Genomic DNA, 57671 nt, shown 5'->3' on the forward strand with positions numbered 1-57671 from the left:
GTAAGGTCAATGGGTGTGAGCGACGGTCAAGAGTCATCCTCAGCAGGGGAGTTGGCCTGCGACGGCCGGACGGGGGCGTCGCGCGCCCCGCGCTGTGAGCCAAGCCACACGGGCGCCCTGTCGGGACGGCGATCGGCCGTGGCACACTGGGCAGGTACCAGAAGCAGCGCACTCCGGGGTCGGTGAAAGTCCGAACCGGCGGTTACAGTCCGCGACCCGGTCGCTTCCAGCGGCCGGTTGACCAGGTGAAATTCCTGGACCGACGGTTAAAGTCCGGATGGGAGGCAGTGCGCGGCGGGCGGGCATCCGTGCACGCCGCCGTCTCTGGACGCGTCCCCCGCGGACGGGTCCGTCCGGCGCCGTTCCCCGAGTGCTCATCCGCTTCTTCTGTCGTCATCGACAGGCCCCGGAGTCCGTGCCCGAAGAGGCAGGAGGACCCGGGAAGTGTTCACCGGAATCGTCGAAGAGCTGGGTGAAGTCACCGCCGTCGAGAACCTGGGCGATGCCTCCCGCTTCCGGCTCCGCGGCCCCGTCGTCACCGAGGGTGCGCGGCACGGCGACTCCATCGCCGTGAACGGTGTCTGTCTCACCGTCGTGGAGCACGACGGCGACGAGTTCACCGCGGACGTCATGGCCGAGACGCTGAACCGCTCCAGCCTCGGCGTCCTCACCGCGGGCTCCCGCGTCAACCTCGAACGCCCCACCGCCGTCGGCGCGCGCCTCGGCGGACACATCGTGCAGGGCCATGTGGACGGCACCGGCGAAGTCCTGGAGCGCACCCCCTCCGAGCACTGGGAGATCGTGAAGATCTCCCTGCCCGCGGACCTCGCCCGCTACGTCGTCGAGAAGGGCTCCATCACCGTCGACGGCATCAGCCTCACCGTCGTGACGGCGGGCGACGACCACTTCACCGTCAGCCTGATCCCGACCACCCTCGCCCTGACCACGCTCGGCCACAAGCAGCCCGGCGACCCGGTCAACCTGGAGGTCGACGTCATCGCCAAGTACGTCGAGCGGCTGCTCGCCGGCCAGGGGGCGACCCGGTGAACTGGCTCAACGCGCAGGCCTTCACCCTCCTCGGCCAGCACATCAAGTGGTCGGACATGATCGGCAACGTCATCGGCCTGGTCGGCCTGGTCTTCGGCTGGCGCCGCTCCCTGTGGAGCTGGCCGACACAGTTCCTGTCCGGGCTCATCCTGTTCGCCGCGTTCGCCACCGCCCACCTCTCCGGCAGCGCGGGCAAGCAGATCGTGGTCATGGTCGTCGCCGGCTACGGCTGGTGGCAGTGGAACCGCGGCAGGGCGCAGGGCGAGGACGGTCATATCGCCGTACGGTTCGCCACCCCGCGCGAGCGGGCCGCCCTGCTCGCCGCCGCAGGCGTCGGCACCGTCGCCGTCGCCGGGCTGTTCCACGCCTACCCCTCGCTGTCCTGGGACCCCTGGCCGGACGCCTACATATTCATCGGCACCATCGTCGCGATGTACGCCCAGGCGCGCGGCATGGTCGAGTTCTGGCTCGCCTGGCTCCTCGTGGACGCCGTCGGCGTCCCGCTCAACTTCGCCAACGGCTTCGCCTTCTCCGGCTTCGTCTACGTCATCTACGGCGCACTCGTCCTGTGGGGCCTGCGCGACTGGTGGCTGCGCTCCCGCAGGACCGCGCGGCCCGTCCTGGAAGGAGCGACCGCATGACCGCGGCACCGATCCTGTACGGCACCGACACCACCGAGGACCTCACCCTCGACCCGATCGAGCGGGCCGTCGCCGACATCGCGGCCGGCCGCCCCGTCGTGGTCGTGGACGACGAGGACCGGGAGAACGAGGGCGACCTCGTCATCGCCGCCGAGAAGGCGACGCCCGAGATCGTCGCCTTCATGATGAGCGAGTGCCGCGGCCTGATCTGCGCCCCCATGGAGGGCCCGGAACTCGACCGGCTGGAACTCCCGCAGATGGTCCAGGACAACACCGAGTCCATGGAGACCGCGTTCACCGTGTCCGTGGACGCCTCCGCCGCGCACGGCGTGTCCACCGGGATCTCGGCCGTCGACCGCGCCACCACACTCCAGCTGCTGGCGAGCGGCACGGCCGAACCCGGCGACCTGGTCCGCCCCGGCCATGTCTTCCCGCTGCGCGCCCGGCCCGGCGGCGTCCTGGTCCGGCCCGGCCACACCGAGGCCGCCGTCGATCTCGCCCGGCTCGCCGGGCTGCGGCCGGCCGGCGCGATCGTGGAGATCGCCGGCGAGGACGGACGCATGCTGCGCCTGCCCGAGCTGATCCCGTTCGCCCGCAAGCACGGCCTGGCGATCATCTCCATCGCGGACCTGATCGCCCACCGCCGCGCCGCCCGGCCCACGGCCCCGGTCAAGCAGCGGATGCCCGCGCCGGGCCCCGCCGTCCACCGCGAGGCCGAGGTCCGCCTGCCCACCCGGCACGGCACCTTCACCGCCTACGGCTACCGCTCCACCGCCGACGGCGTCGAACACGTCGCGCTCGTCCACGGCGACCTCGGCGACGGCGAGAACGTCCTGGTCCGCGTCCACTCCGAGTGCCTCACCGGCGACGTCTTCGGCTCGCTGCGCTGCGACTGCGGCCCGCAACTGGACGCCGCCCTGGACCGGATCCGGGACGAGGGCCGCGGCATCGTCGTCTACCTGCGCGGACACGAGGGCCGGGGCATCGGCCTGCTGTCCAAGCTGCGCGCGTACGAACTCCAGGAACGCGGCCGGGACACCCTGGACGCCAACCTCGAACTCGGCCTGCCCGCCGACGCCCGCGACTACGGCGCCGGCGCCAGGATCCTGGCGGACCTCGGTGTGCACAGCGTGCGCCTGATGACCAACAACCCCGACAAGACCGACGCGCTGCAGCGCCACGGTCTCAAGGTCACCGGACGCGAGCCGATGCCCGTGCACGCGGGCGAGCACAACCTCCGCTACCTGCGCACCAAACGGGACCGGATGGGCCACGACCTGCCCTGGCTGGAGGCGCCGGCCGAGTCCGGCTGCGGCAACCAGTAAGCGGGCAACCAGCAAGCAAGAGCACTGAGGAGACACGTGAGCGGCAAGGGTGCACCGGAACTGTCCGTCCGGAACGTCGGCGATCTCAGGGTCGCCGTCATCGCGGCACAGTGGCACGAGAAGGTGATGGACGGACTGGTGGACGGCGCGCTGCGCGCCCTGCACGACCTGGGGATCGACGAGCCCACCCTGCTCAGGGTCCCCGGCAGCTGGGAGCTGCCGGTGGTCGCCAAGGTGCTGGCCGGCCGCGGCTACGACGCGATCGTCGCCCTCGGCGTCGTGATCCGCGGCGGCACCCCCCACTTCGACTATGTGTGTCAGGGCGTCACCCAGGGCCTGACCCAGGTGTCGGTCGAGACCGGCGTGCCCGTCGGCTTCGGCGTGTTGACCTGCGACACCGAGGAACAGGCCCTGGACCGGGCCGGGCTGAAGGGCTCCCAGGAGGACAAGGGCCACGAGGCGGTGACCGCCGCGGTCGCCACCGCGGCAACACTGCGCTCGGTATCCGAACCCTGGCGCTGAGGAGCCCCCGCAACCGCGTAGGGTGGGATCACCATGTCCAAGAAGACGTTCGAGGAGCTCTTCACGGAGCTCCAGCACAAGGCCGCCCACGGCGACCCCGCCACCTCCCGCACCGCCGAACTGGTCGGCAAGGGAGTCCATGCCATCGGCAAGAAGGTCGTCGAGGAGGCAGCCGAGGTCTGGATGGCCGCCGAGTACGAGGGCAAGGACGCGGCCGCCGAGGAGATCTCCCAGCTGCTGTACCACGTCCAGGTGATGATGGTCGCCCGTGGCATCGCCCTGGACGACGTCTACGCCCACCTGTAGGCCCGGGCGGCCGAGCCCGCCACGGGCAACCGCCCCACGCAGTGCCCGCACCGTCAGTCCCGTCACACGAAGGAAGCCGACCTCATGCTGCGCATCGCCGTCCCCAACAAGGGTTCCCTGTCCGGCCCTGCGGCGGACATGCTGCATGAGGCCGGCTACCGGCAGCGCCGGGAGTCCAAGGAACTCAGGACCGTCGATCCGACGAACGAGGTCGAGTTCTTCTACCTCCGCCCCCGCGACATCGCGATCTACGTCTCCTCCGGCCGCCTCGACATCGGCATCACCGGCCGCGACCTGCTGGTCGACTCGGGCGCCAACGCCGAGGAGATCCTCCCGCTCGGCTTCGCCCGCTCCACGTTCCGCTACGCCACCAAGCCCGGCACCGCGGCCGGCGTCGCGGACCTGGGCGGCAGGACGGTCGCCACCTCCTACGAGGGCATCGTCGCCAAGCACCTCGCCGACCAGGGCGTCGACGCCTCCGTCGTGCACCTCGACGGTGCCGTCGAGACCGCCATCGAACTCGGCGTCGCCGAGGTCATCGCGGACGTCGTCGAGACCGGCACCTCGCTGCGCAACGCCGGCCTCGAGGTCATCGGCGAGCCGATCATGAAGTCCGAGGCGATCGTCATCCGGCGCACCGGCGCGAGCGCCGACGCCGCCGAAGATTCAGCCGAGCCGAAGGTCCAGCAGTTCCTGCGCCGGCTCCAGGGCGTCCTGGTCGCCCGGACGTACGTGATGATGGACTACGACTGCCGCGCCGAGCACCTGGAACAGGCCGTCGCCATCACCCCCGGCCTGGAGGGCCCGACCATCTCGCCGCTGCACAACGAGGGCTGGGTCGCCGTCCGCGCCATGGTCCCGGCCGAGGACGCCCAGCGGATCATGGACGACCTGTACGACATCGGGGCGCGGGCCATCCTGACCACGGCCATCCACGCCTGCCGCCTCTGACCGCCGAGGAGGCCGCAGACCCGTGTCCGCCCTGCCCGAACCGCCCGCGCTGCCCGTCACCTTCCGCCCGCACCTCACCCGGGTGATTCTGCTCACTGCCGGAGTGGCGATACTCCTGGTGATAACCGGGGTCGCGCTGGCGCTTGAGCAGCTCGGCCCGGGGGAGCGGCTCACCTTCGTCCTGACCGGGGCGCTGATCTTCTGGGTGCTGGCCCTGCTCGCCCGGGTGAAGGTCGTCGCCGACGAGTCCGGCGTCACCGTCGTCAACATCGCCAGCAGGCGGCGCCTGGACTGGGCGGAGATCCTTCGGGTGAACCTCCGTCCGGGCGATCCCTGGGTCTTCCTCGACCTCAGCGACGGCACCAGCCTGCCCGCGCTCGGCATCCAGCCGGGCATCGCCAAACAGCGCGCCATCGCCGACGCGCACGCGCTGCGGGCGCTCGCCGAGGCCCACGCAGGCCAGGGCCCGGACCGAGATCAGGGCTGACTTCGGGTCGTCCACTCTGCCGCGGCGGCGGGTGTCTTGATTAATCTGGTGGGCGGAGGCGTTTCCGTTGTGCCTCCGCCCCTGCTGCGCCGCCCGGTGCACAGGGGTTCCTGCTACCCGAGGAGTGACCCCCTCCGGCGATGGACGGATCGTCCTGTAGTACCTGCGCCGCCCCCTCCCGACATACCGCGGAGGCGGCGGCATCATGACCACCCCCCTGCTGCTCCTCGCAGCCGCATTCCTGCTGATCCTCGCCAATGGCTTCTTCGTGGCGGCCGAATTCGGCCTGGTGACGGTCGAGCGGCCGGACGCCGAGAAGGCCGCGGCCGAGGGCGACAGACGCGCCCACCGGGTCGTCGAGTCGCTCAAGGAGCTGTCCTTCCAGCTCTCCGGCACCCAGCTCGGCATCACCATCACCTCCCTGGTCGTCGGCATGCTCGCCGAACCGGCCCTGGCCCGGCTGCTGAGCGGCCCGGTCACCGCGACCGGCATCCCCGACGGCGCCGTCTCCGGCGTCGCCGTGGTCGTCGGCATGCTGCTCGCCTCCGCGGTCCAGATGGTGATCGGCGAACTCGTACCGAAGAACTGGGCGGTGTCCAAACCGCTGCAGGTCGCGCGCTTCGTCGCGGGCCCGCAGTACCGCTTCGCCCGGCTGCTGCGCCCGGTGATCGCCTCGCTGAACGCGGTCGCCAACCGGCTGGTGCGCGCCCTGGGCGTCGAACCCGCCGAGGAGCTGGCCTCCGCCCGCACCCCCGGCGAACTCGTCTCCCTGGCCCGGCACTCCGCCCGGGCGGGCGCCCTGGAACAGGACACGGCCGACCTGTTCGTACGGACCCTGTCGCTGGGCGGGCTGACCGCGCAGCACGTCATGACCCCGCGGGTGAAGGTCAGCGCGCTCCAGTCCTCGGCCACCGCCGAGGACGTCGTCAACCTCACCCGGGCCACCGGCCTCTCCCGCTTCCCCGTCTACCGGGAGAAGATCGACGAGATCGTCGGCATGGCCCACCTCAAGGACGCCCTGGCGGTCCCGCCGCAGGAGCGACTGCGCACCCCGGTCGGCCGGATCGCCCACAAGGCGCTGCTGGTCCCGGAGACCCTGCCCGTCCAGCCGCTGCTCGCCCGGCTGCGCAGCGAGCAGCCCATCGCCGTCGTCGTCGACGAGTACGGCGGCACGGCGGGCGTGGTGACCCTGGAGGACATCGTCGAGGAGCTCGTCGGCGAGGTCCGCGACGAGCACGACGGCCAGGACCTTCCCGAACTCGCCGCCGCCCCGCCCGAGGACGGCAGGCCGGCCTGGGACGCCGACGGCAGCTGCCGCGTCGACGTCCTGCGGCGGATAGGACTCGACGTGCCCGAGGGGCCGTACGAGACCGTCGCGGGCCTGGTCGCCGATCTGCTCGGCCGTATCCCGGCACCGGGCGACCGGGCCGAGCTGCCCGGCTGGCGGCTGTCGGTGCGCCAGGTCGGCCACTACCGGGCGGAACGGGTCCGGCTGGTGCGCACCGCCCCCGTGGCCCCGGTCGCGGAGGCGGTCCGATGAGCGTGCTGCAACTCGTCCTCGCCGCGCTGCTGGTGCTCGCCAACGGATTCTTCGTGGGCGCCGAGTTCGCGCTGATCTCCGTGCGCCGCAGCCAGATCGAACCGCTCGGCAGCGCGCGGGCCCGCCAGGTGCTCTACGGTCTGGAGCACCTGCCGCAGATGATGGCCGCCGCCCAGTTCGGCATCACGGTCTGCTCGCTGACCCTGGGCGCGGTCGCCGAGCCCACCGTGGCGCGGCTGCTGGAGCCGGCCTTCGAATGGCTCCACCTTCCGCACGGCATGATCCATCCGCTCGGTTACGTCGTCGCCCTCGCCGCGGTGGTCTTCAGCCACCTGGTGATCGGCGAGATGGTGCCGAAGAACCTGGCGATGGCGGCACCGGAGAAGGCCGCGCTGTGGCTCAGCCCCGGTCTGGTCGCCTTCGCCCGGGTGTGCCGGCCGATCACCGTGGCGCTCGGCGCCTGCGCCCAGGGCATCCTGCGGCTGTTCCACGTCGAGCCCAAGGACGAGGTCGAGGCCGTCTTCACCAGCGTGCAGCTGGGCCGGCTGGTGGAGGACTCGGGGCAGGCCGGTCTGCTCGGCCCCGAGGAGCAGGAGCGCCTGGAGGACGCGCTGGAGCTGGGCCTGCGCCCGGTCACCGATGTGCTCCTGCGACGCGAGTCGCTGGTGACGGTGCCCCCGTCGGTCACACCCGGGCAGATCGTCCGGCTCACCGCGCGGACCGGATTCTCCCGCTTCCCGGTCGCCGCGGAGACCGGCGCCTTCATGGGCTATCTGCATGTGAAGGACGTACTCGACCTGGAGGAGTCCGACCGGGCCGTGCCGCAGCAGGTGTGGCGGCCGATGACCACGCTCAGGGCCGAACTGCCGCTGGACGACGCGCTCACGGTGATGCGGCGGGCCGCCACCCATCTGGCCCAGGTGGCCGACGCGTCGGGCCGGATCCTCGGCCTGGTCGCGCTGGAGGACGTACTGGAGCTGCTGGTCGGCGAGGTACGGGATCCCGCGCACCGGCAGGCCGCCGTGCCGAAGGTGGCGGAGCCGCGGGTGAGCGGGGAACCGGAGGGCGCGCTGGCCGGCTGAGCCGGACCCGCGCCGGGCCGCGGGATCCGTGGGTCACATGGCCGACGGATCCTGCGGCCCGCGCCCCGACAGCACCTCCCCGTACGCCTGCATCAGGTCGGGCAGCCGGAGCGTCGCCAGATCGTCCCGGGTCAGCGTGCCGGGGTAGCCCGACAGCCGCAGATCCCGGTAGGCGCAGCTCTTCTCGTACAGGGTCCGCAGGAACCGCCCGTTGCCCAGCTCGTCGATCCACCCCTGGTCGACCACGTGCCCGGCGATGGACCGCAGCTCCTCCAGCGCCTCCTCGTCCCACCCGTCCCCGTTCTCCGCGGCCAGCACCTCGCCGATCGCGGTGAGTTCGAGCGGCCGGTACGAGGGGAAGTCGACGCGGCTGGTGAAGCGGGACGAAAGACCGGGGTTGGCGGCCAGCAGGCGGTCCATGCCCTCGGGGTAGCCGGCCAGGATCACCACCAGGTGGTCCCGGTTGTCCTCCGCCCGCTTGAGCAGCACCTGGAGGGCCTCGTCGCCGTAGGCGTCACCCTTGCCGTAGCCGGAGTTGGACAGCGAGTACGCCTCGTCCACGAACAGGACGCCGCCGATCGCGGAGTCGATCAGCTCGTTGGCCTTCACGGCCGTCTGGCCCAGGTACTCGCCGACCAGGTCGGCCCGCTGTGCCTCCACGAGGTGGTCGCCGCCGAGCAGCCCGAGGGCGTAGAAGACGCGGCCGAGGATACGGGCGACGGTGGTCTTGCCGGTGCCCGAGGGACCGGAGAAGACGAAGTGGCGTTTCGGCGGCTGGACCGGCAGCCCCTGGCCGGCCCGCAGCCGTGCCATGTTCAACTGTGCCGACAACGCCTTGACCTGGCGCTTCACCGGTTCCAGCCCGACCATGCGCTCCAGCTCGGCGAGCGCCTCCTCCAACAGGGCGGGGTCGGTGGGCCCCGTGGGCAGCGGCGCCGACGGCACCCCGGTCTTCTCGCGCACCGCCGGATCGGCCACCGACGGCAGCGGGCCGGCCGGCGGCAGGTCGGGCTCGGTGAACCGCAGGTCGCGGCCCTCGGTGCCGAAGAGCGGGTCGAGCATGTCCGGGCCGTCCACGCTGTCCTGTCCGGCCCCGGTGAGCATGATCGCCGCGAGGTCCGCGGCGTCGTCGTACCCGTCGCCCTCGGCGATCGCGGCGAGCCGGGCCGAGGTGTCCATGAAGGCGGGATCGACCCGGTGCACGGCCCGGTACAGGGGGAGCGCGGCGGCGCTGCGGCCCGTGCCCTCGTGGGCCCGGGCCAGCCAGTAGCGCAGCTCCTTGCGTTGCGGCTGCTCGCTGCGGCAGCGCATCAGCGCCGCCGACAGCAGCGGTTCCGCCTGGCCGTACATCTCCAGCCGGACCCGGGCCATGCCGCCGAACAGGCCCGCCTCGATGCCGAGCATGGCGTCGTCGAGCAGCGAGTCGGTGTGCCGGACGAGCTGGTCCCAGTCCTTGACGAGATAGGCGCGGCACGCGTGCAGAAAGCGGACCTGCGGGTCCGTGTCCACGGGCGGCAGGCCGGCCAGCGCCCGGTCCAGCTCCGGCACATGGCGGCCGTCGAGCCAGTGCGAGGAGTGCGCGAGCAGCAGATCGCGCGGGCTCTCCAGCACCGGCTGCACCCACCAGCCCAACCAGTACCAGGAGTTGAGGGTGCGGCGGTGCCGGGACCGTTGCTCGCCGAAGCGGTCCCGGTGCCGGAACATCCGCAGCAGCGCGGTCGTCGTGTCGACGCGCAGCGCGTGCAGCCCGAGCCAGGCGTCCGCCATCCCGGGGTCCATCCGCACCGCGGTGCGGAACTCCTCCTCCGCCTGTGGATAGGCGCCCACCGTGTAGGCGTCCACGCCTCGCAGCCAGGCGAGGTCGGCCGGGGCCTCGGGGCCCTGCGTGCCGAAGTCCATCACGTCCCCCACAAACCGTGCCCCCGTTGGTTCACCGCCGGGCGGCTGCCCGGCGGCCGCCTCTGGTCGAACCGCTGTGCCGCGGACCGGAGTTGCAGGTGCGCGAAGCAGCCGTTCGTAGGTCGCACCAGGGGCATCGTACCCGCGCGTCGGGCGCGCGCCGAAGGGTGCCGCACAGGGCGTTTGACGAGGTGGGAGCAGATGGGGCGCACTCGGTTCGGTGACCGAGGGTGAGCGAATCGCCGCGCTGGGCGTCCGAAGGGCGGGCTCCGGGCAGAACGAAGCCCCCGATCACGGGGGAACAACCGGGGGCTTCGCGTCTGCGGGCGGCTCCGAATGGCCGCACATTGAGAACGTAAGACCTGTACGGCCCCCGGGTCAAGCCGAGTTGAGGCACTCGGAGAAGTTCTTATGCAGGGGCCTTCACAAGTTCAGCACACAGCGGATGGTTCCTCACCGAGCGTGACATTCCGCTCGGATCAGCGGGTCGCGGCGGGCCCCGGGAGCACCTCGTACCCCTTCTGTGACTGGAGCACCAGCAGGTCGGCATGGGGGCGCGAGGGGTCCCCGGCGAAGTGCCGGCGCTCCGCCTCGACCCAGTCGGCCCAGAACTCCCGCTGCGCGCGCCCGTCCCGTCGGCGCCCGCGCGTCCAGGACTCCTCGCGCGGCAGCTCCATCCACAGCAGCCGTGCCAGATACGGCCGCAGCGCCCGGCGGCCCGCCCCGACGCCCTCGACGAGGACCACGGGCGCGGGCTGCAGCGGGCGGGGCGGGCCGAAGGAGCGCGCCCGCCAGTCGTAGGGCGCGTACGCCGCGCTCTCGCCCCGGGCCAGCGGCTCGATCACCTGGGTCAGCAGCCGTCCGGTCCAGCCGAACAGCGCGTCGTGGCTGGCGATGTCGTCGAGGTGCAGCACCGGTGCCCCGCCCAGGGCGGCGGCCAGTTCCCCCGCGAACGTGGACTTTCCCGAGCCGGCGTGGCCGTCGACGCCGATCAGCCGGACCGGACCGCAGGAGGGCGGAAGACCACACAGCCGGGAGACGAGCTCGTGAATGACGGTTCCTGGAGACAAGAGAGAGGGGGGCGCTTTTCGGAATCATGCTAGCCGCGCCCGCGGCGGGCCGTTCCCGGTGGGTGCGTCAGTGGACGAGACCAATATTGCCGGGTGTGGCATGGGCCGAAGTGCTGGCAGGGGCATGCCGCCTGATCCATAGTTGGCGCACAACCGCACGGCGATCGAGCCGACGGGCGGCACTGCCCGGAGCCGGACCGCCGTGGACCGGACCCGTCCCGACTCGGACACCTGGGGGTACTTCCGCCCATGAACAGAGCCGAACAGCCCTCCCGCAGAACCGTCCTGGCCGCCGCGGTCGCCGCGGCGGCGGCCTCCGGCACCGTGGTCTCCGGCACGGGGCCGGCGGCCGCCGTGACCGGCTCCGACGCCGACGAACCGGAACCCGCCCGCACCGTGGACAACCGCGCCTGGACCACGTACACCGACTGGCGCTCCGGCGCCGCCGAGGGCGTCAGAGCCGTCGCGGGCCGCCGCTCCGGCGTGGTGATTGCCGCCCCCGCGGGCACCACCGACTACACGGACCCGCACACCGGCACCACCGCCGCCTGGGAGTACGCCACCTGGACCTCCCCGGTCCACTGCCTGGCTGTCCCGTCCACCGAGGCGATCGCCTCCTGGAACGCGCACACCCCGGACGGCACCTGGATCCAGATCGAGCTGCGCGGGACGTACTCCGACGGCATGGACACCCCCTGGTACGTGATGGGCCGCTGGGCGGCCGGCGACCAGGACATCAGACGGACCTCCGTGGACGGCCAGTCCGACGGCAGGAGCAGCGTCTGGACGGACACCCTCGCCGTCGATGACGCCGCCACGGGCCTGCGTCTGGTGTCGTACCGGCTGCGGCTCACCCTCTACCGCAGGCCCGGCTCGCGGCTGACCCCCGTCGTCCGGCGGCTCGGCGCGATGGGCTCCGCCGTCCCCGACCGCTTCACCGTCCCGGCCGCCGCACCGTGCCTCGCCGGGGAACTGATCGTCCCGCGGTACTCGCAGGAGGTGCACGCGGGCCAGTACCCGGAGTACGACAACGGCGGCGAGGCCTGGTGCAGCCCCACCTCCACGCAGATGATCATCGAGTACTGGGGCGGCCGGCTCACCCCCGAGCAACTGTCCTGGGTCGACCCGAGCTATGCCGACCCGCAGGTGGACCACGCCGCCCGGTTCACCTACGACCACCAGTACCGGGGCTGCGGCAACTGGCCGTTCAACGCCGCCTACGCGGCCACGTTCCGGGGTCTGCAGGCCGTGGTCACCCGGCTCGGCTCGCTCACCGACCTGGAGCGGCTGATCGCGGCCGGCATCCCGGCCATAACGTCCCAGTCGTTCCTCAGGACCGAGCTGACCGGAGCCGGGTACGGCACCTCCGGGCATCTGATGACGGTGATCGGCTTCACCGCCGAGGGCGATGTGATCGCCAACGACCCGGCCTCGCCGAGCAACGAGGCGGTGCGCCGCGTCTATCTCCGGCGGGAGTGGGAGAACATCTGGCTCAGGACCAAGCGGTACAACGCCGGCGGCGCGGTGGTCTCGGGCACCGGCGGCGTCTGCTACCTCTTCTTCCCGGTGCGTCCGACGCCGCGCCAGCGCAGGGCGCTCGCGGCGGTGGGCGTGCGCTGAACCGGACGGGCTGTACCGCCCCCGGGGCGCCGGGGGCGTGCGCCTGTGACCAACCTCTCCGCCGTACGGGCCGCGGGCGGTGGCATGGTGGACAGCACGGTGGGGGGATCCACCAGCACAGCCGACCCCAGTGAGACGCCATGACCGCACACTCAGCAGCCGCCGCCCGCACCCGCACCGGCGGCCCCCGGGACGACGGACCGAAGCTCGTCGAGCATGTCCTGGGCTGGACCCTGGTCGCGGTTGTGGCGATGCTCGTGACACAGCTGGGGCTGCTGTGACGTTCTGACATACTGCGGATGTCCCGCAGCCCGTTGAGACCAGGGTCCGAATTGCACATCGACCAAGAGCCCGCCGTCGTCCGGCCGCGGGCGCGCGGCACCGAGCGCTCGCTGGCGCGTCGTGCCGAACTCATCGCCATCGGGCGGAAGTTGTTCGCCGACACTTCCTACGACGCGCTCTCCATGGACGACATCGCCCGGCAGGCACATGTCGCCAAGGGGCTGATCTACTACTACTTCCGGTCGAAGCGCGGCTACTACCTGGCGATCATCGAGGACTCCGTCGCCGACCTGGTCACCTACGCCGCGAGCGGCCTGGAACTGCCGGCCGTGGACCGCGTGCACCGCACCGTCGACAGCTATCTGCGCTACGCCGAGCACCACCAGGCCGCCTACCGCACCATCGTCAGCGGCGGCGTCGGCTTCGACGCCGAGGTGCACGCCATCCGGGACGGCGTGCGCGAGGCGATCGTCACGACCCTCGCGGAGGGCGCCTACGGCCGCCGGGACATCGCGCCGCTGGCCCGCATGGGGCTGCTCGCCTGGGTGTGCAGCGTCGAGGGCGCCACCCTCGACTGGATCGCCCGCCCCGAGCTGTCCCGCGACACCATGTGCCAGCTGCTGGTGAAGACGCTCGGCGGCGCCCTGCGCGCCATCGAGGAGCTGGACCCCGCCCATCCGGCGCCGCCGCCCGCCCGCCGCGACGGCTGAGGCGGGACGCGGCCTCCGCGGCCCCGCCCCGCTCGTTGCGCCGTGGCTAGTCGATGGCCTTGATCAGCTCGCCGTTCGAGGTGTCCCCGCTCAGCTCCCAGAAGAAGGTGCCGCCCAGGCCCTGCTGGTTCTTGTACGTCATCTTGGTGGCGATGGTCGACGGGGTGTCGTAGCTCCACCAGTCGTTGCCGCACTTGGCGTACGCGGTGCCGCCCACCGTGCCGGTCGCCGGGCACTTGGTCCTGAGCACCTTGTAGTCGTCGATGCCCTGTTCATAGGTCCCGGCCGCCGGGCCGGTGGCCGTGCCGCCCGGGGCGTCCTGGGTGACGCCGGTCCAGCCGCGGCCGTAGAAGCCGATGCCGAGCAGCAGCTTGGCGGCCGGGATGCCGAGGCCGGTCAGCTTCGTGATGGTCGCCGAGGTGTGGAAGTCGGCCTTCGGGATGCCGGAGTAGGAGGTCAGCGGCGAGTGCGGGGCCGTCGGACCGGTCGCGTCCCAGGCGCCGAAGAAGTCGTACGTCATCGGGTTGTACCAGTCGACGTACTGTGCGGCGCCCGCGTAGTCCGCCGCGTCGATCTTGCCCCCGCTCGTGGCGTCGGCGGTGATCGCCGCGGTCACCAGGCTGCTTGAGCCGAACTTCGCGCGCAGCGCCGCCATGACGTTCCGGAACGCGTCCCGGCCGCTGCTGTCGCAGGTGTTGCCGCAGGCGTTCGGATACTCCCAGTCGATGTCGATGCCGTCGAAGACGCCCGCCCACTGGGAGTTGTTCACCAGGTCGTAGCAGGACTGGGCGAACGCGGCGGGGTTCTGCGCGGCCTCGCCGAAGCCGCCGGACCAGGTCCAGCCGCCGAAGGACCACAGGATCTTCAGGTCCGGGTGCTTCTGCTTCAGCTTGAGCAACTGGTTGAAGTTGCCGCGCAGCGGCTGGTCCCAGGTGTCCGCGACGCCGTCCACGGACTCCGCCGCCGTGTAGGCGCGGTCGGTCGCGGCGTAGGAGTCGCCCATCGCGCACTTGCCGCCGGTGACGTTGCCGAAGGCGTAGTTGATGTGGGTCAGCTTGGCGGCCGAGCCGGAGGTCTCGATGTTGTTGACGTAGTACTTGCGGTCGTAGGTGCCCCATTCGGTGAAGTAGCCGACGACCTTGGAGCCTGCTGCGGTCGCCTCGGGCGCGGTGGGGGACGCGGCCGTGGCGGTGCTCGCGCCGGCCAGCAGCCCGGCGCCGAGGACGGCGCAACACGCGGCGGACAGCAGCGCCCGCAGCGGGCGGCGGGGACGGTGGGACGTGTGCATCGGTGTGTCTCCTCGTGGGGGAGAGGGGAACGCGCGCCGATTGGCATGAACGCGATCGGGCGTTGAAGCGAGAGGTTAGGAGGACTAGACCACTCGGGTCAATGGTTCGGACCAATTTCGGAGGGTCGGAGCCGGCGCGATGTTTTCTGAAGTAAGCGGTCGTTAACTGGTGACTGAAGGGTGCCGATCGGGCATACTCACAGCGCACAGCCGCTGGTCAGCTGCTTCCGCGACCCGGGAGCACGGACCTCGGCCGGAACCGGAAGGACCAGGCGGCGCCGCCCCACCCAAGGCGTACGTCCGCCGATGTGCCCGACACAGGGAGGAGACCGCCGAGATGTCCGACCGCGCCCCTCAGCCGGTGGAGCGTCAGCTGCCCACGGACGAGGCCAGGGATCTGATCGCGCTCGTCCGCGAGATCGCGCACCGCGAGATCGCCCCGCGGGCGGCCGAGGAGGAGGAGGACGCCGGACGCTTCCCGCGCGAGGTCTTCACCCTGCTCTCCGAGTCCGGTCTGCTCGGCCTGCCCTACGACGCCGAGTACGGCGGCGGCGACCAGCCGTACGAGGTCTACCTCCAGGTCCTGGAGGAGCTGGCCGCGGCCCGGCTCACCGTCGGCCTCGGGGTCAGCGTGCACACCCTGGCCTGCTTCGCGCTCGCCGCCCGCGGCACCAAGGAGCAGCAGGCCGAGTATCTGCCCGCCATGCTCGGCGGCGGACTGCTCGGCGCCTACTGCCTCTCCGAGCCGTCCTCCGGCTCGGACGCCGCCTCCCTGCGCACGAAGGCGGTGCGCGACGACGGGGGCACCTCCCGCGCGAGCGGAGCCGAGCGTGGCGGGGACTGGGTGATCAACGGCACCAAGGCGTGGATCACCCACGGCGGGGTCGCCGACTTCTACACGGTGCTGGCCCGCACGGGCGAGGAAGGCCCGCGCGGGATCTCCGCCTTCCTGGTGCCCGGCGACGCCGAGGGCCTGAGCGCGGCGCCCCCGGAGAAGAAGATGGGCATGAAGGGCTCGCCCACCGCGCAGGTCCATTTCGACGGCGTACGCGTGTCCGACGAGCGGCGGATCGGCGAGGAGGGCCAGGGCTTCGGCATCGCGCTGTCCGCGCTCGACTCCGGGCGGCTCGGCATCGCGGCCTGTGCGATCGGCCTGGCTCAGGCGGCGCTGGACGAGGCTGTCGCCTATGCCGCCGGCCGCAGGCAGTTCGGGCGGCCGGTCTCCGACTTCCAGGGGCTGCGCTTCATGCTCGCCGACATGGCCACCCAGATCGAGGCGGGCCGGGCGCTGTATCTGACCGCCGCCCGGCTGCGCGACGCGGGGCGCCCGTTCGCCAAGCAGGCGGCCATGGCCAAGCTGCACTGCACCGACACCGCGATGCGGGTGACCACCGACGCCGTACAGGTCCTCGGCGGGTACGGCTACACCGCCGACTTCCCGGTCGAGCGCTACATGCGCGAGGCCAAGGTCCTGCAGATCGTCGAGGGCACCAACCAGATCCAGCGGATGGTCATCGCCCGTCACCTCGCGGGGCCCGAGAGTCACTGATCCGGCCCAGGACGCCCGGCAGGGCCGCCAGCCGCACCCACTCCGGGTCGTCGCGGCCCGGCAGGGTGCGGCCCCGGTCGGCCCAGGAGCGCAGCAGATCGCGGTAGATGGGCGGGTCCTGGGGCGGCAGCGGGCGAACCGATTCTGCGGGCCGTTGGACGAAGAGCCGGAGCTGCCGGCCGGCCGTCGATTGCGTGCGGGACATGTCTGGGCAACGCGGACGCGGCCGGGCAGGTCACCGGGCGCCCGATTCGAGCGTGAGTTCAACCGCGTCCGGCCCGGCCCCTCTCCAGCGGACTGACGTACCGTCAGCTCCCCTGTTCCCAGGGGGATGCCACGACCGACGCCCGCGCTGCCCGACGCCACCGCGGTCCGGGTCACCGTCCCCGCCGCCGACGGCAAGTCCGGTTGGGCGGATCGCCTGCCGGGTGCCCCCGGACGTCATGTCCTGTACGTGCGAGGGGAGTTGGCCGCACCCGGCGAGCCCGGCCGGGCGCATGCAGTTGGAGGTCGGTGTCGCGCTGCCGGGTGAGAGTGGCCGTCTGCGGCGGCATGGCGCGGCCCGACGCGCCTGTCGCGCCTGGGCGGTCGACGGACTGCCCCGCGCACCGCTGATCGAGGCCGGTTCGACCGGTCGGCCGGGCTGTGGCCGCAGGAGGCGGCCGAACCCGTGCTCACCCGGGGTCGCCTCGGGACGGCGCGGGCTGCCGGATCCGGCGCGCATCGCCTGCCGGCGGCTGTGCTCCGGGGATGTCGCCCGTCCGGCGGACCCGCCCGCACTGATCCTGCACCACGACTCCTGCACCATGACAGATCGCGCGCCCTGGTGCAGGGCGGTCACCGGGACCGAACGAGCCGGCTCAGGCGGCGGCCTGGCTGTGCATCGTCGGCATGTGCATCGGGCGCGAGCCCGGGCCGCCGACGTGCGAGAAGGGCTGCGTGCGCCAGTTCAGCCCCTGGGGCAGCGTGAGCAGCAGAGCGGTGTCCTGCCCCTGGGGCGTGAACGACTCGTCCGCGGAGCGGGCCTCGGCGGCCGACCGGCCGGTGCCCGCGCACACCGTGAGACCGAAGGGGTTCCACGGCGAGGCGCACAGCGCGTGCTCCGGCAGGACGTCCTCGTCCGCCAGCAGGGCGATGGGCTGCGCGCAGTCCGGGCAGATCACCCGGTACATCTCGAAGGTGTCGTAGGTGTCGAGTTCCTCGCTGTCGTAGGCGTCGGATTCGACGCCCTCCGGCTGCGGTTCGACCACCGGGTGCTGCCGCTTGGACGCGGTACGACCAGGGCGCTTAAGACTCTGCATGGGATTCTCCCCCTCGGGCTGGGCCGTGAAGGCGCTGCGGCCTCGACCACAGCAAGCACTTCCCGTCCGCTCTCGGCGGTAATCACGAGAACATCACAGAGCCCACCCGGCGGGTGTGTCGTTCGTCACATGCCGTTCGCAGGTGCCCGGTGCGGCGCATTTGTCCCTCCGTGGACCCGTGGCCGGCTCTCCGGGAGATCACAAACCGGCTATGACCTGGGTTGCCCGGGTATCCGAGGAGATCAAGTGCACTGTAGGTTTTGGCGCCATGGAGGAGCTGGACCGTCAGATCGTGCAGCTGCTCGTCAAGGACGGGCGGATGAGCTACACCGACCTGGGCAAGGCCACGGGCCTGTCCACATCGGCCGTGCACCAGCGGGTGCGCCGGCTGGAACAGCGCGGCGTCATCCGCGGCTATGCCGCGGTCGTCGACCCCGAGGCCGTGGGGCTGCCCATGACCGCCTTCATCTCCGTGAAACCGTTCGACCCGAGCGCGCCCGACGACATCGCGGACCGCCTCGCCGGCGTTCCCGAGATCGAGGCCTGCCACAGCGTCGCCGGCGACGAGAACTACATCCTCAAGGTGCGCGTGGCCACACCGCACGAACTGGAGGAGCTGCTGGCCCGGCTGCGGACGCTGGCGGGCGTGTCCACGCGCACCACGGTGGTGCTGTCGACGCCCTACGAGGCCAGGCCGCCGCGGATCTGAACCACCGCGCCCCGGCCCCGGCGCGCTGCCGACCGGCCAGTCGGTCACCTACACCTTCCCGCTGGGCCGCATGGAAGCGGTCGGCCTGGCCCGACCGGGAGGCCGCCTCCGGGGACCGTGGAACCCTCGGGTGCGGCTGGGGGGCGTCGGTACGCTCCGACGAGGCCCCGAGTTCTGAACCACCGCGCCCCGGCCCGGCGCGCCGCCGACCGGCCAGTCGGTCACCCGCACCTTCCCGCTGGGCCGCATGGAAGCGGTCGGCCTGATCTGACCCGGGGGAAGCAGCCTCCAGGGACCGGGTGCGGCTGGGGGGCGTCGGTACGCTCCGACGAGGCCCCGAGTTCTGAACCACCGCGCCCCGGCCCGGCGCGCCGCCGACCGGCGCGTCGGTCACCCGCACCTTCCCGCTGCCGCCGCATGGAAGCGGTCGGCCTGATCCGACCGGGAAGCAGCCGGGGCCGTGGAACCCTCGGGTGCGGCTGGGGGGCGTCGGTACGCTCCGACGAGGCCCCGAGTTCTGAACCACCGCGCCTCGGACCTGGCGCGCTGTCGACCGGCCAGTCGGTCACCCGCACCTTCCCGCTGGGCTGCATGGAAGCGGTGGGCCTGATCCGACCGGGAGGCCGCCTCCAGGGACCGCGGAACCCTCGGGCGCGGCTGGGGGTCGCCGGTGCGCTCCGACGAGGCCTTGAGTTCTGAACCATCGTGCCCCGGACCCGGCGCGCCGCCGACCGGCCAGTCGGTCACCCGCACCTTCCCGCTGGGCCGCATGGAAGCGGTCGGCCTGATCCGACCGGGAGGCCGCCTCCAGGGGCCGCGGAACCCTCGGGCGCGGCTGGGGGTCGCCGGTACGCCCCGGCGCCGCCCCGAGTGCCGTGCGGCCGGTGCCGCGGGAGAGACTGTGGGGCATGAACGAGCGCCCCGCCGACCCGAAGACCGTTCTCCTGCGCCGCGGAGAAGTGCACAGCCCCGCCGACCCCTTCGCGACCGCGATGGTCGTGGAGCGCGGCCAGGTGGCCTGGGTCGGTTCCGAGGGCGCCGCCGACGCCTTCGCGGACGGCGTCGACGAGGTGGTCGACCTGGACGGCGCCCTGGTCACCCCGGCCTTCACCGACGCCCATGTGCACACCACCGCCACCGGCCTGGCCCGCACCGGCCTCGACCTGTCCGCCGCCCCCACCCGCGAGGCCGCGCTGGACCTCGTCCGGGACTTCGCCGCCGCCCGTCCCGGCGACCGGGTGCTGCTCGGGCACGGCTGGGACGCCGCCCGCTGGCCCGGCGGCCGGCCCCCGACCCGCGCGGAGCTGGACGAGGCCACCGGCGGGCGCCCGCTGTACCTCTCCCGCATCGACGTCCACTCGGCCGTCGTGACCACCGCCCTGCTGGACCTCCTGCCCGACGCGGTCGCGCGCGAGGACGCGCCGCTCACCGGCGACGACCACCACGCCGTACGGGCCGCCGCGTTCGCGGCCGTGACCCCCGCCCAGCGGGCCGAGGCGCAGCGGGCCGCCCTCGCGCACGCCGCCTCCCTCGGCATCGGCACCCTCCACGAGTGCGGCGGCCCGCGGATCTCCTCCGAGGAGGACTTCACCGGCCTGCTGCGGCTCGCCGCGCACGAGCCGGGCCCGCGCGTCGTCGGCTACTGGGCCGAACAGTCCGACGAGGGCGTCGCGAAGGCCCGGGAGCTCGGCGCGCTCGGCGCCGCGGGCGACCTGTTCGTGGACGGCTCCCTCGGCTCCCACACCGCCTGCCTGCACCAGCCCTACGCCGACGCCGACCACACCGGCGCCGCCTACCTCGACGCCGCGGCGGTCACCGCGCATGTGATCGCCTGCACCGAGGCGGGAATCCAGGCGGGCTTCCACGCCATCGGGGACGCCGCCGTGACGGCCGTGACCGAGGGCGTGCGGGCCGCCGCCGACAAGATCGGCCTCACCCGCGTCCGCGCCGCCCGGCACCGGGTGGAACACGCCGAACTGCTCACCCCCGAGACCATCGCCGCCTTCGCCGACCTGGGCCTGACCGCCTCCGTCCAGCCCGCCTTCGACGCGCTGTGGGGCGGCGCGGACGGCATGTACGCGCGGCGGCTCGGCCCCGAGCGGGCCCGTGCGCTCAACCCGTTCGCGGCCCTGCTGCGCGCGGGCGTCCCGCTCGCCCTCGGCTCCGACAGCCCCGTCACACCGCTCGACCCCTGGGGCACGGTCCGCGCGGCGGCCTTCCACCGCACGCCCGAGCACCGGATCTCGGTGCGCGCCGCGTTCACCGCGCACACGCGCGGCGGCTGGCGGGCCGTCGGCCGGGACGACGCGGGCGTCCTGGTGCCCGGCGCGCCCGCCGACTACGCGGTGTGGCGCACCGACGAGCTCGTCGTCCAGGCCCCCGACGACCGCGTAGCGCGCTGGTCGACCGACCCACGCTCGGGCACCCCGGGTCTGCCCGACCTGACCCCCGGCCACGACCTGCCGGTCTGTCTGCGCACCGTGGTGGGCGGACGGACGGTGTTCGTACGGCCGAGCGAGTGATCTCCTGGGGCGGCGTGGCGGCGCTGATCGCCCGCCGCCCCGCGGCGCGACCTGCGCATCCTCCGCATCGGGCCGCGGAAAGGCGGGTGTCGACGCAGGTCAGACCGCTGTTGACAGCCTGCGGCCGGGGGCCGGTAGGTTCGGCCGAGTCCACCACCGGACGCCCGACCGGGGAGCTTCCGTGCACGCGTCGCAGCGCCGCTGGGTCAGGGACGGTGTGCCGCACCGGGGCACCGTCGCTGGGAACCAGGCTCAGCACTCGCGCCGGCGAGGGAACGTTCCGGCCGGTCGGGGAGGTGCGACCCGGGTGGGGCCCGGACGCTCAGTAGACAACGGCTTTCGGTCGACCCGCAGCCAGCGGGTCCCAGGTCGGCCCGAAGGGCGCCGGGCCCCCATCCGCAGCGGCACATCCGCGCCGGTCGCGCACTCTTACCCCGCTCTTGCGGAATCGACACCGCCATACCAACGAGGCGGCACGTCACCGCAGGCCGTGGCCACTATGGTGGACGCCAGCGGACGACATGAAGGGGCAGCAGTGAACGACGGCGACGGGACCCCCGCGGCACAGGCCGGGGTACGGCAGTTCGGTCCGCTCGGTACGGCCTTGGTGATCATCCCGACCTACAACGAGGCGGAGAACATCAAGGCGATCGTCGGCCGGGTACGCAAGGCCGTTCCCGAGGCGCATGTGCTGGTGGCGGACGACAACAGTCCCGACGGCACGGGCAAGCTCGCCGACGAACTGGCCGTGGCGGACGACCACGTCCAGGTGCTGCACCGCAAGGGCAAGGAGGGCCTGGGCGCCGCCTACCTCGCGGGCTTCCGCTGGGGCCTGGAGCACGACTACGGCGTACTGATCGAGATGGACGCCGACGGCTCCCACCAGCCCGAGGAACTGCCCCGTCTGCTGACCGCGCTCAAGGGCGCCGACCTGGTGCTCGGCTCCCGCTGGGTGCCCGGCGGCCGGGTGGTGAACTGGCCCAAGAGCCGGGAGTACATCTCCCGCGGCGGCAGCCTCTACTCGCGGCTCGCCCTCGACCTGCCGCTGCGCGACATCACCGGCGGCTACCGCGCCTTCCGCCGCGAGACCCTCGAGGGCCTCGGCCTGGGCGAGGTCGCCTCGCAGGGCTACTGCTTCCAGGTCGACCTCGCCCGCCGTGCCGTCAAGGCGGGCTTCCATGTCGTCGAGGTGCCCATCACCTTCGTCGAGCGGGAACTGGGCGACTCCAAGATGAGCCGCGACATCCTCGTGGAGGCGCTGTGGCGGGTCACGGCGTGGGGCGTGGGCGAGCGGGTCGGCAAGATCGCGGGCAAGGACAAGCCGGGCCCGGAGCGTTGACCGTCCCCCTTATCCCGCACTGAGCCGGGCCCAGGCACACTGGGAGCATGACGACTGGCGCTCCGACCCCTCCGCAACCGACCCGGCCCCGGCGTTCCCGGCTGCGCCGGTACCTTCCGTTGGGCATCGCCGTCTGGCTCGTGCTGGAGATCTGGCTGCTGACCCAGGTCGCCGGCGCGGCGGGCGGGCTCACGGTGTTCCTGCTCCTGGTGGCCGGCGCCGTGGCCGGTTCGGTGGTCATCAAGCGGGCGGGCCGCCGCGCCTTCCGGAGCCTGAACGAGGCGCTGCAGCGCGGTGTCCCCCCGGAGCGCGGCGGCGGCAACGGCCTGATGATGCTCGGCGGTCTGCTCCTGATGATCCCGGGCCTGATCTCGGACGCGGTGGGACTGCTGCTCCTGATCCCGCCGGTGCAGAAGGCGGTGAGCCGGGCTGCGGAGCGGGTCTTCGAGCGCAAGCTCCACAGGGCGGCCCCCGGCTCCCTCGGCGACGCCTTCCAGCAGGCCCGGATTCACCGCCCCGACGGCAAGGTGGTCCAGGGTGAGGTCATCAGGGACGACGTGCCGGGTGACGCGGCGCGCGAACCGCGCCCGCCCCTGACCCGCTGAGGTCCTGGCGAGGCACCTGTGCCACCCGCTCGCCGGGTGGCGCAAAACCCGCGGGCGCCGTACGTCTCGATCACGTACGGCGCCCGCGGTCATGCAGGTGCGTTGTGTGTCCAGGCCGCCCGCTAGGCGGACTTGCGGCTGTCCCGGGGATGAATCGCGATGTTCATCGCCCCGGAGCGCAGCACCGCCAGGCGCTCCTCGAGGACCTCTTCCAGCTCCTCACGGGTGCGCCGCTCCATCAGCATGTCCCAATGGGTGCGCGCGGGCTTGGCCTTTTTCTCTTCCGGCCCTTCGCCGTCCACCAGGAGTGCCTGGGCACCGCAGACCTTGCACTCCCACTCCGGCGGGATCTCCGCCTCGACCGAGAAGGGCATCTCGAAGCGGTGCCCCTTCTCGCATGCGTACTCCACGGCCTGGCGCGGAGCCAGGTCGATGCCGCGGTCCGTCTCGTAGCTGGTCACCACGAGGCGCGTACCGCGAAGAGCTCGCTCACTCATGAATCGTGCCTCCCGGGCTTGTCGCCCACAGGACAGGTGTCGCTGTCGTCGTCATCCGGTCAACGTCCGGTCGGCGGTAAAGATTCCCGTTCCGAGTCCCGTTCCGGGTCGTGCGTCGCCGTCGTAGCCGCCCCTTTTTCTACCCACCGGCGCCCGGTTTGTCACATCTGCTAGCAGATGTCACCCAGCGTTTCAGCAGCTTTGACGCGCAGTAACGGTACGCCTGGCAGGCCAAACGCGTACACTACAGCCCTTTCGCGCCGAGCGCTAAATCTTCTCCGGAACCGGGTTGCCCGCCTCGCCGATGGCCCGCCGCACCGGCACCCGGGCGAGCAGCACGAACCCGATGACGAAGAAGGCCACCAGCGAGATGATCGCCGAGCGATAGCTGCCCGTCAGCTGGTAGGTGAGGCCGAACAGCAGCGGGCCGAGCCAGCTCATCCCGCGGTCGCTCACCTCGTAGGCCGCGAAGTACTCGGCCTCCTTGCCCGGCGGGACGAGATGCGAGAACAGCGACCGGGACAGCGCCTGGCTGCCGCCGAGCACCAGCCCGATCCCGGCGGCCAGCACGAAGAACCCCACCGGCACCCCGGCGGGCAGGAAGTACCCGGCCGCCAGCGTGAGCGTCCAGGCGACGAGCGAGCCGAGGATCGTGCGCTGTGCGCCGTGGATCCTGGCCAGCCGCCCCATCGCCAGCGCCCCGGCCACGGCCAGCACCTGCACCAGCAGCACCGCGACGATGAGCGTGGACTGGCCGAGTCCCAGTTCCTCGGAGCCGTAGACCGAGGCCTGCGAGATCACCGTCTGGATGCCGTCGTTGTAGACGAGGTACGCCAGCAGGAAGGCCAGTGTCAGCGGGTGCCGGCGCATGTCACGGACGGTCGCCGCGAGCTGCCGCAGCCCCGGGGCCCCGACCGGGGCGGCCGTGGACCGGCGGTCCCGCAGCCGGCGCAGCGGCACCAGCGCGAACGCGCCCCACCACAGGCCGGCCGAGGCCAGACAGACCCGCACCGCGGCCGTCTCGGAGAGGCCGAAGGAGTCGTGCCCCGAGTAGAGGACCAGATTGACGATCAGCACCAGGGCGCCGGCCGCGTACCCGAAGGCCCAGCCCCGCGAGGAGACCGCGTCGCGCTCCTCGGGCGGCGCGATCTGCGGCAGATAGGAGTTGTAGAGCATCATCGCCACGGACTGGGCGGCGTTCGCGACGATCAGCAGCAGGCCGCCGAGCAGATAGCGGTCCCCGTCCAGGAAGAACATCGCCGTTGTCGCCGCCGCACCCGTGTACGCGGCGGCCCCGAGCAGGTGCTTCTTGCGGCCGGTGCGGTCGGCCAGGCCGCCCACCAACGGCATCACCACGACCGCGAGGATCACCGACAGGGACACCGAGTAGGCGAAGAAGGACCCGGCCCGCACGGGTATCCCGAGCGGGTGCACAAAGCCGTCGGCGTCCGCGGCCGACTCCGCGACCGACGTCAGATAGGGGCCGAGGAAGACGGTGACCACGCTCGTCGAATAGACCGAGCACGCCCAGTCGTAGAAGTACCAGCCGCGCTGCTCGCGCCGCCGTTCGGCGACATCGTCCGCCCCCGCCCGCACGGTCTGAGTGCCCACCCGTGCCCTCGCCTCCCCGCTGAAGGTGCCGCCTGAAGCGCCGTGCGTCGGTCCGCCGGGACCGGGGTGTTCAGACCCAGACGCCCCGGTCCTGCATGACCTCGCGCAGCGTGTCGATGTGATCGGTCATGATGCCATCGACTCCGAGGTCGAGGAGCCGGTGCATCCGATCCGGTTCGTTGATCGTCCAGACGTGTACCTGCAGCCCGTGCGCGTGGGCGGCGCGCACGAAGCGGTGGTCGACCACCGGGACACCCGACTGGGACTCCGGGACCTGGGCGGCGACCGCGGACCGGCGCACGGCGGCCGGCAGCCCCCAGGAGCGCAGCCGCAGATTGAGCACGCCCCGGGTGCCGAACGACGTGGCGAGCCGCGGCCCGGCGAGCCGCTGGGCGCGCAGCACCCGCGCCTCGGAGAAGGAGCCGACACAGACCCGGCCCCAGGAGTCCGTGCGCTCGACCAGCTCCAGGAACGGCCGCAGGGTCGGCTCCGTCTTGAGGTCGACGTTCCAGCGCACCCCGGGGAACGTCTCCAGCAACTCCTCGAACAGCGGCACCGGCTCGCTGCCCGCCACCCGCGCCTGCCGCACCTGCGACCACGGGAGGTCGGCGATCCGGCCCGCTCCGTCGGTGACCCGGTCGAGGGTGTCGTCGTGGAAGGCGACGAGCTTCCCGTCCGCCGTGAGGTGCACATCGGTCTCGATGTACCGGTAGCCGAGGCCGACCGCGCGCCTGAACTGCGCCACGGTGTTCTCCAGACCGTCGGCGGCGCCGCCCCGGTGGGCGAACGGGATCGGGCCTGGATGGTCGAGGTACGGGTGGCGTTTCGGCGTGCTCACGGACGCAGTATCACCCGTTCGGGTGACCCGGTGGCAACGGCGGTGCTGCCGTGGGATGCCGGCGGGACGGCGAACACCCGCAGGAAGAGCTGCGCCAGCGGACCGATGGACACCGCGTACAGCAGGGTGCCCACACCGATGGTGCCGCCGAGGGCGAAGCCGGTGCCGACGACCGCGACCTCGATCGCCGTGCGCATCAGCCGGATCGAGCGGCCGGTGCGCCGGTGCAGTCCCGTCATCAGACCGTCCCGCGGGCCCGGGCCGAAACGCGCCGCTATGTAGAGGCCGGTCGCCGCGCCGTTGAGCACGATGCCCGCGAGCAGCAGGGGTATCCGCACCGCGAGCGCGGGCGCCTCGGGGACGAGGGCGAGCGTGCCGTCCATGGCGAGGCCGACGACGAAGACATTGGAGACCGTGCCGAGGCCCGGCCGCTGGCGCAGCGGGATCCACAGCAGCAGCACCGCGGCACCCACGGCGATCGACACCACGCCGATGGTCAGCCCGGTGAGCCGGGCGAGGCCCTGGTGCAGCACGTTCCAGGGCTCCAGGCCCAGGCCCGCCTCGACGAGGAGCGCCGAGCTCGCGCCGTACAGCACGAGCCCGGCATACAGCTGGATCAACCGTCGCCCGAGACGGCCCTGTGTGGACAAGAGGTACTCCCTGGTGGTGTCGGTGGCCTGATTCATGACACTCTGTGGCCGGGAAGGAAACGCCATCCAGGGCCAATTCTAGGAAGGTGGACTGATCTCCATGGCACAGTGGACCTCGGCAGTGGGGGCCGCGCAGCTCGCACGGCTGCTCACCTCCCAGCAGGACCGCCCGGCCGGCCCCGGCACACGCCGTCCGCCCGCCTACCGCGCGCTCGCCGACGGCATCAGGCTGCTGGTGCTGGAGGGGAGGGTGCCGGTGGCCGCCCGGCTGCCCGCCGAACGCGAACTGGCCCTGGCGCTGTCCGTGAGCCGCACCACGGTCGCCGCCGCCTACGAGGCGCTGCGCGCCGAGGGCTTCCTGGAGTCCCGCCGCGGCGCGGGCAGCTGGACCGCCGTGCCGGCCGGGAACCCGCTGCCCGCGCGCGGGCTCGAACCGCTCCCGCCCGAGGCGCTCGGCTCGATGATCGACCTCGGCTGCGCGGCCCTGCCCGCGCCGGAGCCGTGGCTCACCCGCGCCGTCCAGGGCGCCCTGGAGGAACTGCCCCCGTACGCCCACACCCACGGCGACTACCCGGCCGGACTCCCGGCCCTGCGCGCGATGATCGCCGAGCGCTACACCGCGCGCGGGATCCCGACCATGCCCGAACAGATCATGGTCACGACCGGCGCGATGGGCGCGATCGACGCGATCTGCCACCTCTTCGCGGGGCGCGGCGAGCGCATCGCGGTGGAGTCGCCGTCGTACGCCAACATCCTCCAGCTGATGCGGGAGGCGGGCGCCCGGCTGGTCCCCGTCGCGATGGCCGAGGGGCTCTCCGGCTGGGACCTGGACCGCTGGCGTCAGGTGCTGCGCGAGGCGGCGCCCCGACTCGCCTATGTCGTCGCCGACTTCCACAACCCCACCGGGGCGCTCGCCGACGACGACCAGCGGCGCCGGCTGGTGGACGCGGCCCGCTCGGCGGGCACGGTGCTCGTCGCCGACGAGACGATGACCGAGCTGTGGCTGGACGAGGACCTCGACCGGGCCTCGATGCCGCGGCCGGTCTGCGGCTTCGACCCGGCCGGCTCGACGGTGATCACGGTCGGCTCGGCCAGCAAGGCGTTCTGGGCGGGGATGCGCATCGGCTGGGTGCGCGCCGCCCCCGATGTGATCCGCAGCCTGGTCGCGGCGCGTGCGTACGCCGACCTGGGCACACCCGTGCTGGAGCAGCTCGCCGTCAACTGGCTGTTCAGCACGGGGGGCTGGGAGCAGGCGGTGGAACTGCGCCGGGGCCAGGCCCGGGAGAACCGGGACGCGCTGGTGGCGGCGGTACGGCGGGAGCTGCCGGACTGGGAGTTCGCGGTGCCCCGCGGCGGGCTCACGCTGTGGGTGCGCGCGGGCGGTCTGTCGGGTTCACGGCTGGCGGAGGTGGGGGAGCGGGTCGGAGTGCGGGTCCCCTCGGGCCCCCGCTTCGGTGTCGACGGCGCCTTCGAGGGTTATGTGCGGCTGCCGTTCACGGTCGGCGGCGCGGTGGCGGAGGAGGCGGCGATCCGCCTGGCGGCAGCGGCCCGCCTGGTGGAGACGGGCGCGACCACGGGGACGGAGGCACCGCGGACGTTCGTCGCGTAGCGGCGCCGGGCCGCCCCGCCGGGCGGCCGGGTCAGGAGGGGCTCTCCGCGGCGACGGCGTCCGCCACGGCGGTCTTCGGGGCGGGCGTCTTCACGGGCGCCGTCTCCACCGGGAACTTCTCCGCCGGAAACTTTTCCACCTGGGACTTCTCCGCCGGGACCGCCGCCACGGGGACGGTCACCGCCGGGACCGTATTCACGGGGACCGCTCTCACCGGGGCTGTCGCCACGGGGACCGTTTCCGCCGGAGCCGTTCGCGCAGGGGCTGTTTCCGCCGGGGCCGTCCCCGCCGGTGGCGGCAGCGGCGCCGGTTCCGCCGGCTCCGGTTCGGCCGGCTCCGCTCGGGCCGGGTCCGCGTCCGCGGGCGCGGTGCGTGGCGGGAGCAGCGCCAGCACCGCCTGCCGGTCGGTGTCGCTCGTGGCGTCGTCGTACGGGTCCGGCGTCGCGGGGACCTGCAACCGGTGGACGGGGCCGTCGCCCAGCCGGGCGTAGCCGCGCCCCGGCGGCATCTGGGCCGGCGGAGTCGTGCGCGGCGGCACACCCATGACCGCCGCCGACTGCTCCGGCGTGGCGGGCCCGAGCACGACACGCGCGCGTGTGTGCTGGCGCACCGCGTCACCGAGCGCGTCCACGTGGTCGAAGCCCTCGGCGACCACGACGGTCACGTTGGCCGCGCGTCCGTGCCGCAGCGGCACCTGGAGCAGGGACTGCGGATCCCTGCGGCCCTCCGCGCCGGCCAGATGGGTGAGGGCGCCCGGCCGGTCCAGCAGGATCCACAGCGGCCGCCTGGTGTCGTCCGGCAGCGGATGCCCGGCCTGCCGGGCCTGGTTGGCCGCGATGAGCCGGCGCTCCGTCTCGTGCGCCGCCCACTCCAGGCTCGCCAGCGCCCCGGTGAGCCCGCACTCGACGCCCAGGACCCCGTCCCGCCCGGTCAGGCTGGCGTACTCGCCGGTGCCGCCGCCCTCGACGATCAGCACGTCGCCGTACTGGAGAGCCTGGAGGGCGATGGACCGCAGCAGAGTGGAGGACCCGCTGCCGGGCTGGCCCATCACCAGCAGGTGCGGCTCGGTCGAGCGGATTCCGGTGCGCCACACGACCGGCGGGACGTCGCGCTGCTCTTCGCCGTAGCCGAGCGGGAGCGTGCGCTGCACCTCGGACGGGTCGGTGAAGCCGAGCACCGTCTCGCCCGGCGCGGTGACGAAGCGCTGGGCGGCGATGTCGGTGGGCAGCGGCGCGAGGACGCCGACCGCGAGCTGGTTGACCTCCTCGTCCCACGCGAAGTGGTACTCGCGGCCCCGCCCGGCCTTGGCGGCGAGCAGCTGCTCGATCCGGGCGCGGGGCCCGGCCTCGCCGTCGGGGAAGTACGCCGGGTAGCGGATCACCAGGTGAGCCACGCGCCCCGCGTCGTCGAAGTCGTGCTGGGGGAAGGCCTTCTCCCAGTCCCCGCCGTGCTCGAAGAGCGGCGCCGGGTCCTCGGGGATCGAGAAGTACGGCACCAGGGACTCGTACAGCGACTGCAGGCGCTGCGTCTGGGACTCGTCGGGACCCTCGGGCTCGGCCGGGGTGCGGTCCCGGCCGTGCCAGCCCGCCGCCGCCATCAGCGCGATGGCGGCGAGCAGCGGTCCGTACGGGGCGAGCACCACGACCAGGATCACCGAGGCCACCAGGAACAGCAGCGGCCCGCGCTTGTCCTTGGGTGTGTCCGTCCACTTGCGCCGCCCGGCCGCCGCCAGCCGGCGCAGCCCGCGCGAGAGGGTGATCAGCGGGTGGAGGACGTCGGTGGCGCTGTCGGCCGCCGTCCGGGCCAGCTCCCGGCTCCTGGCGAGCTGCGCGCTGCCGTTGCTCAGAATGCGGGGGAGGGGGCGCCGGGCCACTGCTGTCTCCTGACGGTGCGTACGGGCGGGGCGGTCGGCGTCAGAACTTGATGCCGCCGAGGAGGCTCGCCAGACTCTCGCCGCCTGCCTTGATGCTCGGGGCGATGGCCGTGCTGGCGAGGTAGAAGCCGAACAGGGACGAGACCACGGCGTGCGACGCCTTGAGGCCGTCCTTGCGGAAGAAGAGAAAGACGATGATGCCGAGCAGGACGACGCCTGACATGGAGAGAATCATTTGCGGTCTCCTGGTGTCGAGGGGGGACAGTCACCGTGAGTACTTCCAGCATCACAGCATGCATCTATACGATAAAAGGTGCAAATGGGTGAAATCTGGCGGATTTCCCCCGGGTGGCTGAGCCGTCTTGGCCCGGTCGGGCAGGGCGCGGCGGGTCGGCGGACGTGGTTCCTGTGGCCGGTGGGACTCGCGATGATCATTACCTCGGGCGCATCCGGTCATGTGTTCCGGCAGCCAGTACGCTGGCGATTCACCCGTACGGCCCGGGTTGCCCCCGCTGCCGTAGGCTCTGTCAGTTCCCCCGAAGCGCAGGAGAGGCGGTACGGCCGATGAGTGAAGCCCCCGACCCCGACGTCGTGGAGCTGGCGACCAAGATCTTCGATCTGGCCCGGCAGGGGCGGACCGAGGCACTCGTGGCGTACGTCGACGCGGGCGTCCCGGCCAACCTCACCAACGACCGCGGCGACTCGCTCGTGATGCTCGCCGCCTACCACGGTCACGCGGCGGCGGTACGTGCCCTGATCGCCCGGGGCGCCGAGGTGGACCGGGCCAACGACCGGGGCCAGACCCCGCTCGCCGGCGCAGTTTTCAAGGACGAACCGGAAGTGATCAAAGCCCTTCTCGACGGCGGTGCCGATCCCGCCGCAGGTACTCCGTCAGCCGTCGACACCGCGCGGATGTTCGGCAGGACGGAACTCCTGGAATTGTTCGGCGCACAATGATCCGAACGTTCTGACCAGGCACGACACGGAAAACGGGGGAGGCGGTAAAGGGCCGCCGGAAATACGGTCGCGGCAGGAGAAACCCGCGAGTCATCATGACGTCGTGATTCACGGACGCGATGGCTGGGCAGGTGTTGCCGCACCACGCGGACCGTGCGTCGGTCCGCATGGGCCACGACGAGAGGCAGAGGAAGATGGTCTACAGCAAGCAAGAGACGGCGGGCGCCCCGACGTTGTGTCACGCGGCCAGGTAATGCGTGTTCCCCGGTTGCGTCGACGCTTGATGTGAGGCTGTTTCCCATGTTCGATCCGGTCATAGCGCCCAGTGGCACGTTGCTCGGCCTGCTCCAGCGGGGCCGCGGCGACGGCACACTGCACGCGCTCACCGCCCCCCGCGCCGAGGCGCTCGCGGCACTGAACCACTGCGTGCTGCACGACCCCCGCCACGACTGGCAGGTCGAGAACCGCTCCCTCTACTACGCCCGCCTCTATCTCGACCTGAACGGCGGGCTGGACGCGATCGAGGCGCACCTCTTCGACCCGGAGGACGTCCTCGAGACCGACGAGTCCCGCACCGGCCTCGCGCTGGCCGTCCTCGGGCACCTCGCCTCCTACGGCCGGCGGGACGCGCTCCGCCTGCTGCGCCGGTACGCCGCCCACGGCGCCAACTGGGCCTGGGCCCTGGACGAACTCGCCCTGCGGGACGACGACGCGGCCCTGCGCGAACTCGCCGTCCCCGTCCTCGCGCGCTTCGGCACGGACGCCGAGGGCGAGGCCGAGCTGGCCGCCGCCGTCCGCGACGCCTTCGAACCCCGGCCGTGGCGGCTGTGGGCCGAGGATCCGCGCGAACCGGTCGCCACGCGCGTGCGTGCGGCCCAGGAGACCGGCTGCTTCGACCGGTGGCAGCGCCAGCTGCGACCGACCGGGCCGCGCCCGGACTGGAGCGTGCACGCCGTCCTCGACTGGGCCCAGCAGGGCGTGGAACGCGGCACCGCCCTGCACGTTCCCGCCGCCCGCTGTCTCGTCGCCGTGGCGGGCCCGGAGGACCGGCCGGAAATCGTCCGCGCCGCCCAGGACGGCACCGAGGGAGCCCGGTGCACCGCCCTGCGGTACCTCGCCGACAGCAACGACCCCGACGCCCTCGGCCTGATCGAGGCCGCGGTCACCGGCGGTCCGACCCCCGTCGCGGAAGCCGCCGTCGACGCCTTCGAACGGATGCGGAGCGTCGCCGCCGTCGACCGCGCGCGCGGCTGGGCCCGCAGGCCCGACGCCCTCGGCGCCGCCGCCGGACGCGTGCTCGCCTGCCGCGGCGCGGCCCGCGACAGCGAACTCGTCCTCACGGCACTGCGGGAGGCGGTACGGGGCGAGGGGCCCGACGCGCCCACCCTGTGGACCCTCGTCGACGGCGCCGGACGCCTCGGCATCGTCTGCGCCGCACCCGTTTTGCGCCATGTCTACCGCGAGACGGCCTCCTCCCACCTGCGTGGCCGGGCCGCCCGCGCCCTGGCCGCCACCGACCCCTCGTTCCCCACCGGATTCGCCGTCGAATGCCTCTGGGACTGCGAGGAGACCACGCGCGAGGTCGCCGCCCGGCACGCCGAGACCGGCGACACCCGGGTCGTCGAGCGACTGCGCCGGCTCGCCGCCGATCCGGCCGAGGAGGCCGAGGTCCAGACCGCCGTACGCAGCCGCATCGCACCCGACGGACGGTTCGCGTGAACACGGGGTGACCCATGGGTCAGGAGCGGGTGGACAGGGTCTGACCTGCCCGGGTGTGCAGCGCAACGCTCATGGGACGTTCCTCGTTCGGAAAGATCCACGTTGACGCGGCCACGTCCAGCGCGGCGAGAACACGGGTATGCGTGTCGTCATCGTGACCGAATCCTTTCCCCCCGATGTGAACGGCGTGGCCCACTGCGCGCTCCAGACCGCCCGGCACCTCGTCGATCGCGGTCACGCCCCCCTCGTCGTCGCTCCGGCTCCCGCTCCGGGAAACAGGCCCGACGCCTCGGCGCCGTGCCCCGTCGTCCATGTCCCCTCCCTACCGCTCCCGGGCTATCCCCAGGTCCGCGTCGCCCTCCCCAGCAGGCGCCTCGCCGCGGCGCTGGTCGAACACCGACCCGACGTCGTGCACCTGGCCAGCCCCTTCGTCCTCGGTGTCCGCGGCATGGCGGCCGCGGCCCGGCTCGGCATCCCCACCGTGGCCGTCTACCAGACCGACCTCGCCGGTTACGCCCGCACCTACATGGGCGCGGGCGAAGCGGCGGCCTGGCGGCGGATACGCTCCGTCCACTCCGCCGCCGATCTCACCCTCGCCCCGTCCAGCGCCGCCCTGAACGACCTGGAGACACACGGCGTGCCCCGGGTCACGCTGTGGCCGCGCGGCGTGGACACCGTCCGCTTCCGCCCCGACCACCGCGACGAGGCGCTGCGCCGGGAACTCGCCCCGAACGGCGAGGTGATCGTCGGCTACGTCGGCCGGCTCGCCCCCGAGAAGCAGGTCGAACTGCTCGCCGGGGCCTGCGGCCTGGAGGGCGTGCGGGTCGTGGTGGTGGGCGACGGGCCCAGCCACGACCACCTCACCGAGGCCCTGCCGGGCGCGGTCTTCCTGGGCCGGCGCACCGGCGAGGAACTCGCCCGCATCTTCGCCTCGCTGGACGTCTTCGTGCACACCGGCCCCTTCGAGACGTTCTGCCAGACCGTCCAGGAGGCCATGGCCAGCGGTGTGCCGGTCGTCGCGCCCGCCGCCGGCGGCCCGCTCGACCTGGTCGCCCACGGGCACACCGGGCTGCTGGTCCCGCCGCGTGACGGGGACGCCTTCCGGGAGGCCGTGCGGTCCCTGGCCGCAGACCCGGCACTGCGGGCCGCGTACGGTGCCGCCGCGCGGGCCACCGTCGAGGGCCGCACCTGGTCCGCGATCGTCGACCGGCTGATCACGCACTACGAGGATGTGCTCGCCGCGCGGAAGACGGCGGTGGCGGCATGACCAGCGACTCCCTGCGCATCGTCAGGCTCGCCAACTTCGTCGCCCCCGCGTCCGGCGGCCTGCGCACCGCGCTGCGCGAGCTGGGCAGGGGCTTCCGGGCGGCGGGCCACGAGCCGGTGCTCATCGTGCCCGGCGAGCGCCACTCCGATCAGGACACCGAGCAGGGCCGGGTCATCACCCTGCCCGGCCCGCTGCTGCCGGGCACCGGTGGCTACCGGGTCCTGCTCGACAAGCGGCGTGTCGCCGCCCTCCTGGAGGAGCTGGCCCCCGACCGCCTGGAGGTGTCGGACCGTACGACCCTGCGCTGGACCGGCCGCTGGGCCCGGCGAGCCCGCGTCCCCGCCGTCATGGTCTCCCACGAGACCGCCGACGGCGTGCTGCGCACCTGGGGCCTGTCGGAGGACCTCTCCCGGCGGGCCGCCGACGCCCTCAACGTCCGTACGGCGCACACCTACTCACGGGTCGTGTGCACCACCGAGTTCGCCGAGCGGGAGTTCGTCCGCATCGGTGCGCGCAATGTCGTACGGGCCCCGCTGGGCGTCGACCTGACGGACCGGCACCCGGCGCTGCGGGACGGCGGGCTGCGGGCCGTCCACGCGCGCGTGGACGAGACGCTGCTGGTCATGTGCTCCCGGCTGTCCGTGGAGAAGCGGCCCGGGACGGCGCTGGACGCGCTGGAGGCGCTGCTGCGGCGCGGGCGGCGGGCGGTGCTCGTGGTGGCCGGGGACGGGCCGCTGCGGGCGCGGCTGGAGCAGCGGGCGCGGGAGCGCGGGCTGCCGGTGACCTTCGTCGGGCACGTCTCCGACCGGAAGGAGCTCGGCGCGCTGCAGGCCTCGGCCGATGTGGCCCTGGCCCCCGGGCCGGCCGAGACGTTCGGGCTGGCCGCCCTGGAGGCCATGGCGTGCGGTACGCCCGTGGTGGCGAGCGCGTCGTCCGCGCTGCCCGAGGTCATCGGGTCGGCCGGGGCCACGGCTGCCGACAACGGAGAGGCGTTCGCCGACGCCGTCGAGGCACTCCTCGAACGCCCCGCGGCCGAGCGGCGCGACTCCGCACGCGCGCGTGCGGAGTGCTTCGGATGGGGTGCCGCGGTGGAGGCGTTCCTGGCGGCGCACGACGCGCCGGTGCGGTCCCGGCAGGACGAGGACGACGACGCGACCGGACCGGCCCGTCGCACCGACGACGACGCGTCGGTACCGTCCCGTTCCGACGCGGACCAGACGTCGCTCGCGGACCAGGCGTCGCTGCCGTCCCGGTCCGACGGGCACGACGGGTCCGCGCCGTCCCGACGTGTCGTGCCGGAGGGCGTGGCATGAGACCCGTCCGTTTCGTGGCGCTCGGGGACTCGCTGACCGAGGGCGTGGGCGATCCCGTCGGCGACGGGTGGCGCGGCTGGGCCGCGCTGCTGGCCGACGGGGTCGCCGACGGACCGGTGGAGTTCACCAACCTCGCGGTCAGCGGGGCGCAGACACGCGACGTGCTGGAGCGCCAGACCCCGGACGCGCTCGACCTGCGCCCGGACGTCGCCTCCGTCGTGATCGGCGTCAACGACACCCTGCGCTGCACCTTCGACATCCACGCGGTGGCCGCCCGGCTCGACCAGGTCTACGCGGCGTTCACCCGGCAGGGCACCGTCCTGCTCACCGCGTGCCTGCCCGACCCCGGCGCGATGCTGGGACTGCCCGGCGCGCTGGCCCGCCCGCTGGCCCGGCGCCAGCGCGCGGTCAACACGGTGGTCCACGCGCTGTCCGAGCGGTACGGCGCCGTCCACCTGCACGCGGCCGAGGGCGCATGGCTCACCGACCGGGCCATGTGGAGCGCGGACCGGCTGCACCCCGGCGAGCGGGGCCACCGCCAGCTCGCGCTGCGCTGCCACGCGCTCCTCGCCGAGGTGGGCGCCGCGACCGGCGCCCCGCCCGCGCCCGAGCCGGAGTTCCCCGCGCCGGCCAGGTCGGCCAGCCTGTGGTGGCTGGCGACCGCCGGCACCGCCTGGGTGGCCAGGCGCTGCACCGACCTGCTGCCGCAGCTGCTCAGGCTGGCCGCCGACGAGATGCGGCACCGCGCGCGTGGCACCAGCGCCCGTCTCGACCTGCGGGCCGCGGCCGCCGTGTCGGCGGCCCTCGCCGCCCTGTCGGCGGCGGAGCGGCCGGACGCCGCGGACGCCGCTGCCGCGGACGCCGCATGAGCGCTCAGCGGCGCCGCACGGCCACGAAACGGACCGGGACGCCGGGCACCGCCTGCGCGGCGGCCGGCAGGTCGGCGGCGCGGACCACCGCGATCACCGGGTAGCCCCCGGTGGTCGGGTGGTCCGCGAGGAAGACCACCGGACGGCCGTCCGGCGGCACCTGGACCGCCCCCAGGACCATGCCCTCGCTGGGCAGTTCACCGGCCCGCGCCCGTTCCAGAGCGGGCCCCTCCGTGCGCAGCCCGATCCGGTTGCTCGCGGACGACACCCGGTACACCCGGGACGTGAAGTCGTGGACGGCCCGTGGCGTGAACCAGTCGTCACGCGGGCCCGGTGTCACGCGCAGCACGAGTTCGGCCGGCGGACGCGGCTGCGGGGCGACGTCCACGCGCGCGTGCGGACCCGGCGGGTCACCCAGGGGCAGCACCACGCCGTCCGCCAGCGGCGCAGGACCCAGCCCTGACAGCAGATCCGTGGACCGGCTGCCGAGGACCGGCTCGACATCGAGACCGCCGGACACGGCCACATAGGCGCGCACCCCCAGGACGGCCGTTCCCACCTCCAGCAGTTGCCCGGCCGGTACCACCACCGGCGCGCCCCAGGCGACCGGCCGCCCGCCCACCCGGACGGGGCTCGGCGCGCCCCCTACGGCCATGACGACCGTCGAACGGGGCCGCAGGGCACAGCCGTTGAGCGTCGTCTCCAGGACCGCGGCGCCCGGCGGATTGCCGACCAGCCGGTTGACGAGTGCCGCAGCGGGCCCGTCCAGCGCCCCCGAGCGGGGCACGCCGAGGTGGGCGTGGCCGGGCCGCCCCCGGTCCTGCACGGTGGTCAGGGCCCCCGCCCGGACCACCACGAGCGCACGGTCCGTCATGCCGTGGCCACCGGCGCGAAGCGGACGCGCGCGCCCGGAGTGAGCAGGGCGGCCGGCACGCGCGCGTGGTCCCACAGGGCCGCGTCCGTCGTGCCGATCAGCTGCCAGCCGCCCGGGGACGACCGCGGGTACACGCCGGTGTAAGGACCGGCCAGCGCCACGGACCCGGCCGGGACGGCGGTGCGCGGGGTGTCCCGGCGCGGCACGTCGTAACGGGCGGGCAGGCCGGTGAGATAGCCGAAGCCGGGGGCGAACCCGCAGAAGGCGACGGTGAATTCGGCGGCCGCGTGGATGCGGGCCACCTCCGGTTCGGGCACGCCCCAGTGGGCGGCGACCTCGGCCAGATCCGGTCCGTCGTAGCGCACCGGCAGGGTCACGACGGTACGCGTGTGTGCGGGGGCGGGCGGCACCTCGGCAGCGGTCAGTTCACGGGCCCAGCCGGACGGATCGGCCAGGCCGTCGAGGAGCACGGTACGGGCCGCCGGCACGATCTCGTCGACGATCAGGGAGCCCTCCGCGCGGCGGCGCAGCAGTTCCGCGTGCAGCGCCCGTGCCTCCTCGCCCGAGGCGACCTCCACGAGCAGGGCGCGGTCGCCGACGGCCAGCGCCCTCATGCGAAGGCCTCCACCCGGACGCCCGACGCCGTCAGGCGCTCGCGCACCCGGCGTGCCAGCTCCACCGCCCCGGGGGTGTCCCCGTGCAGGCACAGCGAGCGGGCGCGCACCGCGACGCGCGCGCCGGAGCGGGCGGTCACCGCGCCGTCGCGGGCCAGTTCCAGGGAGCGCGCCACGACCGCCTCCGGGTCGGTGACCACCGCGCCGTCCTGCCCGCGTGGCACGAGCGTGCCCTCGTCGGTGTACGCACGGTCCGCGAACGCCTCGGTGACGGTCGGCAGTCCGCACGCGCGGGCCCGCGCCAGCAGGCGCGAGCCGGGCAGCCCCAGCACGGGGAGCGCGGAGTCGGCGAGGCGCACCCCGTCGACCACCGCCGCGGCCTGCTCCTCGTCGCGCACCACACGGTTGTAGAGCGCCCCGTGCGGCTTGACGTACCCCACGCGCGCGCCCGCCGCCCGCGCGAACACCTCCAGGGCGCCTATCTGGTAGGCCACTTCGGCCGCCAGCTCGGCGGGCGGCACGTCCATCGCGCGCCGCCCGAACCCCGCCAGATCCCGGTAGGAGACCTGGGCGCCGATCGTCACCCCGCACTCGGCCGCCAGTTCGCACACCCGCCGCATGGTGGCCGCGTCCCCGGCGTGGAAGCCGCAGGCGACGTTGGCGCTGCTGACGACGGCGAGCAGCCGCTCGTCGTCGGTCAGCCGCCAGCGGCCGAAGCCCTCGCCGAGGTCGGCGTTCAGATCGATCGAGGTCATGGGTCTTCCGAGTCTCCTTTCGGACCGCGGTACCGCGGGTCCCGGACCGCGCGGTACCGCTGCGTCTCAGACCACGCGGTACTGCTCGTCGCGGGCGTCGGTGAGGAACATCTGGCCCGGCGCGTGCGTGATGGCGAACGGCGGCCGGGACGCCATCACGGCGGCCTGCGGGGTCACCCCGCAGGCCCAGAACACCGGAATGTCGTCAGGCGCGCGGTCCACCGGGTCCCCGAAGTCGGGCCGGTCCAGGTCGTCGATGCCGAGCCCGGCCGGGTCGCCGCAGTGCACCGGGCCGCCGTGCACCGCCGGGAGCAGACTGCTCTCCCGGATCGCCGCCGCCAGGTGATGCGGCGGCACCGGGCGCATGGACACCACCATCGGGCCGCGCACCCGCCCGGCGGGCCGGCACGGGCGGGTGGTCACGTACATCGGCACGTTGCGGCCCTGCTCGACGTGGCGGATCGGCACGCCGGCCCCGGCCAGCGCCCACTCGAAGGTGAAGCTGCAGCCGATCAGGAACGACACCAGGTCGTCCCGCCAGTGGGCGCGCACGTCCGTCGGCTCGTCCACCAGCCGTCCGTCGTGCCACACCCGGTAGCGCGGCAGGTCGGTGCGCAGATCCGCGCCGTCCGCGAGCACCGTGCGCCAGGAACCGGCGTCGGTGACGTCGAGCACCGGACAGGGCTTGGGGTTGCGCTGGCAGAACAGCAGCATGTCGTAGGCCCAGTCGGCCGGCACCGAGATCAGGTTGGCCTGCGTGTGGCCCGCGGCGACGCCGGCCGTGGGACCGGACAGGCCCTCGCGGAAGCGGGCCCGCGCGGTCACCGGACGCCACGCGTGCGCGTGCGCGTCGACCAGGGTCAGGGGGCGGTCCTCGGTACGAGGGGTGCCGGTCATGCCAGTTCCTTTCCGCGCGTCTCCGGCAGCCCGAGGAGCGCCAGCGCCGCGATGCCGTATCCGAGTGCGCCGAAGACGAGCGCGCCGCCGACGCCCCAGCTGTCGGCCAGGAAGCCCACCAGGGTCGGGAAGACGGCGCCGACCGCGCGTCCGGTGTTGTAGGTGAAGCCCTGTCCGGTGCCGCGCACCGCCGTCGGGTACAGCTCGCTGAGGTAGGAGCCGAAGCCGCTGAAGATCGCCGACATGCAGAAGCCGAGCGGGAAGCCCAGCACCAGGAGCACGCCGTTGGCGCCGCTCGGGATGTTCGCGTACGCCAGGATGCAGAGGGCCGAAAGCAGCGCGAAGAGCCAGATGTTGCGGCGCCGGCCCAGCCGGTCGGTGAGATAGCCGCCGGTCAGATAGCCGAGGAAGGCGCCGGAGATCAGGAAGGTGAGATAGCCGCCGGTGCCCACCACCGACAGGCCGCGCTCCGTCTTCAGGTACGTCGGCACCCAGGTCGCCAGCGTGTAGTACCCGCCCTGGACGCCGGTGGACAGCAGGCCCGCGAAGAGCGTGATGCGCAGCAGGCCCGGTGCCGCGGCGGTGCCGGGCCGGAAGATGGCCGCGAACGAGCCGCGCTGCGGGTTCCGTTCGCGGACCGCCGCCGCCTCCGGGGCGTCGTGCACCCGGCGGCGCAGCCACACCACGAGCAGCGCGGGCAGCGCGCCGGTCCAGAACATCACCCGCCAGGCCAGATCGTCGCCGAGGAACGAGAAGACCAGGGTGTAGACGATCGCGGCCAGCGCCCAGCCGACGGCCCACGAGCTCTGGATCGCGCCGAGCGTGCGGCCCCGGTGCTTGGCGCTCGCGTACTCGGCGACCAGGATCGCGCCGACCGCCCACTCGCCGCCGAAGCCGAGGCCCTGGAGGGCGCGGAACACCAGCAGGGTCTCGTAGTTGGGTGCGAAGCCGCAGGCCACGGTGAAGACCGCGTAGGTGATCACCGTGATCATCAGGGCCCGGACCCGGCCGACCCGGTCCGCGAGCACGCCCGCGGCGGCGCCGCCGATCGCGGAGACCACCAGCGTGACGGTGGTGAACAGGCCGGTCTGGCCGCTGTCCAGGCCGAAGTACGCCGCCAGCGCGACCATGCTCAGCGGCAGCGTGAAGTAGTCGTAGGAATCCAGGGCATATCCGCCGAAAGCTCCGGCGAACGCCCGTCGGCCACGCGGGCCGAGGTCGCGCAGCCAGCCCAACGGGCCGTCGTCGGAAGAGTGTTCACCCGTACCGGACCGTACGCCGGTGGACAGGGCCTGCGGTGGAGGAGTCGAGCTCATGGGCACCTCGCAGATGAGGGACGGAGGGTGCGGGAACTGAGCCGTGCCGGAACCGTGCCGTGCGGAGCACCGTAGAGGATCGTTCAACGATCCTTCAATACCCATGTTGTTTCGTCCTTGTATCTGCGCTTGAATTCCGGCATGGCAGAGCAGCTGACGGGACTGGCCGGTGACCGCGCGCTCCTGGGGCGCACCAGCACCGCCGAACGGGTTTCGGACATCCTCAGAAGCCGTATCGCCGAGGGCTATTTCCCGCCGGGCACCCGGCTGTCGGAGGACGGCATCGGCGGGGCGCTCGGCGTCTCCCGCAACACCCTGCGCGAGGCGTTCCGGCTGCTCACACACGAACGCCTGCTCGTCCACGAGTTGAACCGGGGCGTCTTCGTCCGGGTCCTGGCCGTGGAGGACGTCGAGGACATCTACCGCACCCGCGCCCTCGTCGAGTGCGCCGTCGTCCGCGGCCTGGGCGAACCGCCGTACGCGCTGGACGGGCTGGCCTCCGCGGTGACCGAGGGGCAGGTGGCCGCGGCCGAGAATGACTGGAAAACGGTGGGGACGGCCAACATCCACTTCCACCGGGAACTGGTCGCCCTCGCCGGCAGCGAGCGCACCGACGAGCTGATGCGCAGCGTCTTCGCCGAACTGCGCCTCGCCTTCCACGTCGTCGACGACCCGCGCCGGCTGCACGAGCCCTATCTCGCCCGCAACCGCCAGATCCTGGAGGTGCTCCGGGCCGGCGACCGGGGCGGGGCCGAGCGGCTGCTCGCCACCTATCTGGCGGACTCGCTGGAGCGGGTCGTCGAGGTGTACCGGCGGCGGGTCGGCGAGAGCGGACAGGGCGCGGGCTGAGGCGAGCGGCCGGAGCGGCGCCCGAGGGGAGCGGCGGAAGCGGGGAGCGGCGGAAGTGGGGGCGGTCGCGGGTGGCCGGAGCGCGGACTGCCGCGAACGGCCGGGGCGTCGGCCGAGACACGGGCCGGGGCGCGGGCCGCCACGAGCGGCAGGGGTGCCGGCCGTGGCCGTCTCACGCCGCTGTGACGCCCGTCGCTTCTGCGTCGTTTGGGTTGTTGTCAGACGGAGGACCTAGTCTGTGCACCGTGACTTCGCCTGCATCGACGGACAGCGTTCCGCCCCAGCTCAGCGCGGGGCCGCGCCCGGCCCCGGGCCCGGCCGCCGACGAGGGGCTGGCGCGGCGGCTGCGCGCGCTCGCCTGCACCGCGCCGCTGCACGACCTCGACGCGCGCAAGGCCAACCTCGCGGGCGAGTACTCGGTGTACGGGATGGCGGAGGTGGCCCTGGCCGCCATCGACCTGGTCACGCTCAACATGGACTTCGACACGGGCGCCGACCACGAGCAGATCGTCGCCCGGCTCATCCCGCGCATCTCCGCCCAGGCCCCGCGCCGCCCGGTGGCCGAGCACGAGCGCGTGGCCCGCTGGGTCCTGGAGAACCTGATCAACGTCGGCAGCGTCGACCGCGGCTTCCGCGCCGTGTACGGGACGTTCGCGCCGGACGGCACCTATGTACGCCGCGACTACGACTTCAAACTCGTCGAGGAGGTCCCCGGGCCCGGCGGTACCGTCTACCTCCGCACCACCGACGAGGCCGTCAACGTCCTGGTCGGCGCCCTCGACACCGACGTCACCAGCGCCCAGATCGCCGCCGAGGTCAAGCTGGAGGTGCTGATCAACCGCGGCCGCCTCGCCGACGCCCAACTCGCCGCGGAACAGGCGCGCTACCGGACCGTGCAGTACTCGGAAACCCTGCGCAGGGCCCTGGACGCCACCCGGCGCAACGTCCGCGCGGTGGACTGGCTCAACGCCGTACCCGACATGATCGCCGAGGCCCTGGACCATGTCGCCGACCGCTACCGCCACGAGAACGCCATCCTCACCAACATCCGCAAGGCACGCGACGAGTCCGAGGACCCCGGGCACAAGCGCCGCGCCGCCGAACTGGTCGACATCGTCAAGGACTGCATCCGGCGTCACACACAGCTCCAGTCCCGGCTGCTGGAGGCGGGCCCGCTGTTCCGCGCCGAACAGGACCGGCAGGCCTTCGCCACCCCCATGACCACCTCGGGCCTGGACCTGTACGGCCATCTCGTCGCCCCCGTCCTGCCGCTGCCCGTGGAGCGGGCGGTCCGGGTCACCGACGCCTTCTTCGCGCGCGGCACCGGACTGCGCACCCCGGTGTCGGTGCGGGTCGGTGACCTGGTCGACCTGCTGCTCACCCCGCCGGTGGAGCGGGAGCACCTGGGCGCCGAGATGCCCGAGCCCGACCTGATCGCCACACCGGACGACAGCCGGTTCAGCGACGAGCAACTGGCCGCGGCCACAGAACTGCTGGACCTGCCGGCGGACGCGCCGCGCCGGCTGTCCGGGCTGCTCACCGAGGCGCGCCGCCGGGACCCCGAACTGCCGTACCTGGTGGCGCTGCTGGCCGTGCACGCGGCCAGCCCACCGGTCGGCACCGCCTACCGCCAGGGCGAGGAGAAACTGCTGTTCGCCGTGGACGACGGTACGGAACTGGACGACCCCGAGTTCGGCGGCGCCGACCTGATCGTCGGCACGGCCCTGTTGGATGCGGCGGGCATGGCGGCCGACCGGACGGAGGCGGCATGACCGGACCCGACCGTCCCACCCCACCCAGGCCAGCGCAGCAAGGAGTCCCGACCGTGACCGAGCCCGCCGACCGGAGCGAGCCCGAGCCCGCCGCCACGCCCGGAGGCTCCGCCGTCACTCCCGCCGACGCCGCCGACGCCGCCCGGCTCGTCGCCTTCGGACTCCAGCCCAAACTGCAGCCCGCCCGCGACCAGGAGTACACGGAACTGCTGCGCCGCCACCGCGAGGACCCGGTGTTCGCGCGGCTCGCGGACGCCGTGGCCGCGGGGCTCGGCCTGGTCGTGCTGGAGGTGTCACCGCGCGCGGGCATGGCGGTGACCGCCGCCGAGGACTCCGTCTTCGCCGTGCGCATGGGCGATTATGCCCGCCGCGCCGCCACCGACTCCGCAGACCGGTTCCTGCACGGACTGGCCCATCTCGCGGTCGCCGCGCTGGCCTTCCCCCGCCCGGAGGACCTCGCCGACGACGGCTACATCGGCCGGCTCTCCGTCAACGGCGTCGACGCGTTCGTACGCCAGGCCTGCCGGCGCCTCGAGGAGCGGGCCGCGGAGCAGGGCGAGAACACCGACCCGGCCACCGACGCGCCCGGCCTGGAGGCCGCCTGGCGGATCTGGGTGCGGCGCAGCGCCACCGGCGCCACCAAGGACGCCCGCCGGCCTGCCGGTTCCACCACCGGCATCGTCGGCAAGGCGGTCGCCTTCCTCACCGACTCCGGGTTCCTGCAGAGAACCGGCGACGACAACGGCGGCACCTACCGCACCACGGCGCGTTACCAGCTCCAGGTCCGCGACATGGCCGGCAGCGCCGCCATGGCCGAACTGCTCGAACTCGGCGTCGTCCCGGTCACCGACGGCACCGCCAGCCTGCTGCCCGCCGAGGACACCGACGACCTGGAGCTGGTGGCCGACGCCGGACTGCCGTTCCACTCCTGACGGCCCGGCCACCGCACCCTGCCGTTCCACAGCCCTGCCCCTTCGAAGACCTTCCACGAGAGTCCGCCATGTACGAGCTGTCCCGGGTCCGCCTCTACTCCATCGGTCCTGCCGGTGCGCGCTACGCCGACACCGTGCTCGACCTGCGGAGCGTGGGCGAGCCGGTGCCCGACCCCGCCCCCATGCAGGCGGAGTTCTTCGAGGAAGAGCCCGTCGGCCCGCCGCGCCGCCCCGCACCCGCGGGCGTGCTCTTCCTGGAGAACGGCGGCGGCAAATCGGTCCTGCTCAAGCTGATCTTCTCGGTGATGCTGCCGGGCCACCGCAACACCCTCGGCGGCGCCAGCTCCGGCGTGCTGCGCAAGTTCCTGCTCGCCGACGACTGCGGCCATGTGGCCCTGGAGTGGCAGCACGTGCAGACCGGCGAGTGCGTCGTCGTCGGCAAGGTCAGCGAGTGGCGCGGACGGCAGGTCTCCAACGACCCGCGCAAGTTCGCCGAGGCCTGGTACTCCTTCCGGCCGGGCCCCGGGCTCAGCCTCGACAACCTGCCCGTGGCCGAGTCCACGGCCGTACGCCCGCCCGTCGAGGGGCAGTCGGGCGCCCAGGGCCGCCGGCGCACCATGAAGGGCTTCCGGGACGCCATCACCGAGGCGGGCAAGGCATATCCGCACCTGGAGGTGCACTGGGAGGAGATCCACGAGCGCTGGACCGAGCACCTGGGCGACCTCGGCCTCGACCCCGAACTCTTCCGCTACCAGCGGGAGATGAACGCCGACGAGGGCGAGGCGGCCGGCCTGTTCGCGGTCAAGAAGGACTCCGACTTCACCGACCTGCTGCTGCGCGCGGTCACCGACACCCGGGACACCGACGGCCTCGCCGACCTGGTCGGCGGCTTCGGCAACAAGCTGGGCCGGCGCGCCGAACTGATCGCCGAACGGGACTTCACCGCCGGTTCCGTCGATCTGCTCGGGCGGATCGTCGAGGCCGCCGATGCCAGGGCACGCGCGCGTGACATCCATGCCGGCGCCGAGCGCCGCACCCGCGCCCTCGCGCGGCGGCTGTCCGCGCGAGGCGTCGTGGAACGGGCGAGGGCCGCCGACCTCGCCCAGCGGGTCACGGACGCCGCGTACGCCGTCACCCACTGCGAGGGCGCGCGCGAGCGCAGCGCGCTCATCGCCGCCGAACTCGCCTACCGGCACGCATCACTGGCGCTCGCCGCCGGCGAGAAGTCCACCGCCGCGCAGAAACGCGAACTGGCCGACGCACGCACCCTGCACTCCGCCTGGCAGGCGGCCGAGGCCGTGCTGCGCCACCGCGCCGCCGCCGACCGCGTCGCGCGCGTGGCCGCCGCGATCCAGGAGGCCGAACGGGACGCCGCCCCCGCCCTGGCCGCCCGCGCCAAGGCCGCCGTGGACCTGGTACGGGCCCTGCACACGGCCGCCGAGGGCGCCGAGACCCTCGCCAACGAGGGGGAGGAGCGCTCGGCCGCCCTCCAGGAGGCAGGGGAGTCCGCGTACCGGGACTCGACCGCCGCCGCCACCGAGGCACAGCGCGCCCGCAGCGAGATCGGACACCTCCGGCAGCGTCTGACCGAGGTCGAGCAGGAGACCGCCGAGGCCGTGCGCGCGGGCTGGCTCGACGACAGCGCCCCCGACGCGGACCCCGCCCGGGCCGCCCTCGCGGCCAGCGACGCCGAGAAGACCGCCGTGGCCGCCTGGGACACGGCCCGTGACGCCGCGCGCAAGGCGGCGGACCACGCGCGCGAAGCCGCGTCCGGCGAGTCCCGCGCCGAGCTGACCGCCGCCCGCGCCGCGGACGCGGCGACCGCGGCCGAGCGTGCCCACCAGGCCGAGCACCGCATCGCCGAGGCACTGGCCGCCGAGCAGCGGCTGGGCGAACTCCTCGGCCTGCCGGGCACCCAGGCCGGCACGCGTGCCGGGGTGCCCGCACCGCGCGCGGGCGGCGACGCCACCCGGGCCGCTGACCCGGGCGCGCCGCCCGGCGCCCCTGCCGAGGCCGCCGCGGACGCCGCCCGCCCCGGAGGCGACGGCCCCCTCACCCCCGAGGACCTGGACCGCTTCGCCGACGAACTGCGCGCCCTCCTCGACGACTCCGTCTCCTCCGCCGAACGGCACCTCTTCGAGCTGCGCACCGCCGCCGCCGACGACGCCCGCATCCTCGGAGCGCTCGGCGACGGCGGACTGCTGCCGCCCGGCCCCGACGTGCTCGCCACCGTCGAGTTCCTAGGCGAACACGGCATCCCCGCGCTGCCCGGCTGGCGCTACCTCGCCCAGGCCGTCGACCCGGCCGACCACGCGCGCGTGCTCGCCGCCCGCCCCGAACTGGTCGACGGTGTGATCATCACCGACCCGGACACACACGCGCGCGCCCGCGAGACCCTCGGGGACGCGGCACTCCTGCCGCGGTCCGCCGTGGCCGTCGGCACGGCTGCCGCCCTGCTCGCCCCGACCCCCGCCGCCGACACGAGCGGCACCGAGGTGTTCCTCGTACCGCCGAACCCGGCCATGCACGACGAGTACGCCGCCGACGAGGAACGGCAGGCGCTGCGCGCCCGGGCGACCGAGCGGGACGAGGAGATCCGCGCCCTGGCCGCACGGCTCGCCAAGGACCGGGAGCTGGCCGCGCGGCTCGCCTCCTGGCGCACCGGCTGCCCGGCGGGACGGCTCGTCGAACTGGCCCGGGCCGCCCGGGACGCGCGCGTGTTCGCCGAGGAATCCGAGGCGGAACTCGCCGAGGCCCGGACCGTGCGCGCCGAGTCCGACGAAGCCGCCGCCGAGGCCGCCCAGACCCGCGACGAACGCCAGGAGGCCGCGCAGAAGGCCCGGCGTGCCGCCGACGCGCTCGCCGGGCTCGCCTTCCGGCTGCGCGAGCGCTCCGGCTGGCAGGCCAAGCTGCGCGAACTCGCCGACGACGCCGCCGAGTCGGAGGCCCGCGCCCAGACCTGCCTGGAACGCGCACGCGCCGCCGACGAGGACCGCCGCGCCGCCCAGCGCGCCGCCGACGACGCCCGCCGCACCGCCCGCGCGCTGCGCGCCGAGCGCGCCGAGATCGCGGGCGCACCCGACGACGTGCCCGCCGCGGAGGGCGACGGCGACGCCTCGAAGGCGTCCCTGCCCGCCCTCCGCGAGGCCTACCGTGCCGCCTCCCAGGTGTACGAGAAGGTGGGGGTCGGGGCCGATCTGCGCGCCGAGCAGGCCCGCGCGGAGAGCGACGAGAGCGCGGCCCGCGCCGAACTGGACCGGCTCAGCAACAAGGTCCGCACCCGGGCCGAACAACTGCTCCAGTCGCCCGACGGCTCCGACGGGCCCTCCCGGCAGGCCGCCGCCGCACGCGCCGAGGAGCTGGTCCAGCTCCTGGAGACCCGTATGTCCACCGCGAGCGAGCAACTGGGACGGCTGCGCGGCGAGGCCGAACGGCACGCGCCCGAGGACGGCGGGGCGCACACCGAGCTGCCCGGGGAACTGGTCCCGCGCGACGCCGAACACGCCCAGGCGCTGCTGCGCACCGCCACGACCGAACTCGCCTCCCGCACCGAGGCGTTGACCCAGGCCCGCGACGCACACGCCGAACTCCTGGCCGCCCACCGCACCGCCGAGGACGCGGCCGGCGGCTTCGACGAGGTCGCCGCCATGCTCCGCGACCTGCTGCGCGAGCACGCCGCCGACGAGGACCAGGACGAACCGGAGCCGTACCCCGGCTCCCTGGAGGAGGCCAGACGGTCCGCCGCGGAGGCCCGCCGCTCACTGCGCGGCTGCGCCGCCGACCTGTCCGCCGCCGAGACCGCCGTGCGCGAGGCCGGTGACGTCCTGGTCCGGCACGCCAACTCCACCCGCTACGAGCAGGTGCGCACCCCCGCCCGGCAGCAGATCCGCGAGCTGCCCGCCGGCGCGCTGCCCGAGCACGCCCAGAAGTGGGCGGACGCCTTCGCCCCCCGACTGCGGGTCCTCACCGACGAACTGGCGCAGCTCGAACGCAACCGCGACTCGATCGTGGACCGGCTGCGCGGACTCGTCGAGTCGGCACTCGCCACCCTGCGCTCCGCCCAGCGGCTGTCCCGGCTGCCCGAGGGGCTCGGCGAGTGGTCCGGGCAGGAGTTCCTGCGCATCCGCTTCGAGGAACCCGACCAGGCCACGCTCACCGAACGGCTCGGTGAGGTGATCGACGAGGCGACCCGGGCCGCCGTGAAGAAGAACTCCGACCTGCGGCGCGACGGCATGTCCCTGCTGCTGCGCGGGGTCGCCGCCGCGCTGCGGCCCAAGGGCATCGCCGTCGAGATCCTCAAGCCGGACGCCGTGCTGCGCGCCGAACGCGTCCCCGTCGGACAGATGGGCGACGTGTTCTCCGGCGGTCAGCTGCTCACCGCCGCGATCGCCCTGTACTGCACGATGGCCGCCCTGCGGTCGAACGACCGGGGCCGCGACAAGCACCGGCACGCCGGCACCCTGTTCCTGGACAACCCCATCGGCCGCGCCAACGCCACCTATCTGCTGGAGCTGCAGCGCGCCGTCTCCGACGCGCTCGGTGTGCAACTGCTCTACACCACCGGCCTGTTCGACACGACGGCACTGGCCGAGTTCCCGCTGGTCATCCGGTTGCGCAACGACGCCGACCTGCGAGCCGGACTGAAGTACATCAGCGTCGAGGAACATCTGCGGCCGGGACTGCCGCAGCAGGCCGCGGCCGGGGAAGCGGTGCACAGCGAGATCACGGCGACACGCATGTTCAAGCGTCCGGCGCCCAGCACGCCATGACCGGGTCAGGGGCGCGCCGCGGACCGTCGGTGACCGCCCCGATCCCTTCTCCGTTCCTGCGGGCGTGACGTGAACTCGCCCGTGGTGACGGCGGGTGCGCTCCGCCGTGCCCTGACACGCGGCGCCCGGCGCGCACCGGGGCCGGCCTCAGGAGTGCGACAGCTGGCCGGCGCCGCCGCGCCTGCGTATCCGGTCCCGCTCCCGCGCGGCGGCCTTCGCCTGCCGCCGGGCCGCGCGCCGCTCCCGGCGCAGCGCCCGCGCCGTACTGCTCGGCACCGACACCACACCGTTCCGCTGGTTCCAGACCTGGCGCGTCACCCAGACGTCGAGCACGCCCCACGTGGCGACCACCGTGCTGGCCACACTGCTGATCACCATCGGGAAGGCCAGCCAGGACCCGGCCAACGTGCACAGGAAGGCCACCACCGCCTGAATCAGCGTCACGGCGATGATGATCACCGCCCGCACCGCCGCCGTACGCACCGGATCGGGCATCCGGCGTCTGAGCGCGGGCTCCTCGACCCACAACGGCCGGTACGCCGGCCGACGTTGTGCCCCGGTACCCCGCTCCTGCGACGGAACGCCGCCACCCGCCGCCTCCGGGACCCGCCGCCCCGTCCAGCCCTCCGCCGCGCCGCCATCGGACGCCTCGCGCTGCTCCGCCGTGCCCATCAACGTGTCACTCCCCACCGCCGGCAGACCCCTCGCTCCGGTGCCCCGAGACACCGGCTCCCCTGTGGTTGCCCGGCTTGCGCTGTTTTACGCCGCCAGGATGGTGGATGCGGCTCCTGTGGCCGATTCCGCCCCCATTTCCCGTAGAGAAGGACGAACGGCACGTCACGAAGATTCCCGCCCCCGAAAGATTTCGGCCAACCGTCCCGGCGTACCGAACCCAATGCCTGGACCACGCTCACTCGAACCGAGGTGGCAATCTCCCGTAATGCCCGGACAACTCGCCATGTCCCGGAGGTCAAGCTGAAGTTCAGGCTCCGGACGCGCCTTCGAGCCGACCGTGTGACGGTAGTAGGCTCGCGCCGTTTGTTGACGCATCTGTGCACCCCCGTCCGCTGGGGGACCGAGCTGGGGGAGGCCATGCGCTTTCGCGGGAAGTCGATCCGCCGGAAGATCGTGGCGCTGCTTCTCGTGCCGCTGGTGTCCCTGGCAGCCATCTGGGCCTTCGCGACCGTGCTCACGGGACGGGAGGTCACCCGGGTCTTCGATGTGTCGCACGTGGTGGAGAAGATCGAGTACCCCACCCAGGACACCGTCCGCGCCCTGCAGCAGGAACGCCGCCAGACCCTCGTCCACCTGGCCGACCCGCGCGCCTCCGACGCCCTCGGCGCCCTGCGCCGCACCCGGACCGCCAGCGACGCGGCCATCGCCGAGATCCGGAAGAACGCCGAGAACTCCGGCGTCCGCGACAGCATGAACGCGGCCGACGGCGAACGCCTCACCGCGGTCCTGGACGCCTTCGACGGCGTCGACTCCCTGCGCCGCAGCGTCGAGGACGGCACGGTCACCCGCCACCAGGCCCTGGACCTCTACAACCGCGTCGTCGACCCCTGCTACTCGCTGCTGGCGAGCCTCGACGGCGTCGACGACGTGGAGATGGACACACAGGCCCGCGCCCTCGTCAACATCAACCGCGCCCGCGAACTCTTCTCCCGCGAGGACGCCCTGCTCGGATCCGCCCTGGTGGTCGGCCGGCTCACCCGGGACGAGGCCCGTGACATCTCCGACCTCGTCGCCCAACGCACCCTCCTGTACGACATCAGCCTGCCGCTGCTGCCGGCGTCCGAACGCGACCGCTACGACCGGTTCTGGAAGAACGCCACCACCGCGCCGGTGCGCGTGGCCGAGGAGGCGGTCATCAGTTCCGGGGCCGGCACCCCGAAAGAGGTCGGCGCCAAGAGCTGGGACGCCGCCGCGGGCACCGTGCTCGACGAGCTGCGCACCCTCGACGACCAGGTCGGCGACCGCTATCAGGACCGCACCCGCCCCGTGGCGGTGAGCGTGATCATCCAGGCGGCCGTCGCCGGGCTGCTCGGACTGGCCGCGCTGCTGGTCTCTCTCGTCCTGTCCGTGCGCGTCGGCCGTGGACTCATCCGCGATCTGCGGCAACTGGGCCAGGAGGCGCACGAGGCGTCCGGCGTCCGGCTGCCCAGCGTGATGCGCCGCCTGTCCGCCGGCGAAAAGATCGACGTGGAGACCGAGGCCCCGCGCCTGGAGTACGACAAGAACGAGATCGGCGAGGTCGGCCAGGCCCTCAACACCCTCCAGCACGCCGCCGTCGAGGCCGCCGTCAAGCAGGCCGAACTGCGCGCCGGTGTCTCCGAGGTCTTCGTCAACCTCGCCCGGCGCAGCCAGGTGCTGCTGCACAAGCAGCTCACCCTGCTCGACAGCATGGAGCGCCGGACCGAGGACACCGACGAACTCGCCGACCTGTTCCGCCTCGACCACCTCACCACCCGGATGCGCCGGCACGCCGAGGGCCTGGTGATCCTCTCCGGTGCCGCCCCCTCGCGCCAGTGGCGCAAACCCGTCCAGCTGATGGACGTCGTCCGTGCCGCCGTCGCCGAGGTCGAGGACTACGAGCGCATCGAGGTCCGCCGGCTGCCGCGCGTCGCCGTCACCGGCCCGGCCGTCGCCGACCTCACCCACCTGGTGGCCGAGCTGCTGGAGAACGCCACCGTGTTCTCCCCGCCGCACACGGCGGTCCAGGTCCTCGGCGAGCGGGTCGCCAACGGCTTCACCCTGGAGATCCACGACCGGGGCCTCGGCATGGCCGCCGAAGCACTGCTGGAGGCCAACCTCCGGCTCGCCGAGACACCGGAGTTCGAACTCTCCGACACCGACCGGCTCGGCCTGTTCGTGGTCAGCCGTCTCGCCCAGCGCCAGAACGTCCGTGTCTCGCTGCAGCCGTCCCCCTACGGCGGCACCACCGCGGTGGTCTTCATCCCCGACGTGCTGCTGACCGACGACGTCCCCGACACCAACGGCGTCGGCTTCCGCCTCGACCGGAAGCGGACCGCCGAGGCCACCGACCAGGGGGAACGGCGGGCCGCCGCTCTCGCTCAGGTGCCGGTGCAGCTGCCGGGCCGACCCGCTGCGCCGGCCCTGGACGGCCCGGTCGAACTGGAGGCGCCCGTCGACCTGGACGCCCTCGGCAACGTCCCGGGCGCCCTCACCGACGAGTACAGCGAACGCGGCGGACTCTTCCGCGCCCGCCGTGCCCGCGCCCGTGCCGACGACGAGGCCGCGGGCCGAACCGGCGCGGATCATCGGCAGCCCTCCGGCACGGCGGACCCGGCGGGGACGGACGACCGCCCAGACTCCCCTGTGGCGCTGCCCCGCCGCCGGACGCCCAAGCTGGTCAGCTCGCACGGCCGGCCGATCAAGGAACAGCGCTCCCGCCGGGACGAGGAGAACGAGCCGTCCCCGGCCGACCCGCCCAGTGCCGACCCCCATCTGGCGCCGCTGCCCTCCCGACGCCGGGGCGAGCCGTCCCCGCGTCCCGGCACCGGACCCGCGACCCGTTCCGACGCGCGCGCGGAATCCTCGGCCGACGGCCCGGAAGAACCGTTCGAGGCCACCAAGCTCCCCCAGCGCAACCGCCGCCCGGACAACGACTCCGGCGACGGCCGGGGCGGCGCCGCCCCGGCCACCGGCGGCACACCGCAGGAGACCGGATCCGGCCCGGGACAGCTGCCGAGGCGAGTACGGCAGGCCAGCCTCGCCCCGCAGCTCAAGCAGGGTCCCGCACGCCGGCCCGGACGCGAGACGGAACCCGCCGAGCGTGACGCCGAAGAGGTGCGCAGCCGAATGGCCTCGCTCCAGCGCGGCTGGCAGCGCGGCCGGGAGGAGAACGCCGCGGGCGACGGGGCCCGGAACGGCACCGCACAAGGAACGACTAAGGGGGACGGTCGATGACCGCACCAAAGGCGACCGGCCACACCGCACCGGACAAGGGCGCGCTCAACTGGCTCCTCGACGACCTCGTCGACCGGGTCGCCAGCATCCGCAAGGCCGTCGTGCTCTCCGGCGACGGACTGGCCACAGGCGTGTCCAAGGAGCTGACCAGGGAGGACAGCGAGCACCTGGCCGCCGTCGCGTCCGGATTCCACAGCCTCGCCAAGGGCGTGGGCCGGCACTTCGAGGCGGGCAGTGTCCGCCAGACGGTCGTCGAACTCGACGAGGCCTTCCTCTTCGTCACGGCGGCCGGCGACGGCAGCTGCCTGGCCGTCCTCTCCGACGCGGACTCCGACGTCGGCCAGGTCGCCTACGAGATGACGCTCCTCGTCAAGCGGGTCGGCGCGCATCTGGGCGCCGCCCCGCGCACCGATCTGCCCGCGGGCGGGTAGTGGGATGACATGAGCGGAGACGGTCAGGGAAGAAGCCACTGGTTCGACGACGAGGCCGGACCGGTCGTCCGTCCGTACGCCATGACGCGTGGCCGCACCACCAGTGCGGGCCAGCACCGCCTCGATCTGATCGCGGTGGTCGTCACGGAACCCCACGTGGGCGATCCGGAAGCGGACCAGATGCTGTCCCCGGAACACGTGGACATCGTCGAACTCTGCCGGAACACCCCCCAGTCGGTCGCCGAACTCGCGGCGGAACTGGACCTGCCCATCGGCGTGGTGCGGGTCCTCGTCGGCGATCTCGTGGCCGGGGAACTCGTCCACGTGACACGTCCCGTACCCCCGGCGGAACTGCCGGACGAGAGTATTCTGCGCGACGTGATCAACGGCCTCCGGGCGCTGTGACCGGCGCGGAAGCGGAGAAGTGACGTGACAGGCTGGCAGTTCTGGATCGACCGGGGCGGTACCTTCACCGATATCGTCGCGCGGTGTCCGGACGGCCGCCTGCTCACGCACAAACTGCTGTCCGACAACCCCGCGCGGTACGCCGACGCGGCCGTCGCCGGCGTCCGCGAACTCCTCGACGGCTCCCCGGAACCCATCGAGACCGTCCGCATGGGCACGACCGTCGCCACCAACGCCCTGCTGGAACGCAAGGGCGAGCGCACCCTGCTGGTCATCACCCGCGGCTTCCGCGACGCCCTGCGCATCGCCTACCAGAACCGGCCGAGCATCTTCGCCCGCCGCATCGATCTGCCCCAGCCGCTGTACGAACGCGTCATCGAGGTCGACGAGCGGATCGCGGCCGACGGCACCGTACTGCGCGCACCCGACCTGGACGCCCTGCGGGGGCCGCTCCAGGAGGCGTACGACGACGGGATCCGCGCCGTCGCCGTCGTCTGCATGCACAGCCATCTGCATCCCGCCCACGAGAAGGCGATCGGCGAGCTGGCCGTCCGCACCGGTTTTCCGCAGATCTCGCTGTCCAGCGAGGTCAGCCCCCTGATGAAGCTCGTCCCGCGTGGCGACACCGCGGTCGTCGACGCCTACCTGTCGCCCGTGCTGCGCCGCTACGTCCAGCGCGTCGCCGACCAGCTCCGCGGCGTCCGGCTGATGTTCATGCAGTCCAACGGCGGGCTCGCCGAAGCCGGACAGTTCCGCGGCAAGGACGCCATCCTCTCCGGACCCGCCGGCGGCATCGTCGGCATGGCCCGCATGTCGCAGCTCGCCGGCTTCGACCGGGTCATCGGCTTCGACATGGGCGGCACCTCCACCGACGTCTCGCACTTCGCGGGCGCGTACGAGCGCGTCTTCACCACGCAGATCGCCGGCGTCCGGCTGCGCGCGCCCATGCTGGACATCCACACCGTCGCCGCGGGCGGCGGCTCGATCCTGCACTTCGACGGCTCCCGCTACCGGGTCGGTCCCGACTCGGCGGGCGCGGACCCCGGACCCGCCTGCTACCGCGGCGGCGGACCGCTCGCCGTCACCGACGCCAACGTCATGCTCGGCCGCATCCAACCCGCCCACTTCCCCAACGTGTTCGGCCCCGAGGGCGACCAGCCCCTGGACGCGGATCTCGTCCGCGACCGGTTCACCGCCCTCGCGCACGAGATCCGCGAGCGGACCGGGGACGACCGCACCCCCGAACAGGTCGCCGAGGGCTTCCTGCAGATCGCCGTCGCCAACATCGCCAACGCCGTGAAGCGGATCTCCGTCCAGAAGGGGCACGACGTCACCCGCTACGCCCTCACCACCTTCGGCGGGGCGGGCGGGCAGCACGCCTGCATGGTCGCCGACTCGCTCGGCATCCGCACCGTGCTCGTGCCCCCCATGGCCGGTGTGCTGTCCGCGCTCGGCATCGGCCTCGCCGACACCACCGCGATGCGCGAGCAGTCCGTCGAGGCCCCCCTGGAGGCCGCCTCCATGCCCGGCGTCCGCACGACCGCCGACGACCTGGAGACCGCCGCCCGCGCCGAACTCCTGGCCGAGGACATCCCGGAGGACCGCATCGAGGTCACCCGCCGCGCCCAGCTCCGCTACGACGGCACGGACACCGTCCTCACCATCGAGCTGACCGAGCCCGACACCATGAGGCACGCCTTCGAAGAACGTCATCGCGCCACGTACTCCTTCACCCTCGACCGCCCCGTCGTGGTCGAAGCCCTCTCCGTCGAAGCCACCGGCATCACCCAACCCCCGGATCTGTCCGCCCTCGCCGTCCACGAGAGCCGCCCCGCCGCGCCCGAGACCGTCCGCCTCCACACCGGCGGCGCCTGGCGCGACGTACCCCTCCACCGCCGTGAGGCGCTGCCTCCCGGACGGCTCGTCACCGGCCCCGCGATCATCACCGAGGCCGGCGCGACGACCGTCGTCGACGACGGCTGGACGGCCGCGACGACCGACGACGGGCATCTGGTCATGGAACGCGCGGCGATTACGCAGAGTTCCGATCTCGACACGAAAGTCGATCCGGTGCTGCTGGAGGTCTTCAACAACCTGTTCATGTCCATCGCCGAACAGATGGGCGCCCGGCTGGAGTCCACGGCCCAGTCCGTCAACATCAAGGAACGCCTCGACTTCTCCTGCGCCCTGTTCGACCCGGACGGAAACCTGGTGGCCAACGCCCCGCACATCCCCGTCCACCTCGGCTCGATGGGCACCAGCGTCAAAGAGGTCATCCGCCGCCGCGGCGACTCGATGCGGCCCGGTGACACCTACGCCGTCAACGACCCCTACCACGGCGGAACCCACCTGCCGGACGTCACCGTCGTCACGCCCGTGTTCGACACGGACGGTGACCGGATCCTGTTCTACGTCGCCTCCCGCGGCCACCACGCCGAGATCGGCGGCATCGCACCCGGCTCGATGCCCGCGAACAGCCGCACCATCGAGGAGGAAGGCATCCTCTTCGACAACTGGCTGCTCGCCGAGGACGGCCGCTTCCGCGAGGAGGAGACCCTGCGCCTGCTCACCGAGGCGCCCTACCCCACCCGCAACCCCGGGACCAACCTCGCCGACCTGCGCGCGCAGATCGCCGCCAACCAGAAGGGCGTCGACGAGGTCGGCCGCATGATCGAGGACTTCGGGCTCGGCGTCGTCCAGGCCTACATGCGGCACGTCCAGGACAACGCCGAGGAGGCCGTCCGCCGTGTCATCGACGCGCTGGACGACGGCGAGTACGCCTACGAGACCGACGCGGGCGCCGTCATCCGGGTACGCGTGCGCGTGGACCGCGCCGGCCGCTCCGCGACCATCGATTTCACGGGCACGTCCGCGCAGCTCGCCACCAACTTCAACGCACCGTTCTCGGTGGTCAACGCGGCCGTCCTGTACGTCTTCCGTACCCTCGTCGCCGACGACATCCCGCTCAACGACGGCTGTCTGCGCCCCCTGGAGATCGTCGTGCCGGCCGGCTCGATGCTCGCGCCCGAGCCGCCCGCGGCCGTCGTCGCGGGCAACGTCGAGACCTCCCAGGCCATCACCGGCGCCCTCTACGCGGCCCTCGGCGTCCAGGCCGAGGGCTCCGGGACCATGAACAACGTCACCTTCGGCAACGAACGGCACCAGTACTACGAGACCGTCGCCTCCGGGTCCGGTGCCGGTGCCGGCTTCCCCGGCGCGAGCGTCGTGCAGACCCACATGACCAACTCGCGGCTCACCGACCCCGAAGTCCTCGAATGGCGCCTGCCCGTGCGGCTCGACGCGTTCGCGGTCCGGCAGGGGAGCGGCGGAACCGGACAGTGGCCCGGCGGGGACGGCGCGGTGCGCCGCATCCGGTTCCACGAGGCCATGACCGTCTCGACGCTGTCCCAGCACCGCCGGGTCCCGCCCTACGGCATGGCGGGCGGCAGCCCGGGCGCGCTCGGCGCCAACCGGGTGGAGCGGGCCGACGGCTCGGTCACCGAACTCGGCGGCAGCGACTCGGCGGACGTCGGCCCAGGCGACGTACTCGTCATCGAAACCCCCGGTGGCGGCGGCTACGGCCGGCCGGCACCACACCCCCATCAAGCAGGAGAAGAGATCGATGATCTTCGGGCGTTCTGAGCGCGACAAGGCCCCGGTCGAGCCCGTCACGCTCAAGATCCTGGTGGCCGGCGGCTTCGGCGCGGGCAAGACGACCCTGGTCGGCGCGGTCAGCGAGATCAGGCCGCTGCGCACGGAGGAACTGCTCACCGAGGCAGGGCGTCCGGTGGACGACACCAGCGGCGTCGAGGGCAAACACACCACCACCGTGGCCATGGACTTCGGCCGGATCACGCTCCGCGAGGACCTGGTGCTGTACCTTTTCGGCACCCCCGGGCAGCAGCGGTTCTGGTTCATGTGGGACGAGCTGTCCGAGGGCGCGCTCGGCGCGGTCGTCCTCGCCGACACCCGCCGCCTGGAGGACTGCTTCGCCGCCGTCGACTACTTCGAGCGGCTTTCCATACCGTTCCTCGTCGGCGTCAACTGCTTCGAGGGAGCGGCGCGTTACCCGGCGGACGATGTCCGCCAGGCCCTCGACCTGGACGACGACGTGCCGCTCATGCTGTGT

The 57671-nt window shown here is 73.2% G+C and carries 49 protein-coding genes and 1 riboswitch (1 of these 50 only partly in view); of the genes, 32 read left to right on the top strand and 17 right to left on the bottom strand.

Annotation, left to right across the window (positions count from 1 at the left end; translation table 11 throughout):
* Positions 1-164: 164 nt before the first annotated feature.
* Positions 165-295: riboswitch (FMN riboswitch) on the top strand.
* Positions 296-444: 149 nt separating this feature from the next.
* The 9 genes from CTZ28_RS07430 to CTZ28_RS07470 all read left to right on the top strand — a co-directional run bounded on the left by CTZ28_RS07430 (position 445) and on the right by CTZ28_RS07470 (position 7901).
* The gene (locus CTZ28_RS07430) at positions 445-1047 is read left to right on the top strand and encodes a riboflavin synthase (RefSeq protein ID WP_121888427.1); all 603 of its coding nucleotides are present in this window, start codon (positions 445-447) and stop codon (positions 1045-1047) included.
* Positions 1044-1688 carry a nicotinamide riboside transporter PnuC gene (gene pnuC / locus CTZ28_RS07435; RefSeq protein ID WP_121888428.1) on the top strand — a complete coding sequence of 215 codons (645 nt, stop codon included), beginning with the start codon at positions 1044-1046 and terminating at the stop codon, positions 1686-1688. Before CTZ28_RS07430 ends, pnuC begins: the two co-directional genes overlap by 4 nt.
* Complete coding sequence (locus tag CTZ28_RS07440) at positions 1685-3013, top strand: bifunctional 3,4-dihydroxy-2-butanone-4-phosphate synthase/GTP cyclohydrolase II (protein WP_121888429.1); 1329 nt, start codon at positions 1685-1687, stop codon at positions 3011-3013. Before pnuC ends, CTZ28_RS07440 begins: the two co-directional genes overlap by 4 nt.
* Before the next feature lie 36 nt (positions 3014-3049).
* Positions 3050-3535 carry a 6,7-dimethyl-8-ribityllumazine synthase gene (ribH, locus tag CTZ28_RS07445; RefSeq protein WP_121888430.1) on the top strand — a complete coding sequence of 162 codons (486 nt, stop codon included), beginning with the start codon at positions 3050-3052 and terminating at the stop codon, positions 3533-3535.
* Between the two features lie 33 nt (positions 3536-3568).
* Positions 3569-3841 carry a phosphoribosyl-ATP diphosphatase gene (locus CTZ28_RS07450; RefSeq protein WP_121888431.1) on the top strand — a complete coding sequence of 91 codons (273 nt, stop codon included), beginning with the start codon at positions 3569-3571 and terminating at the stop codon, positions 3839-3841.
* Positions 3842-3925: 84 nt separating this feature from the next.
* Positions 3926-4792, top strand: coding sequence for an ATP phosphoribosyltransferase (hisG, locus tag CTZ28_RS07455; RefSeq protein ID WP_121888432.1), 867 nt, complete (start codon positions 3926-3928; stop codon positions 4790-4792).
* A gap of 31 nt (positions 4793-4823) precedes the next feature.
* Complete coding sequence (locus tag CTZ28_RS07460) at positions 4824-5279, top strand: PH domain-containing protein (protein WP_121888518.1); 456 nt, start codon at positions 4824-4826, stop codon at positions 5277-5279.
* Between the two features lie 205 nt (positions 5280-5484).
* Positions 5485-6819, top strand: a complete 1335-nt coding sequence (locus tag CTZ28_RS07465; protein ID WP_121888433.1) for a hemolysin family protein — start codon at positions 5485-5487, stop codon at positions 6817-6819.
* Complete coding sequence (locus tag CTZ28_RS07470; protein WP_121888434.1) at positions 6816-7901, top strand: hemolysin family protein; 1086 nt, start codon at positions 6816-6818, stop codon at positions 7899-7901. Before CTZ28_RS07465 ends, CTZ28_RS07470 begins: the two co-directional genes overlap by 4 nt.
* 33 nt (positions 7902-7934) lie before the next feature.
* On the opposite strand, the gene CTZ28_RS07475 is transcribed toward CTZ28_RS07470, so the two are convergent.
* Both CTZ28_RS07475 and CTZ28_RS07480 read right to left on the bottom strand, forming a co-directional pair.
* A complete protein-coding gene (locus tag CTZ28_RS07475; protein WP_121888435.1) occupies positions 7935-9800 on the bottom strand; it encodes an AAA family ATPase in 1866 nt (621 codons plus the stop codon).
* 479 nt (positions 9801-10279) lie between these two features.
* The gene (locus CTZ28_RS07480; protein WP_259471499.1) at positions 10280-10870 is read right to left on the bottom strand and encodes a uridine kinase family protein; all 591 of its coding nucleotides are present in this window, start codon (positions 10868-10870) and stop codon (positions 10280-10282) included.
* Positions 10871-11119: 249 nt separating this feature from the next.
* Here CTZ28_RS07480 and CTZ28_RS07485 point away from each other — a divergent pair, with 249 nt between their 5' ends.
* The 3 genes from CTZ28_RS07485 to CTZ28_RS07495 all read left to right on the top strand — a co-directional run bounded on the left by CTZ28_RS07485 (position 11120) and on the right by CTZ28_RS07495 (position 13482).
* Complete coding sequence (locus CTZ28_RS07485; protein ID WP_121888436.1) at positions 11120-12490, top strand: peptidase C39 family protein; 1371 nt, start codon at positions 11120-11122, stop codon at positions 12488-12490.
* Between the two features lie 140 nt (positions 12491-12630).
* Positions 12631-12771, top strand: coding sequence for an SCO1431 family membrane protein (locus CTZ28_RS07490; protein WP_121888437.1), 141 nt, complete (start codon positions 12631-12633; stop codon positions 12769-12771).
* 51 nt (positions 12772-12822) lie between these two features.
* Positions 12823-13482 carry a TetR/AcrR family transcriptional regulator gene (locus tag CTZ28_RS07495; protein ID WP_121888438.1) on the top strand — a complete coding sequence of 220 codons (660 nt, stop codon included), beginning with the start codon at positions 12823-12825 and terminating at the stop codon, positions 13480-13482.
* A 46-nt stretch (positions 13483-13528) separates the two neighbouring features.
* Here the strand turns inward: CTZ28_RS07495 and CTZ28_RS07500 are convergent, their stop codons facing one another.
* On the bottom strand, positions 13529-14770 hold the full coding sequence (locus CTZ28_RS07500; protein ID WP_121888439.1) for a glycoside hydrolase family 18 protein: 1242 nt from the start codon (positions 14768-14770) through the stop codon (positions 13529-13531).
* A gap of 337 nt (positions 14771-15107) precedes the next feature.
* Here CTZ28_RS07500 and CTZ28_RS07505 point away from each other — a divergent pair, with 337 nt between their 5' ends.
* Entirely contained in the window at positions 15108-16319 is a 1212-nt protein-coding gene (locus CTZ28_RS07505; RefSeq protein ID WP_121888440.1) for an acyl-CoA dehydrogenase family protein, read from the top strand.
* Here the strand turns inward: CTZ28_RS07505 and CTZ28_RS07510 are convergent.
* Entirely contained in the window at positions 16282-16524 is a 243-nt protein-coding gene (locus CTZ28_RS07510; protein WP_121888441.1) for a hypothetical protein, read from the bottom strand. The genes CTZ28_RS07505 and CTZ28_RS07510 overlap by 38 nt on opposite strands.
* 655 nt (positions 16525-17179) lie before the next feature.
* The gene (locus tag CTZ28_RS07515) at positions 17180-17620 is read right to left on the bottom strand and encodes a hypothetical protein (RefSeq protein WP_121888442.1); all 441 of its coding nucleotides are present in this window, start codon (positions 17618-17620) and stop codon (positions 17180-17182) included.
* Positions 17621-17888: 268 nt separating this feature from the next.
* Here CTZ28_RS07515 and CTZ28_RS07520 point away from each other — a divergent pair, with 268 nt between their 5' ends.
* The 4 genes from CTZ28_RS07520 (at position 17889) to fxsA (ending at position 22795) form a co-directional block, all read left to right on the top strand.
* On the top strand, positions 17889-18329 hold the full coding sequence (locus CTZ28_RS07520; protein ID WP_121888443.1) for an Lrp/AsnC family transcriptional regulator: 441 nt from the start codon (positions 17889-17891) through the stop codon (positions 18327-18329).
* A gap of 908 nt (positions 18330-19237) precedes the next feature.
* Complete coding sequence (locus CTZ28_RS07525; RefSeq protein WP_121888444.1) at positions 19238-20851, top strand: amidohydrolase; 1614 nt, start codon at positions 19238-19240, stop codon at positions 20849-20851.
* Positions 20852-21386: 535 nt separating this feature from the next.
* Positions 21387-22190: a polyprenol monophosphomannose synthase gene (locus CTZ28_RS07530; protein ID WP_121888445.1), complete on the top strand. Its 804-nt coding sequence runs from the start codon at positions 21387-21389 to the stop codon at positions 22188-22190.
* Positions 22191-22237: 47 nt separating this feature from the next.
* Complete coding sequence (gene fxsA, locus CTZ28_RS07535; RefSeq protein WP_121888446.1) at positions 22238-22795, top strand: FxsA family membrane protein; 558 nt, start codon at positions 22238-22240, stop codon at positions 22793-22795.
* 122 nt (positions 22796-22917) lie between these two features.
* Here the strand turns inward: fxsA and CTZ28_RS07540 are convergent, their stop codons facing one another.
* The 4 genes from CTZ28_RS07540 to yczE all read right to left on the bottom strand — a co-directional run bounded on the left by CTZ28_RS07540 (position 22918) and on the right by yczE (position 26427).
* On the bottom strand, positions 22918-23292 hold the full coding sequence (locus CTZ28_RS07540) for an RNA polymerase-binding protein RbpA (protein ID WP_121888447.1): 375 nt from the start codon (positions 23290-23292) through the stop codon (positions 22918-22920).
* 267 nt (positions 23293-23559) lie between these two features.
* Entirely contained in the window at positions 23560-24903 is a 1344-nt protein-coding gene (locus tag CTZ28_RS07545) for an MFS transporter (protein WP_121888448.1), read from the bottom strand.
* Positions 24904-24973: 70 nt separating this feature from the next.
* On the bottom strand, positions 24974-25741 hold the full coding sequence (locus CTZ28_RS07550; protein ID WP_121888449.1) for a glycerophosphodiester phosphodiesterase family protein: 768 nt from the start codon (positions 25739-25741) through the stop codon (positions 24974-24976).
* The gene (gene yczE, locus CTZ28_RS07555) at positions 25738-26427 is read right to left on the bottom strand and encodes a membrane protein YczE (RefSeq protein WP_183154290.1); all 690 of its coding nucleotides are present in this window, start codon (positions 26425-26427) and stop codon (positions 25738-25740) included. Before yczE ends, CTZ28_RS07550 begins: the two co-directional genes overlap by 4 nt.
* A gap of 64 nt (positions 26428-26491) precedes the next feature.
* On the opposite strand from yczE, the gene CTZ28_RS07560 reads away from it, so the two are divergent.
* Positions 26492-28000, top strand: coding sequence for an SCO1417 family PLP biosynthesis transcription factor (locus tag CTZ28_RS07560; protein WP_121888450.1), 1509 nt, complete (start codon positions 26492-26494; stop codon positions 27998-28000).
* 31 nt (positions 28001-28031) lie between these two features.
* On the opposite strand, the gene CTZ28_RS07565 is transcribed toward CTZ28_RS07560, so the two are convergent.
* Entirely contained in the window at positions 28032-29873 is a 1842-nt protein-coding gene (locus tag CTZ28_RS07565) for a hypothetical protein (protein WP_259471500.1), read from the bottom strand.
* A gap of 40 nt (positions 29874-29913) precedes the next feature.
* The gene (locus tag CTZ28_RS07570; protein WP_121888451.1) at positions 29914-30108 is read right to left on the bottom strand and encodes a hypothetical protein; all 195 of its coding nucleotides are present in this window, start codon (positions 30106-30108) and stop codon (positions 29914-29916) included.
* A gap of 329 nt (positions 30109-30437) precedes the next feature.
* Here CTZ28_RS07570 and CTZ28_RS07575 point away from each other — a divergent pair, with 329 nt between their 5' ends.
* From CTZ28_RS07575 to CTZ28_RS07595, 5 genes are all read left to right on the top strand, one after another.
* Positions 30438-30830: an ankyrin repeat domain-containing protein gene (locus tag CTZ28_RS07575; protein WP_121888452.1), complete on the top strand. Its 393-nt coding sequence runs from the start codon at positions 30438-30440 to the stop codon at positions 30828-30830.
* A 300-nt stretch (positions 30831-31130) separates the two neighbouring features.
* Positions 31131-32549, top strand: a complete 1419-nt coding sequence (locus CTZ28_RS07580) for a HEAT repeat domain-containing protein (RefSeq protein ID WP_121888453.1) — start codon at positions 31131-31133, stop codon at positions 32547-32549.
* Between the two features lie 139 nt (positions 32550-32688).
* A complete protein-coding gene (locus CTZ28_RS07585) occupies positions 32689-33816 on the top strand; it encodes a glycosyltransferase family 4 protein (protein ID WP_121888454.1) in 1128 nt (375 codons plus the stop codon).
* On the top strand, positions 33813-35129 hold the full coding sequence (locus CTZ28_RS07590) for a glycosyltransferase (RefSeq protein WP_121888455.1): 1317 nt from the start codon (positions 33813-33815) through the stop codon (positions 35127-35129). The genes CTZ28_RS07585 and CTZ28_RS07590 overlap by 4 nt, the downstream gene beginning before the upstream one ends.
* Positions 35126-35998, top strand: a complete 873-nt coding sequence (locus CTZ28_RS07595; RefSeq protein ID WP_121888456.1) for an SGNH/GDSL hydrolase family protein — start codon at positions 35126-35128, stop codon at positions 35996-35998. Before CTZ28_RS07590 ends, CTZ28_RS07595 begins: the two co-directional genes overlap by 4 nt.
* A gap of 4 nt (positions 35999-36002) precedes the next feature.
* On the opposite strand, the gene CTZ28_RS07600 is transcribed toward CTZ28_RS07595, so the two are convergent.
* From CTZ28_RS07600 to CTZ28_RS07620, 5 genes are all read right to left on the bottom strand, one after another.
* A complete protein-coding gene (locus tag CTZ28_RS07600) occupies positions 36003-36872 on the bottom strand; it encodes a 5-oxoprolinase subunit C family protein (protein WP_121888457.1) in 870 nt (289 codons plus the stop codon).
* Positions 36869-37486, bottom strand: coding sequence for a 5-oxoprolinase subunit B family protein (locus CTZ28_RS07605; protein WP_121888458.1), 618 nt, complete (start codon positions 37484-37486; stop codon positions 36869-36871). The genes CTZ28_RS07600 and CTZ28_RS07605 overlap by 4 nt, the downstream gene beginning before the upstream one ends.
* On the bottom strand, positions 37483-38241 hold the full coding sequence (locus tag CTZ28_RS07610) for a LamB/YcsF family protein (protein WP_121888459.1): 759 nt from the start codon (positions 38239-38241) through the stop codon (positions 37483-37485). The genes CTZ28_RS07605 and CTZ28_RS07610 overlap by 4 nt, the downstream gene beginning before the upstream one ends.
* Positions 38242-38307: 66 nt before the next feature.
* Positions 38308-39138, bottom strand: a complete 831-nt coding sequence (locus CTZ28_RS07615) for a putative hydro-lyase (protein ID WP_121888460.1) — start codon at positions 39136-39138, stop codon at positions 38308-38310.
* On the bottom strand, positions 39135-40454 hold the full coding sequence (locus CTZ28_RS07620) for an MFS transporter (protein ID WP_121888461.1): 1320 nt from the start codon (positions 40452-40454) through the stop codon (positions 39135-39137). The genes CTZ28_RS07615 and CTZ28_RS07620 overlap by 4 nt, the downstream gene beginning before the upstream one ends.
* A 141-nt stretch (positions 40455-40595) precedes the next feature.
* Here CTZ28_RS07620 and CTZ28_RS07625 point away from each other — a divergent pair, with 141 nt between their 5' ends.
* From CTZ28_RS07625 to CTZ28_RS07640, 4 genes are all read left to right on the top strand, one after another.
* Entirely contained in the window at positions 40596-41303 is a 708-nt protein-coding gene (locus tag CTZ28_RS07625; RefSeq protein WP_121888462.1) for a GntR family transcriptional regulator, read from the top strand.
* 245 nt (positions 41304-41548) lie between these two features.
* Positions 41549-43075, top strand: coding sequence for a hypothetical protein (locus CTZ28_RS07630; protein WP_121888463.1), 1527 nt, complete (start codon positions 41549-41551; stop codon positions 43073-43075).
* Positions 43076-43128: 53 nt separating this feature from the next.
* Positions 43129-44007, top strand: coding sequence for a hypothetical protein (locus CTZ28_RS07635; RefSeq protein WP_121888464.1), 879 nt, complete (start codon positions 43129-43131; stop codon positions 44005-44007).
* A 68-nt stretch (positions 44008-44075) separates the two neighbouring features.
* Positions 44076-48776: a coiled-coil domain-containing protein gene (locus CTZ28_RS07640; RefSeq protein WP_121888465.1), complete on the top strand. Its 4701-nt coding sequence runs from the start codon at positions 44076-44078 to the stop codon at positions 48774-48776.
* 147 nt (positions 48777-48923) lie between these two features.
* On the opposite strand, the gene CTZ28_RS07645 is transcribed toward CTZ28_RS07640, so the two are convergent.
* A complete protein-coding gene (locus CTZ28_RS07645; protein ID WP_121888466.1) occupies positions 48924-49448 on the bottom strand; it encodes a hypothetical protein in 525 nt (174 codons plus the stop codon).
* A gap of 420 nt (positions 49449-49868) precedes the next feature.
* On the opposite strand from CTZ28_RS07645, the gene CTZ28_RS07650 reads away from it, so the two are divergent.
* The 5 genes in view from CTZ28_RS07650 to CTZ28_RS07670 are tightly spaced (at most 24 nt apart) and all read left to right on the top strand, a layout consistent with a single transcriptional unit that may run on beyond the window.
* The gene (locus CTZ28_RS07650) at positions 49869-52706 is read left to right on the top strand and encodes a nitrate- and nitrite sensing domain-containing protein (RefSeq protein WP_121888467.1); all 2838 of its coding nucleotides are present in this window, start codon (positions 49869-49871) and stop codon (positions 52704-52706) included.
* Positions 52703-53137 carry a roadblock/LC7 domain-containing protein gene (locus tag CTZ28_RS07655; protein ID WP_121888468.1) on the top strand — a complete coding sequence of 145 codons (435 nt, stop codon included), beginning with the start codon at positions 52703-52705 and terminating at the stop codon, positions 53135-53137. The genes CTZ28_RS07650 and CTZ28_RS07655 overlap by 4 nt, the downstream gene beginning before the upstream one ends.
* A 9-nt stretch (positions 53138-53146) precedes the next feature.
* Entirely contained in the window at positions 53147-53542 is a 396-nt protein-coding gene (locus tag CTZ28_RS07660) for a DUF742 domain-containing protein (protein WP_121888469.1), read from the top strand.
* Positions 53543-53566: 24 nt separating this feature from the next.
* Positions 53567-57184, top strand: coding sequence for a hydantoinase B/oxoprolinase family protein (locus CTZ28_RS07665; RefSeq protein WP_121888470.1), 3618 nt, complete (start codon positions 53567-53569; stop codon positions 57182-57184).
* On the top strand, positions 57165-57671 hold the 5' portion of the coding sequence (locus CTZ28_RS07670) for a GTP-binding protein (protein ID WP_121888471.1). 99 nt of this gene lie beyond the right edge of the window; only the first 507 of its 606 coding nucleotides appear in the window; it begins with the start codon at positions 57165-57167; its stop codon lies off the right edge, out of view. Before CTZ28_RS07665 ends, CTZ28_RS07670 begins: the two co-directional genes overlap by 20 nt.

The sequence above is a fragment of the Streptomyces shenzhenensis genome (assembly GCF_003688995.1).
Taxonomy (GTDB): Bacteria; Actinomycetota; Actinomycetes; order Streptomycetales; family Streptomycetaceae; genus Streptomyces; species Streptomyces shenzhenensis_A.

Bases quoted from the DNA above. Each gene is read 5' to 3' on its own strand.
- CTZ28_RS07440 (WP_121888429.1), top strand. From the start codon at position 1,685: ATGACCGCGGCACCGATCCTGTACGGCACCGACACCACCGAGGACCTC.
- CTZ28_RS07450 (WP_121888431.1), top strand. From the start codon at position 3,569: ATGTCCAAGAAGACGTTCGAGGAGCTCTTCACGGAGCTCCAGCACAAG.
- hisG (WP_121888432.1), top strand. From the start codon at position 3,926: ATGCTGCGCATCGCCGTCCCCAACAAGGGTTCCCTGTCCGGCCCTGCG.
- CTZ28_RS07465 (WP_121888433.1), top strand. From the start codon at position 5,485: ATGACCACCCCCCTGCTGCTCCTCGCAGCCGCATTCCTGCTGATCCTC.
- CTZ28_RS07470 (WP_121888434.1), top strand. From the start codon at position 6,816: ATGAGCGTGCTGCAACTCGTCCTCGCCGCGCTGCTGGTGCTCGCCAAC.
- CTZ28_RS07475 (WP_121888435.1), bottom strand. From the start codon at position 9,800: ATGGACTTCGGCACGCAGGGCCCCGAGGCCCCGGCCGACCTCGCCTGG.
- CTZ28_RS07485 (WP_121888436.1), top strand. From the start codon at position 11,120: ATGAACAGAGCCGAACAGCCCTCCCGCAGAACCGTCCTGGCCGCCGCG.
- CTZ28_RS07490 (WP_121888437.1), top strand. From the start codon at position 12,631: ATGACCGCACACTCAGCAGCCGCCGCCCGCACCCGCACCGGCGGCCCC.
- CTZ28_RS07500 (WP_121888439.1), bottom strand. From the start codon at position 14,770: ATGCACACGTCCCACCGTCCCCGCCGCCCGCTGCGGGCGCTGCTGTCC.
- CTZ28_RS07505 (WP_121888440.1), top strand. From the start codon at position 15,108: ATGTCCGACCGCGCCCCTCAGCCGGTGGAGCGTCAGCTGCCCACGGAC.
- CTZ28_RS07510 (WP_121888441.1), bottom strand. From the start codon at position 16,524: ATGTCCCGCACGCAATCGACGGCCGGCCGGCAGCTCCGGCTCTTCGTC.
- CTZ28_RS07515 (WP_121888442.1), bottom strand. From the start codon at position 17,620: ATGCAGAGTCTTAAGCGCCCTGGTCGTACCGCGTCCAAGCGGCAGCAC.
- CTZ28_RS07520 (WP_121888443.1), top strand. From the start codon at position 17,889: ATGGAGGAGCTGGACCGTCAGATCGTGCAGCTGCTCGTCAAGGACGGG.
- CTZ28_RS07525 (WP_121888444.1), top strand. From the start codon at position 19,238: ATGAACGAGCGCCCCGCCGACCCGAAGACCGTTCTCCTGCGCCGCGGA.
- fxsA (WP_121888446.1), top strand. From the start codon at position 22,238: ATGACGACTGGCGCTCCGACCCCTCCGCAACCGACCCGGCCCCGGCGT.
- CTZ28_RS07540 (WP_121888447.1), bottom strand. From the start codon at position 23,292: ATGAGTGAGCGAGCTCTTCGCGGTACGCGCCTCGTGGTGACCAGCTAC.
- yczE (WP_183154290.1), bottom strand. From the start codon at position 26,427: ATGAATCAGGCCACCGACACCACCAGGGAGTACCTCTTGTCCACACAG.
- CTZ28_RS07560 (WP_121888450.1), top strand. From the start codon at position 26,492: ATGGCACAGTGGACCTCGGCAGTGGGGGCCGCGCAGCTCGCACGGCTG.
- CTZ28_RS07570 (WP_121888451.1), bottom strand. From the start codon at position 30,108: ATGATTCTCTCCATGTCAGGCGTCGTCCTGCTCGGCATCATCGTCTTT.
- CTZ28_RS07575 (WP_121888452.1), top strand. From the start codon at position 30,438: ATGAGTGAAGCCCCCGACCCCGACGTCGTGGAGCTGGCGACCAAGATC.
- CTZ28_RS07580 (WP_121888453.1), top strand. From the start codon at position 31,131: ATGTTCGATCCGGTCATAGCGCCCAGTGGCACGTTGCTCGGCCTGCTC.
- CTZ28_RS07585 (WP_121888454.1), top strand. From the start codon at position 32,689: ATGCGTGTCGTCATCGTGACCGAATCCTTTCCCCCCGATGTGAACGGC.
- CTZ28_RS07590 (WP_121888455.1), top strand. From the start codon at position 33,813: ATGACCAGCGACTCCCTGCGCATCGTCAGGCTCGCCAACTTCGTCGCC.
- CTZ28_RS07595 (WP_121888456.1), top strand. From the start codon at position 35,126: ATGAGACCCGTCCGTTTCGTGGCGCTCGGGGACTCGCTGACCGAGGGC.
- CTZ28_RS07600 (WP_121888457.1), bottom strand. From the start codon at position 36,872: ATGACGGACCGTGCGCTCGTGGTGGTCCGGGCGGGGGCCCTGACCACC.
- CTZ28_RS07605 (WP_121888458.1), bottom strand. From the start codon at position 37,486: ATGAGGGCGCTGGCCGTCGGCGACCGCGCCCTGCTCGTGGAGGTCGCC.
- CTZ28_RS07610 (WP_121888459.1), bottom strand. From the start codon at position 38,241: ATGACCTCGATCGATCTGAACGCCGACCTCGGCGAGGGCTTCGGCCGC.
- CTZ28_RS07615 (WP_121888460.1), bottom strand. From the start codon at position 39,138: ATGACCGGCACCCCTCGTACCGAGGACCGCCCCCTGACCCTGGTCGAC.
- CTZ28_RS07620 (WP_121888461.1), bottom strand. From the start codon at position 40,454: ATGAGCTCGACTCCTCCACCGCAGGCCCTGTCCACCGGCGTACGGTCC.
- CTZ28_RS07625 (WP_121888462.1), top strand. From the start codon at position 40,596: ATGGCAGAGCAGCTGACGGGACTGGCCGGTGACCGCGCGCTCCTGGGG.
- CTZ28_RS07640 (WP_121888465.1), top strand. From the start codon at position 44,076: ATGTACGAGCTGTCCCGGGTCCGCCTCTACTCCATCGGTCCTGCCGGT.
- CTZ28_RS07645 (WP_121888466.1), bottom strand. From the start codon at position 49,448: ATGGGCACGGCGGAGCAGCGCGAGGCGTCCGATGGCGGCGCGGCGGAG.
- CTZ28_RS07650 (WP_121888467.1), top strand. From the start codon at position 49,869: ATGCGCTTTCGCGGGAAGTCGATCCGCCGGAAGATCGTGGCGCTGCTT.
- CTZ28_RS07655 (WP_121888468.1), top strand. From the start codon at position 52,703: ATGACCGCACCAAAGGCGACCGGCCACACCGCACCGGACAAGGGCGCG.
- CTZ28_RS07660 (WP_121888469.1), top strand. From the start codon at position 53,147: ATGAGCGGAGACGGTCAGGGAAGAAGCCACTGGTTCGACGACGAGGCC.